The sequence below is a fragment of the Marichromatium bheemlicum genome (assembly GCF_012276755.1).
GTDB lineage: Bacteria > Pseudomonadota > Gammaproteobacteria > Chromatiales > Chromatiaceae > Marichromatium > Marichromatium bheemlicum.
This window is the reverse complement of the sequence record NZ_JAAXKX010000003.1, coordinates 115,344-173,014: the sequence shown is the minus strand read 5'-3', so window position 1 is coordinate 173,014 and position 57,671 is coordinate 115,344. Positions and strand designations below refer to the sequence as shown.

The 57,671-nt window shown below is 67.8% G+C and carries 49 protein-coding genes and 1 other RNA gene (2 of these 50 cut by a window edge); 16 read left to right on the top strand and 34 right to left on the bottom strand.

The features are described 5' to 3' along the window. From HF203_RS04000 to yacG, 8 genes are all read left to right on the top strand, one after another. A protein-coding gene (locus HF203_RS04000; RefSeq protein ID WP_168666796.1) for a coiled-coil domain-containing protein crosses the window boundary here: on the top strand, positions 1-838 show its final stretch. The gene continues 1,376 nt to the left of window position 1, outside the view; 838 of the gene's 2,214 nt are visible here — the last part of the coding sequence; the start codon falls outside the window, past its left edge; its stop codon occupies positions 836-838. Beyond that, positions 835-2,100, top strand: coding sequence for a type II secretion system protein (locus HF203_RS03995; RefSeq protein WP_168666794.1), 1,266 nt, complete (start codon positions 835-837; stop codon positions 2,098-2,100). Before HF203_RS04000 ends, HF203_RS03995 begins: the two co-directional genes overlap by 4 nt. Then, a complete protein-coding gene (locus HF203_RS03990) occupies positions 2,097-3,311 on the top strand; it encodes a type II secretion system protein (RefSeq protein WP_343043880.1) in 1,215 nt (404 codons plus the stop codon). The genes HF203_RS03995 and HF203_RS03990 overlap by 4 nt, the downstream gene beginning before the upstream one ends. Then, complete coding sequence (locus HF203_RS03985) at positions 3,308-3,991, top strand: prepilin-type N-terminal cleavage/methylation domain-containing protein (RefSeq protein ID WP_343043879.1); 684 nt, start codon at positions 3,308-3,310, stop codon at positions 3,989-3,991. Before HF203_RS03990 ends, HF203_RS03985 begins: the two co-directional genes overlap by 4 nt. A gap of 41 nt (positions 3,992-4,032) precedes the next feature. After that, the gene (locus HF203_RS03980; protein ID WP_168666788.1) at positions 4,033-5,745 is read left to right on the top strand and encodes a GspE/PulE family protein; all 1,713 of its coding nucleotides are present in this window, start codon (positions 4,033-4,035) and stop codon (positions 5,743-5,745) included. 126 nt (positions 5,746-5,871) lie between these two features. Further along, positions 5,872-7,848, top strand: coding sequence for an LOG family protein (locus tag HF203_RS03975; RefSeq protein ID WP_168666786.1), 1,977 nt, complete (start codon positions 5,872-5,874; stop codon positions 7,846-7,848). A 617-nt stretch (positions 7,849-8,465) separates the two neighbouring features. Continuing rightward, positions 8,466-9,233, top strand: coding sequence for a cell division protein ZapD (gene zapD, locus HF203_RS03970; protein WP_168666784.1), 768 nt, complete (start codon positions 8,466-8,468; stop codon positions 9,231-9,233). Between the two features lie 3 nt (positions 9,234-9,236). Continuing rightward, positions 9,237-9,425 (top strand): DNA gyrase inhibitor YacG, encoded by a 189-nt coding sequence (yacG, locus tag HF203_RS03965; protein ID WP_168666782.1) that lies wholly within the window; start codon positions 9,237-9,239, stop codon positions 9,423-9,425. Positions 9,426-10,660: 1,235 nt separating this feature from the next. Here the strand turns inward: yacG and HF203_RS03960 are convergent. The 4 genes from HF203_RS03960 to HF203_RS03945 form a co-directional block, all read right to left on the bottom strand. Beyond that, positions 10,661-11,644, bottom strand: coding sequence for a Nudix family hydrolase (locus HF203_RS03960; protein ID WP_425483196.1), 984 nt, complete (start codon positions 11,642-11,644; stop codon positions 10,661-10,663). After that, entirely contained in the window at positions 11,613-12,827 is a 1,215-nt protein-coding gene (gene argJ / locus HF203_RS03955; RefSeq protein ID WP_168666780.1) for a bifunctional glutamate N-acetyltransferase/amino-acid acetyltransferase ArgJ, read from the bottom strand. The genes HF203_RS03960 and argJ overlap by 32 nt, the downstream gene beginning before the upstream one ends. A gap of 4 nt (positions 12,828-12,831) precedes the next feature. After that, positions 12,832-15,648 (bottom strand): preprotein translocase subunit SecA, encoded by a 2,817-nt coding sequence (secA, locus tag HF203_RS03950; protein ID WP_168666778.1) that lies wholly within the window; start codon positions 15,646-15,648, stop codon positions 12,832-12,834. 159 nt (positions 15,649-15,807) lie between these two features. Beyond that, positions 15,808-16,722 carry a M23 family metallopeptidase gene (locus HF203_RS03945; protein WP_168666776.1) on the bottom strand — a complete coding sequence of 305 codons (915 nt, stop codon included), beginning with the start codon at positions 16,720-16,722 and terminating at the stop codon, positions 15,808-15,810. 201 nt (positions 16,723-16,923) lie between these two features. Between HF203_RS03945 and HF203_RS03940 the strand changes: the two genes are divergently transcribed. Continuing rightward, positions 16,924-17,379, top strand: coding sequence for a DciA family protein (locus HF203_RS03940; protein WP_168666774.1), 456 nt, complete (start codon positions 16,924-16,926; stop codon positions 17,377-17,379). A gap of 115 nt (positions 17,380-17,494) precedes the next feature. Here the strand turns inward: HF203_RS03940 and lpxC are convergent, their stop codons facing one another. The 19 genes from lpxC to HF203_RS03845 form a co-directional block, all read right to left on the bottom strand. Continuing rightward, entirely contained in the window at positions 17,495-18,406 is a 912-nt protein-coding gene (gene lpxC, locus HF203_RS03935; RefSeq protein ID WP_168666772.1) for a UDP-3-O-acyl-N-acetylglucosamine deacetylase, read from the bottom strand. A 253-nt stretch (positions 18,407-18,659) separates the two neighbouring features. After that, the gene (gene ftsZ / locus HF203_RS03930) at positions 18,660-19,823 is read right to left on the bottom strand and encodes a cell division protein FtsZ (RefSeq protein WP_168666770.1); all 1,164 of its coding nucleotides are present in this window, start codon (positions 19,821-19,823) and stop codon (positions 18,660-18,662) included. 210 nt (positions 19,824-20,033) lie between these two features. Beyond that, on the bottom strand, positions 20,034-21,269 hold the full coding sequence (gene ftsA / locus HF203_RS03925) for a cell division protein FtsA (protein WP_168666768.1): 1,236 nt from the start codon (positions 21,267-21,269) through the stop codon (positions 20,034-20,036). A gap of 6 nt (positions 21,270-21,275) precedes the next feature. Further along, the gene (locus HF203_RS03920) at positions 21,276-22,076 is read right to left on the bottom strand and encodes a cell division protein FtsQ/DivIB (RefSeq protein ID WP_343043878.1); all 801 of its coding nucleotides are present in this window, start codon (positions 22,074-22,076) and stop codon (positions 21,276-21,278) included. Further along, a complete protein-coding gene (locus tag HF203_RS03915; RefSeq protein ID WP_168666766.1) occupies positions 22,069-23,004 on the bottom strand; it encodes a D-alanine--D-alanine ligase in 936 nt (311 codons plus the stop codon). Before HF203_RS03915 ends, HF203_RS03920 begins: the two co-directional genes overlap by 8 nt. After that, entirely contained in the window at positions 23,001-23,897 is an 897-nt protein-coding gene (gene murB, locus HF203_RS03910; RefSeq protein ID WP_168666938.1) for a UDP-N-acetylmuramate dehydrogenase, read from the bottom strand. Before murB ends, HF203_RS03915 begins: the two co-directional genes overlap by 4 nt. Then, a complete protein-coding gene (gene murC, locus HF203_RS03905) occupies positions 23,897-25,324 on the bottom strand; it encodes a UDP-N-acetylmuramate--L-alanine ligase (RefSeq protein WP_168666764.1) in 1,428 nt (475 codons plus the stop codon). Before murC ends, murB begins: the two co-directional genes overlap by 1 nt. Next, the gene (murG, locus tag HF203_RS03900; RefSeq protein WP_168666763.1) at positions 25,321-26,397 is read right to left on the bottom strand and encodes an undecaprenyldiphospho-muramoylpentapeptide beta-N-acetylglucosaminyltransferase; all 1,077 of its coding nucleotides are present in this window, start codon (positions 26,395-26,397) and stop codon (positions 25,321-25,323) included. The genes murC and murG overlap by 4 nt, the downstream gene beginning before the upstream one ends. Continuing rightward, positions 26,382-27,578 carry a putative lipid II flippase FtsW gene (ftsW, locus tag HF203_RS03895; RefSeq protein ID WP_168666761.1) on the bottom strand — a complete coding sequence of 399 codons (1,197 nt, stop codon included), beginning with the start codon at positions 27,576-27,578 and terminating at the stop codon, positions 26,382-26,384. Before ftsW ends, murG begins: the two co-directional genes overlap by 16 nt. Beyond that, a complete protein-coding gene (gene murD, locus HF203_RS03890) occupies positions 27,575-28,942 on the bottom strand; it encodes a UDP-N-acetylmuramoyl-L-alanine--D-glutamate ligase (protein WP_168666759.1) in 1,368 nt (455 codons plus the stop codon). Before murD ends, ftsW begins: the two co-directional genes overlap by 4 nt. A 1-nt stretch (position 28,943) precedes the next feature. Next, complete coding sequence (gene mraY, locus HF203_RS03885) at positions 28,944-30,026, bottom strand: phospho-N-acetylmuramoyl-pentapeptide-transferase (protein WP_168666757.1); 1,083 nt, start codon at positions 30,024-30,026, stop codon at positions 28,944-28,946. After that, positions 30,007-31,416, bottom strand: coding sequence for a UDP-N-acetylmuramoyl-tripeptide--D-alanyl-D-alanine ligase (locus HF203_RS03880; protein ID WP_168666755.1), 1,410 nt, complete (start codon positions 31,414-31,416; stop codon positions 30,007-30,009). The genes mraY and HF203_RS03880 overlap by 20 nt, the downstream gene beginning before the upstream one ends. Beyond that, positions 31,416-32,969, bottom strand: a complete 1,554-nt coding sequence (locus HF203_RS03875) for a UDP-N-acetylmuramoyl-L-alanyl-D-glutamate--2,6-diaminopimelate ligase (RefSeq protein WP_210424620.1) — start codon at positions 32,967-32,969, stop codon at positions 31,416-31,418. The genes HF203_RS03880 and HF203_RS03875 overlap by 1 nt, the downstream gene beginning before the upstream one ends. Next, on the bottom strand, positions 32,969-34,735 hold the full coding sequence (locus HF203_RS03870; RefSeq protein WP_168666753.1) for a peptidoglycan D,D-transpeptidase FtsI family protein: 1,767 nt from the start codon (positions 34,733-34,735) through the stop codon (positions 32,969-32,971). Before HF203_RS03870 ends, HF203_RS03875 begins: the two co-directional genes overlap by 1 nt. Next, the gene (ftsL, locus tag HF203_RS03865; RefSeq protein WP_168666751.1) at positions 34,722-35,012 is read right to left on the bottom strand and encodes a cell division protein FtsL; all 291 of its coding nucleotides are present in this window, start codon (positions 35,010-35,012) and stop codon (positions 34,722-34,724) included. The genes HF203_RS03870 and ftsL overlap by 14 nt, the downstream gene beginning before the upstream one ends. Then, positions 34,999-35,946, bottom strand: a complete 948-nt coding sequence (gene rsmH / locus HF203_RS03860) for a 16S rRNA (cytosine(1402)-N(4))-methyltransferase RsmH (RefSeq protein WP_343043877.1) — start codon at positions 35,944-35,946, stop codon at positions 34,999-35,001. Before rsmH ends, ftsL begins: the two co-directional genes overlap by 14 nt. A 32-nt stretch (positions 35,947-35,978) precedes the next feature. Next, on the bottom strand, positions 35,979-36,434 hold the full coding sequence (gene mraZ / locus HF203_RS03855; protein ID WP_168666746.1) for a division/cell wall cluster transcriptional repressor MraZ: 456 nt from the start codon (positions 36,432-36,434) through the stop codon (positions 35,979-35,981). Between the two features lie 279 nt (positions 36,435-36,713). Beyond that, an RNA gene (gene rnpB / locus HF203_RS03850) (RNase P RNA component class A) lies at positions 36,714-37,082 on the bottom strand. A 46-nt stretch (positions 37,083-37,128) separates the two neighbouring features. Continuing rightward, positions 37,129-37,707, bottom strand: coding sequence for a hypothetical protein (locus tag HF203_RS03845; RefSeq protein WP_168666744.1), 579 nt, complete (start codon positions 37,705-37,707; stop codon positions 37,129-37,131). A 424-nt stretch (positions 37,708-38,131) separates the two neighbouring features. On the opposite strand from HF203_RS03845, the gene mutS reads away from it, so the two are divergent. After that, complete coding sequence (mutS, locus tag HF203_RS03840) at positions 38,132-40,729, top strand: DNA mismatch repair protein MutS (protein WP_168666742.1); 2,598 nt, start codon at positions 38,132-38,134, stop codon at positions 40,727-40,729. Positions 40,730-40,753: 24 nt separating this feature from the next. Here the strand turns inward: mutS and HF203_RS03835 are convergent, their stop codons facing one another. From HF203_RS03835 to HF203_RS03815, 5 genes are read right to left on the bottom strand one after another with little or no spacing between them, the layout of a single operon-like run. Next, on the bottom strand, positions 40,754-41,545 hold the full coding sequence (locus HF203_RS03835) for a PP2C family protein-serine/threonine phosphatase (protein WP_168666740.1): 792 nt from the start codon (positions 41,543-41,545) through the stop codon (positions 40,754-40,756). A 29-nt stretch (positions 41,546-41,574) separates the two neighbouring features. Further along, positions 41,575-42,306, bottom strand: a complete 732-nt coding sequence (locus HF203_RS03830) for a DsbC family protein (protein ID WP_168666738.1) — start codon at positions 42,304-42,306, stop codon at positions 41,575-41,577. Positions 42,307-42,314: 8 nt separating this feature from the next. Further along, on the bottom strand, positions 42,315-42,797 hold the full coding sequence (locus HF203_RS03825; protein WP_168666736.1) for a YajQ family cyclic di-GMP-binding protein: 483 nt from the start codon (positions 42,795-42,797) through the stop codon (positions 42,315-42,317). 34 nt (positions 42,798-42,831) lie between these two features. Continuing rightward, positions 42,832-43,728 carry a site-specific tyrosine recombinase XerD gene (xerD, locus tag HF203_RS03820; protein ID WP_168666734.1) on the bottom strand — a complete coding sequence of 299 codons (897 nt, stop codon included), beginning with the start codon at positions 43,726-43,728 and terminating at the stop codon, positions 42,832-42,834. After that, positions 43,728-44,189 (bottom strand): methylated-DNA--[protein]-cysteine S-methyltransferase, encoded by a 462-nt coding sequence (locus tag HF203_RS03815; protein WP_168666732.1) that lies wholly within the window; start codon positions 44,187-44,189, stop codon positions 43,728-43,730. The genes xerD and HF203_RS03815 overlap by 1 nt, the downstream gene beginning before the upstream one ends. Positions 44,190-44,541: 352 nt before the next feature. Here HF203_RS03815 and HF203_RS03810 point away from each other — a divergent pair, with 352 nt between their 5' ends. Next, entirely contained in the window at positions 44,542-44,985 is a 444-nt protein-coding gene (locus HF203_RS03810) for a YcgN family cysteine cluster protein (protein WP_168666730.1), read from the top strand. 10 nt (positions 44,986-44,995) lie between these two features. Here the strand turns inward: HF203_RS03810 and HF203_RS03805 are convergent, their stop codons facing one another. Continuing rightward, positions 44,996-46,255: a peptidase U32 family protein gene (locus HF203_RS03805; RefSeq protein WP_168666728.1), complete on the bottom strand. Its 1,260-nt coding sequence runs from the start codon at positions 46,253-46,255 to the stop codon at positions 44,996-44,998. After that, entirely contained in the window at positions 46,255-47,388 is a 1,134-nt protein-coding gene (locus HF203_RS03800) for a ChaN family lipoprotein (RefSeq protein ID WP_343043876.1), read from the bottom strand. Before HF203_RS03800 ends, HF203_RS03805 begins: the two co-directional genes overlap by 1 nt. Positions 47,389-47,548: 160 nt before the next feature. Here HF203_RS03800 and HF203_RS03795 point away from each other — a divergent pair, with 160 nt between their 5' ends. Next, complete coding sequence (locus HF203_RS03795; RefSeq protein WP_168666725.1) at positions 47,549-49,624, top strand: M1 family metallopeptidase; 2,076 nt, start codon at positions 47,549-47,551, stop codon at positions 49,622-49,624. 63 nt (positions 49,625-49,687) lie between these two features. After that, on the top strand, positions 49,688-50,095 hold the full coding sequence (locus HF203_RS03790) for a hypothetical protein (protein WP_168666723.1): 408 nt from the start codon (positions 49,688-49,690) through the stop codon (positions 50,093-50,095). A gap of 34 nt (positions 50,096-50,129) precedes the next feature. Here the strand turns inward: HF203_RS03790 and HF203_RS03785 are convergent, their stop codons facing one another. Continuing rightward, positions 50,130-51,179 carry a GGDEF domain-containing protein gene (locus tag HF203_RS03785; RefSeq protein ID WP_168666720.1) on the bottom strand — a complete coding sequence of 350 codons (1,050 nt, stop codon included), beginning with the start codon at positions 51,177-51,179 and terminating at the stop codon, positions 50,130-50,132. A 242-nt stretch (positions 51,180-51,421) separates the two neighbouring features. Between HF203_RS03785 and HF203_RS03780 the strand changes: the two genes are divergently transcribed. Genes HF203_RS03780 through HF203_RS03770 form a run of 3 tightly spaced genes read left to right on the top strand, consistent with a single transcriptional unit; the run spans position 51,422 to position 54,389 of the window. Further along, positions 51,422-52,576 (top strand): ABC transporter substrate-binding protein, encoded by a 1,155-nt coding sequence (locus HF203_RS03780; protein ID WP_168666718.1) that lies wholly within the window; start codon positions 51,422-51,424, stop codon positions 52,574-52,576. After that, positions 52,558-53,637, top strand: a complete 1,080-nt coding sequence (locus HF203_RS03775) for a FecCD family ABC transporter permease (protein WP_168666716.1) — start codon at positions 52,558-52,560, stop codon at positions 53,635-53,637. The genes HF203_RS03780 and HF203_RS03775 overlap by 19 nt, the downstream gene beginning before the upstream one ends. A 2-nt stretch (positions 53,638-53,639) precedes the next feature. After that, positions 53,640-54,389: an ATP-binding cassette domain-containing protein gene (locus tag HF203_RS03770; protein ID WP_168666714.1), complete on the top strand. Its 750-nt coding sequence runs from the start codon at positions 53,640-53,642 to the stop codon at positions 54,387-54,389. Between the two features lie 365 nt (positions 54,390-54,754). Here the strand turns inward: HF203_RS03770 and soeC are convergent, their stop codons facing one another. The 3 genes from soeC to soeA form a co-directional block, all read right to left on the bottom strand. Next, on the bottom strand, positions 54,755-55,729 hold the full coding sequence (soeC, locus tag HF203_RS03765) for a sulfite dehydrogenase subunit SoeC (protein ID WP_168666712.1): 975 nt from the start codon (positions 55,727-55,729) through the stop codon (positions 54,755-54,757). Positions 55,730-55,765: 36 nt separating this feature from the next. Beyond that, positions 55,766-56,488: a sulfite dehydrogenase subunit SoeB gene (gene soeB, locus HF203_RS03760; RefSeq protein WP_123139420.1), complete on the bottom strand. Its 723-nt coding sequence runs from the start codon at positions 56,486-56,488 to the stop codon at positions 55,766-55,768. Between the two features lie 87 nt (positions 56,489-56,575). Continuing rightward, positions 56,576-57,671, bottom strand: partial view of a sulfite dehydrogenase subunit SoeA gene (soeA, locus tag HF203_RS03755; protein ID WP_168666710.1) — the 3' end only. 1,802 nt of this gene lie beyond the right edge of the window; the window shows 1,096 of its 2,898 coding nt (coding positions 1,803-2,898); its start codon lies off the right edge, out of view — the gene reads right to left on this strand; it ends in the stop codon at positions 56,576-56,578.

Sequence of the window (57,671 nt, the reverse complement as noted above, 5' to 3'; positions counted from 1 at the left end):
GGACCTCATCGGCGACCTGGATAAAGAGCCACCCGAACCCGAGGCGCTCGACGAAGAACAGCAAGACTGCCTCAGCGAAGAGATCGAGAACGGCGCCGATTACGAGGAGGCGCAACAGACCTGTCATATCGATCCGCCCCCCAAACCCGAGACCAAGACCCTGGCCGATGCCCTCATCAACTACAAATCCGCCGAGCTGAGTCTCGTCGATATCGAGCAATCGAGTACTGGTACGGCTACCACGCTCCCGGAGGTGGATATCGACCAGATCCCAGAAGAGCAGCGCGACGCCTTCATCAAGCAGCAACAACAAATGGAGGAGGCATCGACGCAGACCTCAGCGGCAAAGGACGAGGCCATAGCAGAACGGGATGCAGCCAAGGACAAGCTCACCGAACTCCTCGCGGAGGCCAACGCACTCTGGCGCGACGCAGACGCCCCGGGGGAGGAGGCGACACCGATCAGTACCCTTGTATCAAGGCACGAGGCCTATACGACCACAGCGGCCGAGGTCTACAAGGCCGAGCAGGAGGTCGAGCGCATCGAGTCGCAGATCAATCAGACCAAGGGTGAAATCGCCTCCTATGGATGCGAACAACAGGGGCAGCAGTACCAGCCCGATGAAGACCAACCGGGAACGGGCACCTGTGTCGACAAGCAACCGCAAACCCCGGAGGCACTGCTCGAAAAGAATGCCGAGATCCTGGAAAAACACGGCGTCGAGATCAAGGACGGTGGGGACGACGACTACCAGGCGCCAGAGATCCCGCCCAGCTTCCAACGCGACGCCGGCCTGGAGATCCTGCGCAAGGCCGATACACTGGGGACCGGGCGATGAAGTGGCAACAGCAGGGCTTCAGTCTGTTCGAGATGGCCGTGGCACTCGTGGTCAGCGGCCTGACCTTCTTCGCAATGCCGCCCTTGCTCCAGGGCCTGGCGGAACTCAATCAGGCCCAGAGCCCGGCAGGGCATCAACAACAGGTGCGCCAGGCACTCGTCGGTCATCTCGTGAGCCACGACCGCCTGCCCTGTCCAGATCTCGACGCAGACGGAAGGGAGGACTGTGGGACCGGCGCATCTCAAGGCGGGGTTCCCTGGCGCAGCCTCGGGCTCACGCACCCCCCACGCAACCCCAGCGGCTTCGAGCTGACCTATGCCGTGGCAACGATCCTCACCGCCCCGCCCGAGGCATTCTCTCCGCTGCTACCACCAACCGACGACGCGTGCGAGGACTGCTACGACTGGGACGAGCTGCTGGCGTGGCACCCAGACATCGACAGCGATATCAAGGACACCCCGCTGGCCCGCCCAGCGGGCAAGGCGACGGACATCCCCGCACCCGACCTGCGCAACGGCCTCGATATCTGCCGGGCGTTGACACAGGAGGCCGTCGCAACGCATCCGGCGCAGCACCCCCCGGCGGTCCAGGCGTGGGCGAACCACGCCACCGACGTGCCGGTCGCGGCCGCCCTCGTCGACCCCGGCCCAGATGGCAGGCTCGCGCTCGCCAACCGCGCATCCCCCTATGTCTCACCGGCCTGTCCTCCCAGCCAGACCCAACAGCCGGGATGCCCACCTGCGGCGCATGAGGACCGCTACGACGATCGCGTCGACACGATCGGCTTCAATACCCTCAGCGCCCTACTCGACTGCCCGATACTGATCTCGCGCATCAACACCAGCGCGCGCGATGCCTTTGCCGCCGAGGATCTCGCGCGCACCCAACAATGGTTCGAGCACTTCCGCCGCCTCCATTACGAGATCAGTTACATGCAACACAAGCACAATGAGACCTCATTGGACCTCACCATTGCAGCAGGGGTAATCGACACCCTAGGCAGTGCTATCGGCTTGGCGGAGACCGGAATCGGGCCGTCCCCAGAGGCCTTATCAGCAGTGGCGTTGACGGCCTACTCCGCCGGCATGGCGGTTTACACGATCAAGGACGCCAAAGATTCCGTCAAAAGCAGCGCTGAAGACAAACGCACCGCAAAAGAGCAACTGAGAGAGGCATCGTCTTTGCTCGAAGCGGTCATCACCGACCGTGATCAACGCATCGAAAAGGCGCTCGAGATCGAACACAAGGGCTGGTTCCAGTGACACAGAAAGAGGCACACCGAGGGTTCTCGCTCATCGAGCTATCGATATCGATGGTGGCGCTCGGCGCGATCATCATGGTAGTCGTCGCCTTGCTGCCGAGCGTACGTCAGACCACCCAGGAGACCCAAATCGCCCCGCGAATCGCAGAGGTCCATAACGCCCTCGAGGGATTCGCATTCGTCCATGCGCGACTCCCCTGGGCCGACACCGACGGTAATGGCAAAGAGAACGATGGAGCCATGGTCGGGCGCCTCCCCTACATCGACCTCGGACTCGGACAACCATTGCGCAACGCCTGGCAACTCGACTTCCGTTACGCGGTGTATGCCAAGCCCGGCACCGCTGACAAGCCGACTCAGGACACCGAACTCCCCGTACGGAAGGACCGCTTCTACCCCTATATCGCCGCCGGTCATGACCCGGTAGGCGGACAGCGGGCCCTCGGGCATGCCAACAGCCTGGACTTTTGCTGGGCACTGGGAAGCGCGCAATCGGCAAAGAGCATCGATGCGCGTTATCTTCATGTCGTGAATCGCAGTATCAAGGAGCATGTCGCTTACGCCCTGATCGACCCAGGCGCCCGTGATCGTGACCTCGACGGATCCGTATTCGATGGATTGAACTCACCCAACGATGCGCACCTGCCGATGGGCTTCGAACACCCAAGCACTGCAACGACCTTCACCAACGACGACCACGTCCATGTCCGTTATTTCAATGAATTGAGAGAGCGTCTGGGTTGCACCGGCGTGATCGCGGCAACAGGGCACGCCCATCCCAATATCGAGACGACATTGGTCATCTTTCAGCGCGCCGCTGACGACTATCTGCAGCAACTGAAAATCAGCAAGGAACTGGCAGAAAACGAGATCATTGGTGCATCTGCAGATATCGCCGCCGCCGCATCAGGCATGGCCGGGGCGATCGCATCCTTCCCAACCAGTATCGCCTCGTCGATCACCACGGCAGGGGCGACCAGCTCAGCGATCGCACTCGCCTCGGGGGCCATCGTCGTCGCCACCGGTGCCGCCGTCGACACCGCCATCGCCTTGACCAAAAAGAAGAAGATGCGCGACGACATCGACGATCGTATCGATGAACTAGAGGATCTCATCGACAACCACCTCAAGCCGCTCTATCAATCTGTCAGTCACAACGTCCTCACCCAGGATCAACACGGTGTCTACGACGACCACCTCGGCCAACCATGATGCAATCATCGAGACCAAACAGCCCACGCCAATACGGCTTCACCTTGATCGAACTCTCCGTCGTGATCATCGTGATCGGCATCCTTATCAGCATGGTCAAGGTCGGTGGCGACCTGATGCGCCAATCCGCCTATGTCAAGTTGATCAACGACTTCATCTTCATCGGTGGCTGGCACAACGCCTATGGCAGCTATCAGGTCGATCAAGGCCACGTCCTGCTCGATGACCCGGACAGCCCCACTAAACACATCAACCGGGGCGGAGCGGCGGTCAAGGGCAAAGAGCTGATCAACGCCATGCTCGCCGCCGGCGTCAGCCTGCCCTCGGGGCGCGGGGTCGGCTTCGAGACCCACTACGGCTATCTCGACAGCAACGGTAACCCGCAGGACATAGAGGTCAGCTTCCAGGCCCTCGACTGGGCCGTCCCCGACGGCGCGATCGGCAGCTATCGCGTCGACACCCACAACGTGATGATCCTAGAGCGGGTCACCCCCGACCTGGCACGGATGATCGACGCCCAGAAGGATGGGTTGGTCGATGCGCGTTTCGGCTGCGTGCGCCAAAAAGGGACAGCCGCCGAAACCACCGCCGCAAGCAAGACGTGGAGTCTGGACAACACCGCCACTGACGAGGCCCAGATCGCCACCCTCACCGTCTATGTCTCGATGGACTGCAACTGACCCGGCCCGAACCCGAACCGTAAGAGAGCCCTGCCCGCACCATGCCCGCCGATATCGTCTCCAATACCCCACCAGGCCCCATCCAGCGCAAGCGCCCACTGCTCGGTGAACAGCTCCTGGCCAGTGGCGCGGTCAACCGCTCGCAGATCGTCTATGCGCTACAGAAGCAACGCGTCAGCGGCGAGCCACTCGGCGCCCTGCTGATCCGGCTCGGGCTGGTCACCGAACAGGAGGTGGCGCGCTGCCTGGCGGTGCAATACGACCTGCCCTACTGCCCGTTCGAGGCATTACCGCCACCGAGCGAGGAGGTCGGGGAGCTGTTCCGCCGCGAACTCTGTCTCAACCACGGCATGTGCCCCATCGACGTGGTCGACGGCGAGCTGCGGGTGGCGATGGGCAACGCCGACCCACAGCGACTGATGGCGCTGATCGACCGGCGCACCGGGATGCGGGTCCGGCTGCTGCAGACCGAGTTCTCCGCCGTCCCCAAGCTCATCGCGCAGCTCGCCGGCGACGAGTCAGCGGCGCTCGAGCGGGCCTTCGTGCAGGAGTACGAGAAGCTCCGGCTCGACCAGCAGAACACCCTCTCGACCGACACCCTGCTCGCGCGCATCCTCCACTATGCCGTGGCCGAACGCGCCACCGACATCCACATCCAGCCCGAGGCCCGTTCGATCCATCTCTCCTTCCGCATCGACGGAGTGCTGCTGCCGGTCTACTGCATGGAGCCGGTGCTGGCGCGGCTGACCGCCGCGATCAAGGTGCGCGCCGGCATGGACATCGCCGACAGCCTCTTGCCGCAGGACGGGCGCTTCACCACCACCGTCAACGACGACACCTACGACGTCCGCGTCTCCACCGTGGTCACCCCGCACGGTGAGAACGTGGTGCTGCGTCTGCTGCCCACCGGGGCCTATATCAGCGGGCTCGACGAACTCGGCTTCCTGCCAGTGCATCTGCCGCTGCTCCAGGACCTCTTCGAACAGCCCCACGGCATCATCCTCATGACCGGCCCCACCGGCTCGGGCAAGACCACCACCCTCTATGCCGGGCTGCGTGGTCAGGGGCTCACGGGCAAGAACATCATCACCGTCGAGGACCCGATCGAGTACTCGCTGCCCTTCGCCACCCAGACCCAGGTCAACCGTCGCGCCGGCTACAGCTTCGACCAGGCCATCACCCATTTCCTGCGCCACGACCCGGACATCATGCTGGTCGGCGAGATTCGCGACAGTGAGACGGCCGAGGCGGCGATGCGCGCGGCCGAGACCGGCCACCTGGTACTCTCGACACTACACGTCAACGGGGTCTTCGCCGTCATCAACCGACTGCGCACCCTCGACATCCCCACCCCCACCATCGCCGAGTCGTTGATCGGGGTCGTCAACCAGCGCCTCGCCCGCCGACTCTGCGAGCACTGTCGTCAACCCGATCTCGGCGACGACTTCGCACGCGACCTGGCCGAGCGCGGCGAGCCGCTGTATCGCGGCGTCGGCTGCCCACAGTGCCGCCACACCGGCTATCACGGCCGGGTGCTGGTCTACGAGCTACTGCTGATCGACGAGGCCCTGGCTCACTGGATCGGCGAGGGCGCACCACGCGGTGGCGCAGAGATGCTCGAGCGCCCCGGACGTTACGTGGCGATGCGCGAGGTCGCGCTGCAGCGACTGACCACCGGCCAGACCAGTCGCGAGGAGCTGCGTCGGCTGTTCGGACCACAGTTTATGGAGACACTGACCCAATCTGGGGATTGAACCGGACCGCTCACGGGTCATCTCACCGTCACCGCCCGGTCACGCGCGACCGGTCGCGTGGGCCAGCATGGAGGCGTACCATCGACCGGGTCGCTTTACCTGACACCATCGATTCAGGACGCTGCCATGTACGCCACTCCACAGACCAGCGACGGCTGGATCACCAAGGTCGTCGAGCGCACCGACGAGGGATTCCTGATCGAGGCGCGCTTTGCGCTCAGTCCCGAGTTCCGCGCCCGGGTCGCCGGGCGTGAGTCCGAGCTGCTGTTCGCCGCGCGCAGCCGACTGGCGCGGTTGGGGATCAACATCGTCCCGGCCGCACCGGCCCCGACCTTCGACCACACCTATTGCGACCTGCGCCTGCACATCGTTGCCGCAATCGCCTCCTATGGCCTCGATGAACACCTCGAACACATCGTCGTCCCCGGGCTGCGGGTCGGACGACTGGTGTTCTGCCCCGAGGACACCCGACTCGATTCGACCGAGATCCATCGCCTGATCCGCGACAACGCCATCCAGGTGCCCGCCGGCTTCTCGATCGACAGCAACGGCTATCTGATCCTGCGCCCACAGCACCAGATCTTCCACTTCGCCCAGCCACTCAGCATCGAGCAGGTCACCGCCATCGCCACCCACGCCGATGGCAAGGACCTCCTCAATCGGCTGCAGATCCGCAAACCAATCGATCACATCGAACTGCCCCCGCACGATGGCCTGGTCACGGCCTGCTCGATGTTCCTGCACCGTCACTACGTGGTGCTGCGCAACCTCGACGAGGCGCTGGGACTGCACCTGCAGGCCACGGTGCTCGACCCGATCTCGACCCGCGGCACCAACATCTATCTCGAGTTCATCAACCGCTCCGATCAGCTCATCATCAATCCCAGCGTCGCCGCCACCGTCCACGAGGCAATCGCACTCGAACCCAAGCGCCGTTACTGGCACGGTGGCCCCAGCCGCCTAGGTAAGGCCGAGCCGCGTCCAGACCCCGAGTTCGACACCCTCAAAACGGTCTTTGAACGCCTCGAGAGCGGCGCCAACCGCGACCACTACTCGCACCGCATGATGGCAATCAGCTATGTCCCCGAGCGGCTGCTCGACGGTGACGGGCCCGAGCACATCTGGACCCAGCCGCAGACCCCACCCGACCCACGCAGCGGTACCGAACTCGCCGCGGGCTTGGTGGCCGAGGGGCTCAAGCTCGACACCCGCGCCGAGTGCGGCACCCGCGTGCTCTCCGAGCTACCCGATGGCGCCCGCGCCACCCTGCTGCTGGGCTACTTCCCCAACCTCATCGAGCACACCGAGATCTGCGCCGCAGCACTCCGCCAACGCATCGGTCGGATCATCTTCCGCCGTGCCTCGTTCGAGCACGGGCACTTTCTTTCGGCTCGCGACCATGGCCGGCTGGCCGATTACGAGGGGCTCGGGGTCGAGGTGTTCTGGTGCAACGACGCTCGTGGACACGTGGTCAAGCACGTCTTCCGTGGGCTGCGCGGCTACTTCACCGCGCCGGAGAACGTCGCGCGCTTCCACGACTCCCTGGTCTTCGCCATCTACGGCTCGACCAAGCCGCTCAATGCCCACGGCGTGAGCCAGGTCGAACGCCTGCTCACCAACCTGCGCGGACTCTTCGGCAACGACATCAGCATCCTCACCGGTGGCGGCCCTGGGGCCATGCAACAGGTCACCGATGTCGCCCACGACATGGGGCTGATGGTCGGCTCGAGCTTCATCGAGACCATCGATCAAAAGCCCAACGACAGCGCTGATTTCTATCAGACCTTCCAGAGCCGCAGTCGGCAATCACGCCAGCGCTGGTTTGAGATCGCCAGCTTCCACATCTTCCTCACCGGTGGCGTCGGCACCCTCGAGGAGATCGGCCTGACCCTCACCGACATGAAGCTCGGGGTGATCGAGTCCGGCCCCCTGGTGTTCTTCGACGGCAGCGGCGATGGCTTTTATTGGGAGGGCCTGCAGACCCAGCTCGCGCACATGGCCGAACAAGGGCGGATGCCGCACTGGCTGCTCGACGACATCCTCATGACCAGCGACCCCGACGCCGTGCCCAGGTTCTACAAGCAGGCGTTGCGGCTGGGTTGAGAAACGGCAGAGATTGCACCGCGAAGATACCGTCTTGCCCACCAATCGCCGATCATGCACACCAGCCTCCCCGACTGGAGGCTGGATGCTGATCGCTGGAAGCTGATTCGAACCGCAAAGACACCAAGGGCGCAAAGGAGAGAAGTGCCCCCAGCGGTCAGCCGCCAGCCCGTAGGTTGGGTTGCCCATACACCACCGATCGACGAATCCTTGGGACTCCAGGACGGGCAACCCAACATCGCCACCAGGCGGCCGTTAGCGGGTTGAACCGCGAAGACGCCAAGGACACAAAGAAAGCGACCAACCGACCAACCTTCAGCAAGCAGCCTCCAGTGTCGGTTTGCGGTCAACTGCGACGACACAAGACAATCCAGCCTCCTCACTGGAGGCTGGCGGCTGGGAGTCCTTTTTCTCTTCGCGCCCTTTGCGGCTTTGCGGTTCAATCTCGGCGGCTGTCGGCCATAGCCCGATCCCCCCGTGACTTCTGTGAACAAAAGCCGCACAATCGAGCGAGGGGCCGACGCCCGACGGGCGTCGGTGGTCAATGTCAGCCGGGGCATCGCCAAGCGCGATGACCACCGCGAGCCAAGGGTCGAGTTGATCCCGAGACATCCGCCGTGCCGACAGTCCTGACCTTCGAACATCCGCTCAACGAACGCGCCCGGACCTTCCTCCGGCTCGAGCACCTATTCGAGCGCTTCGACCACTTCGCCCCCCAGCCCGAGGACTGGGCAACGCGCGCCGCACTCGAGACCCTGATCGAGATCGTCGCCATCACCGCCCGCGCCGATGTCCGCAACGAGTTGCTCAAGGAGCTCGACCGCACCCTCGAGGGCCTGCGCCGCATCGCCTCGCGACCCGGCGTCGACCCCAGTGCGCTACAGCGCGTGGTCAACGATCTGGAACGCGCACATGCCGCCGTGCTCGGCACCGATGGCCCGATCGGTCAGATCGCCCGCGAGGATGGCTTCCTCAAGGCCGTGGCCCAGCGCAACAGCATCCCCGGTGGCAGCTGCAGCTTCGACCTGCCGCAGCTCCATCACTGGCTGCTGCAACCACCGGAGCAGCGCCAGCAACGCCTTGCCCAATGGCTCGTCGACCTGCGCCCGGCCCATCAGGCGATCGCGCTGATCCTCTCGCTGGTGCGTGCCAGCGCTCCAGCACGCCAGATCCTTGCCGAGGGAGGGTTCTACCAGGAGGCACTCGAGACCCAGGCCCCGCCCCAGCTGGTGCGTATCGGCATCGAGGCCAACAGTGGCCTCTATCCCGAGGTCAGCGGCCACAAGAACCGCTTCAGCATTCGCTTCATGGCCATCGAGAGCGAGGATCATCCGGCTCAGACCAGCGACGACATCCCCTTCCGACTGACCTGCTGTATCTTCTGAATCATGCCCATCACCGTCCCCTGCCCGACCTGCTCCACCCCCGTCGAGTGGAGCGAGCAATCGCCCTGGCGTCCCTTCTGCAGCGAGCGCTGCCGCCTCATCGACCTCGGCGAGTGGTTCAACGAGAACCACCGCATCAGCGAACCGACCGACCCCGAGACCCCGCCCCAGCAGACATCGCCGGAACATTGAATCGGCCCAGGCCAGCGGCCAGCGGCCAGCGGCCAGCGGCCAGCGGCCAGCGGCCAGCGGCCAGCGGCCAGCGGCCAGCGGCCAGCGGCCAGCGGCCAGCGGCCAGCGGGATTAAACCGCTAAGACGCCAAGGTCGCAAAGACACTGACCGACCTTCAGCGAGCAGCCTGAAGTCTGGGTTTGCAGTCAACTGCGGCGGCACAAGACGATCCAGCCTCCTCACTGGAGGCTGGCAGCTGGGAGCCCTTCTTCTCTTCGCGCCCTTTGCGGCTTTGCGGTTCAATCGCGCTGGCGGCTGGTCGCTGGAAGCTGACTCGAACCGCGAAGACGCCAAGGATGCAAAGACAGTGAGCGGTCTTCAGCAAGCGGCCTTCAAAGTGGGTTTGCAGTCAACTGCGGCGGCACAAGACGATCCAGCCTCCTCACTGGAGGCTGGCAGCTGGAAGCCCTTCTTCTCTTTGCGCCCTTTGCAGCTTTGCGGTTCAATCCGCTGGCGGCTGGTCGCTGGAAGCTGACTCGAACCGCGAAGACGCCAAGGATGCAAAGACAGTGACCGGTCTTCAGCAAGCGGCCTTCAAAGAGGGTTTGCAGTCAACTGCGGCGGCACAAGACGATCCAGCCTCCTCACTGGAGGCTGGCAGCGGGAAGCCCTTCTTCTCTTCGCGCCCTTTGCGGCTTTGCGGTTCAATCGCGCTGGCCGCTGGTCGCTGGAAGCTGACTCGAACCGCGAAGACGCCAAGGATGCAAAGACAGTGACCGGTCTTCAGCAAGCGGCCTTCAAAGTGGGTTTGCAGTCAACCGCAGCGGCACAAGACGATCCAGCCTCCTCACTGGAGGCTGGCAGCGGGAAGCCCTTCTTCTCTTCGCGCCCTTTGCGGCTTTGCGGTTCAATCCGCTGGCGGCTGGTCGCTGGAAGCTGACTCGAACCGCGAAGACACCAAGGACACGAAGGGTTTTTGGGGCGTGGATGACGGTCGATTCCCGGCCAACAGCGACCCGTCCCGTAGGCCGGGCAAAGCGCAGCGTGCCCGGCGCCTGCGTGCGCTTGAAGCGCGAAGACGCCAAGGTCGCAAAGACACTGACCGACCTTCAGCGAGCAGCCTGAAGTTTGGGTTTGCAGACAACTATGGCGGCACAAGACGATCCAGCCTCCTCACTCGAGGCTGGCAGCTGGAAGCCCTTCTTCTCTTCGCGCCCTTTGCGGCTTTGCGGTTCAATCCGCTGGCGGCTGAAAGCTAGTCGCCGGGCCACAGCCCGCGGATGGCGGCGATGCCCTGGGCGCCGAGGTTCCAGGCGGTGTCGAGGTCGGTGCGGGTCATGCCGCCGAGGGCGTAGACCGGGACATTGGCACTGGCGGTGATGGCAGCGAAACGCGACCAGCCGAGGGCCGGCGCACCGGGATGGGAGGCCGTCTCCTTGACCGGAGAGAGCAGCGCGTAGTCGAGCCCGAGGGTGGCGATACGATCGAGTTCGACGACATCGTGACAAGCGGCGCCGACCAACTCGCCCGGGGCACCGGGACGCGTGCCCAGCCGCGCGAGCAGGCTCGAGCCCAGGTGCAGACCGTGACGCGGCACCCCGGCGACCTCCTCCGGGGCACGATTGAGGAGCAGCTTGGCACCCTGGCGTTCGCAGCGCACGAACGCCTGTTCGGCCAGCGCGCGATAGTCGTCGGCACCGAGCGCGTGCGCACGCAGCTGGACCAGCCGTACGCCATCCTCCAGCGCACGGTCGAGCCGGCGCAGAAACGGCTCGGTGTGCTCGGGGTCGGCCCCGGTGATCAGCATCAGCGGCGGCAGACGCAGCGCGGTGATGATCGGCCGATCGGCGGCGGGGAAGTCGGCGGGATCCATCGCCTCGGGATGGACCCAGTCGAGCGGCTGACCCTCGCGCCCCTCGGGTACGCCAACATAGCGTTCGATCCGGTGGACATCGAGCAACACCCGCCGATCGCCGTAGTGATGGCGCACCCGGATCAGCGGTCGGCTGCACTCGACACGGATACCGAGTTCTTCGTCGAGTTCACGGGCAAGCCCCATGGTCGGCGACTCGTCGGCCTCGAGTTTGCCACCGGGGAACTCCCACAGTCCCCCTTGGTGCACCCCCTCGGGGCGACGACTGATCAGGACCCGGCCGTCGGGGTCGGCGATGGCGCCGACCATGACGTGGATCTCGGTGGGATCGCGCTCAGCTGCGGTACTCGGCGTTGATGCGGACATAGTCGTAGGACAGATCACAGGTGAGCACCTTGGCCTCAGCCTCGCCGCGGCCGAGGTCGACACGGATGAGGATCTCGGACTCGGCCATCACCGCGGCGCCGGCGGCCTCCTCGTAGTCGGCGGCACGCCCGCCGTCGCGCACGATCGCCACATCACCGAGCCAGACCTGCACCCGGTCGATATCGAGCGATTCGACCCCGGCGCGCCCGATCGCAGCGAGGATCCGCCCCCAGTTGGGGTCGGAGGCAAAGAGCGCGGTCTTGACCAGCGGCGAGTGGGCGATGGTGTAACCGACCCGACGCGCCTCGTGCCAGTCGCGCGCGCCCTCGACGGCGATGGTGACCAGCTTGGTGGCACCCTCACCATCCTTGACGATGTCTCGAGCCAGCTCGGTACAGACGGCCTCCAGCGCCTCCTGCAGGGCCACCGCATCGGCACTCTCGGGGTCGCTGACCGTGGCGTTGCCGAGTGCGCCGGTGGCGGCGAGCACGCAGGCGTCATTGGTCGAGGTATCACCGTCGACACTGATCGCGTTGAAGGAACGGTCACTCGCCGTCTGCAGCGCCTGCTGCAACACCTCGGCGGTGACCGCCGCATCGGTGGCCACGAAGGCGAGCATGGTCGCCATGTCCGGACAGATCATCCCCGAACCCTTGGCCATCCCGGTGAGGGTCGCGGTGCGCCCGCCGCACTGGAAGCGGCGCGAGACCAGCTTGGGGAAGGTGTCGGTGGTCATGATCGCGTGCGCGGCCGCGCCCCAGCCATCGGCCGAGAGTCCCGGCAACAACCCCGGCAACGCGGTGCTGAAGCGCTCGACCGGCAGGTGCTCGCCGATCACCCCGGTGGAGAAGGGCAGCACCTGCTCGACGCCACAGCCAGCGAGCCCGGCGAGCGCGCCACAGCTCGCCTGCGCCGCCTCCAGACCGGGTCGACCGGTACCGGCGTTGGCATTACCCGAGTTGATCAGCAGATAGCGTGGCGCCGCGGTCGCAAGGTGGCGACGCGCCAGGGTCACCGGGGCGGCGCAAAAGGCGTTGCGGGTGAACACCGCGGCGCAGGTCGTCCCCTCGGCCAGCTCCATCACCACCAGGTCGTCACGCCCCTGATAGCGGATACCGGCGGCGCCAGCGCCGAGACGGATACCGGGGATCGGGAGGAAATCGATTACATCGGGGCTACTCATCGTCTCAGCTCGCCTTGCCATGACACTGTTTGTACTTCTTGCCCGAACCGCAGGGGCAAGGCTCGTTACGTCCGACCTTGCGGCCATCACGGACATAGGGCGCCTCGGACGGTGTCTGAGGCGCCGCGGCGCCACCGTCCTTGGCCTCCTCGGTCCGTCCCTCGTCGAGTCCGGCGAAGGTCTCGTGCTTGAACTCGAAGTCGGCGCGCGGCGCACGCTCACGCTCGGGCAGATCGGCGGCGGTCTGGACCTGTAGCTTGGCCAGGGTACCGACCACCTCCTGCTTGATCGCCTCGAGCATCGCCGAGAACATCTCGAAGGCCTCGCGCTTGTACTCCTGCTTGGGGTTCTTCTGCGCGTAGCCGCGCAGATGGATGCCCTGGCGCAGATAGTCCATCGCGGCGAGATGCTCCTTCCACAGGGTATCGAGCGTCTGCAGCATCACTGCCTTTTCGAGCTGGCGCATGTTGTCGGCGCCGATGAGCTGCTCCTTCTCGGTGTTGTACCCCTCCAGGGTCGCGGCGATGCGTGCGCGCAGCGTCTCCTCATGGAGCGAGTCGTCCTCCTCGAGCCAGCGCCGGATCGGCCACTCGCCACCGAAGTGCTCGGTCAGGGCCTGCTCGAGACCGGGCAGGTCCCACTGCTCCTCGAAGCTCTCGGGCGGGATGTAGCCGTTGACCAGCTCGGTGAGGACGTCGGCGCGCATCGCAACGACGGTCTCGCTGATGTCGTTGACGTCCATCAGCTCGCGGCGCTGACGATAGATCACCTTGCGCTGGTCGTTGGCGACGTCGTCATACTCGAGCAGCTGCTTGCGGATGTCGAAGTTGCGTCCCTCGACCTTGCGCTGGGCGTTCTCGATCGCGCGCGTCACCCAGGGGTGCTCGATCGCCTCGCCCTTCTGCATGCCAAGACGCTTCATCAGCGCGCCGACCCGCTCGGAGGCGAAGATGCGCATCAGGTTGTCTTCGAGCGAGAGATAGAAGCGGGTCGAGCCCGGATCGCCCTGGCGCCCGGAACGGCCGCGCAGCTGGTTGTCGATCCGCCGCGACTCGTGGCGCTCGGTGCCGATCACGTGCAGACCGCCGGCCTCGCGCACCGTTGCATGGCGCTGCTCCCAGTCGGCGCGCAACGCGGCGACGTCGGCATCGGGACCGGCGGCCTCGAGTTCGGCCTCGAGGTTGCCGCCGAGGACGATGTCGGTGCCTCGACCGGCCATGTTGGTGGCGATGGTCACCGCGCCGGGGCGCCCGGCCTGGGCGATGATGCCCGCCTCGCGCTCGTGCTGCTTGGCGTTGAGCACCTGGTGCTCGAGGCCCTCCTTGGTGAGCAGCCGGTCGACCAGCTCGGAGGTCTCGATCGAGGCGGTACCGACCAGCACCGGCTGGCCACGCTCGACGCAGTCGCGCACATCCTCGATGATCGCCTGGTACTTCTCCTCCTGGGTGAGATAGACCAGGTCACCACGATCGTCGCGCACCATCGGCTTGTTGGTGGGGATCACCACCACCTCGAGCCCGTAGATCTGCTGGAACTCGTAGGCCTCGGTGTCGGCGGTGCCGGTCATACCCGAGAGCTTGGGGTAGAGCCGGAACAGGTTCTGGAAGGTGATCGAGGCCATGGTCTGGTTCTCGGGCTGGATGGCCACGCCCTCCTTCGCCTCGATCGCCTGATGCAGCCCCTCCGACCAGCGCCGCCCCGGCATGGTGCGGCCAGTGAACTCGTCGACGATGACCACCTGACCGTCACGCACGATGTAGTCGACGTTCTTCTGGAACAAGGCATGGGCTCGCAGCGCCGCGTAGACATGGTGCATCAGCGCGATGTTGCCGGGGTCGTAGAGGCTGGCGCCGGCATCGAGCAGCCCGGACTCGACGAGCATCTGCTCGACGCGCTCGTGCCCTTCCTCGCTGAGATAGACCTGGCGCATCTTCTCGTCGACCGAGTAATCACCAGGGCCGAAATCGGGCTGACCGTCCTCGTTGGTGGTCGGCGCCTGACGGGTCAGGCGCGGGATCAGGGTATTGACCTGGTTGTAGAGCTCGGTGTTGCCGTCCGAGGGGCCGGAGATGATCAGCGGGGTACGCGCCTCGTCGATGAGGATCGAGTCGACCTCGTCGACGATGGCGTAGAAGGGGTCGCGCTGGACCCGCTGCTCGGCCGAGAAGGCCATGTTGTCGCGCAGGTAGTCGAAACCGTACTCGTTGTTGGTGCCGTAGGTGATGTCAGCGGCATAGGTCTCGCGCCGGGTGACCGGGCGCAGATGGCGGTAGCCCGTATCACCGGTCGGTACATAGTCCGGATCGAGCAGGTAGGAGGCCGAATCCGGCCCCGTGCCCCCGGAGGAATTGATCACGCCCACCGAGAGCCCGAGGAAGTGATAGAGGCGCCCCATCCAGGCCGCATCGCGACGCGCCAGATAGTCGTTGACGGTCACCACGTGCACACCCTTGGCGGGCAGCGCGTTGAGATAGGCAGCGAGCGTTGCCACCAGGGTCTTGCCCTCACCGGTGCGCATCTCGGCGATCTTGCCGTCGTTGAGCACCATGGCACCGACCATCTGGACGTCGAAGTGGCGCATGCCGAGCACCCGGCGGCCGGCCTCGCGCACCACCGCGAAGGCCTCGGGGAGGAGCGCGTCGAGGGCTTCGCCGCCGGCCAGCCGCTCACGAAACTCGGTCGTCTTGGCCGCGAGCGCCTCGTCCGACAACCGCTCGAGCTCGGGTTCGAGTGCATTGATCTTCGCGACCGATTTCAGCAGCGACTTGACCAGGCGGTCGTTGCGGCTGCCGAAGACCTTCTTGAGCAGTTGAGTGACCATCGAATTGACTGAAACCTATCCTAGGAAAATCGGGGAATTGTACCGGATTTACTTGACCGTTGCGGCCCCACCGGAACGGCGTCAGCCGCCAGCAAGGGCACACCGTTCGAGGTGAGGCGACGCATGACGCACCCGAGCGATGGGGACGGGCAGTGCGCGTCAGCCGCCGCTGCGTCCGGCACCGGCAGCGGCCAGGGTGCGCTTGGGCGTCTTGCCGAGATACCCCATGGGATCGACCGGCTCGCCGTCCTTGAGGACCTCGAAGTGCACGTGCGGGCCGGTGGCCACCCCGGAGGAGCCGACGGTGGCGATCTTCTGGCCCTTGCGCACCAGTTGCCCCTCCTCGACCAGGTTCTTGCTGTTGTGGGCGTAGCGAGTGACCAACCCGTCCACGTGTCGGATATCGACGACCCGGCCATAGCCGTTGCGCCGACCACTGAAGGTCACCACCCCGTCAGCGGCGGCGGCGATCGGAGTCCCGCGCGGGCTGGCGAAATCGACGCCACTGTGGAACAGTCGCACCTTGCGGGTCGGATGCACCCGATAGCCGAAATTAGAGGTGATGTAGCCAGACTTGACCGGCCAGTTGGTCGGCAGCGCCTGGGCCTGGAGACCACGCTCCATCACCACGTCTTCGAGCACCCCGAGCTTGCGCTGACGATCATCGATGAGATTGGCGACACTGCCGAGTTCGCTGACCAACTCCTTGATGGTGTAATCGCGCACCGTGCCCTCGGCAGGTCCCCCCTGTGGTGGCGGGCGGTCGAAGTCGAACTCCTCGGGATCGAGCCCCGACATCTGCACCAGGCGCGCGCCGAGCGCATTGAGCCGCAGCAGTTCGGCCTGCATCTCACCAAGGCGGGCGGCGAGCGCATTGATCTCGGTGGTGGAGGGGGCGGGGGCGATGGCAACGGGTGAGGCGGTGGTCACGGCCGGGGCGGGTGGCGCGGGAGGGGTCAAGGACTGACCGGCCAGGAAGCCGACCCCGCCGGCGGCGAGCGCCGAGCCCCCCAAGGCCAACAGGATCACCATGGTCCGCCCACGCAGGACCTGACTTCGATCGAGATGATGCATCGCTTCTCTCTACGGTTTGGCTCACGCCCGAGGACGCGAGTTTATACTATGCAGATGCGATTTCATCGCATCTGCGCCGGCCCGGTGGCGCCTCGACTCCCGCACTGCGACCAGACGGACGTCCCCGACACGCCTTCATGGACATCTCGGATACCGTCGCTGGCGCACAAACCTGACCAGCAACCCCAGGCCCCACCCGCCATGCCCGATCGTCCCAAGGCCATCCACGACCTGCTCTGGAACAACCCGATGGTGCGAGCCCGACTCGCCCGGCGGCAGCGCGAACTGGCGCTGCTCGAGGCCGCCCGTCAGCGGGTCCCGACCGGGCTGCAGCAGCACTGCATCGATGCCCACCTCGAGGACACCACCCTGGTGCTGGTGCTCGACTCACCGGCCTGGGCGACCCGCGCCCGTTTCCTCGCCCGCGACCTCGGCGCCGCGCTGGCCGCGCCCGATCTCGACACCGTACGCATCCAGACCCGGCCGCCACTACGCCCCAGTACTGACAGCAGCGCACCGCTCCCACCACGGCGGCTGTCGGCCGCGACCGTGGAACACCTGCGCACCGCCGCCGAGCACCTCGACGACCCAGAGCTTGCCGCAACCCTCAGACGTCTCGCGGCACACCACGCCAAGGACGAGCCCACGAGCGACTGAGAGAGACCAACGCAAACGACCGGTCGATGCCGAGGCATCGACCGGTCGTCAAGTCAAGGATTGGATGGGGCGCGGGGCCGAGTGTCATCGAGGCACCCCGCCCGGACCCGGCGGCTCAGATCGCGGCCACCGGTTGACCGTAACCGATGGGTGCACGCTCGCCGTCCTCGAAGCTGACCTCTTCCCAGGCAGCAACATCGGCAACCAGCGCCCGGACCAAGGCGTTGTTGAGCGCGTGGCCGGACTTGTGGCCGCAAAAGGCACCGACCAACGAGTGGCCGAGCAGGTAGAGGTCGCCGATGGCATCGAGCATCTTGTGACGCACGAACTCGTCATCGTAACGCAACCCCTCCTCGTTGAGGACCCGATATTCGTCGACCACCACGGCATTGTCGAGGCTGCCACCGAGGGCGAGGTTGTGCTGCCGCAGCGCCTCAATGTCCTTGAGGAAACCGAAGGTCCGAGCACGACTGACCTCGCGCACGAACGACTGGGTCGAGAGATCGATACTGGCCTGGTTGGCGCGGACCTGGAAGGCCGGGTGATCGAACTCGATGGAGAAGTCGACGCGAAAGCCGTGGTAGGGCGTGAAGCGGGCGAATTTGTCGCCGTCGCGCACCTCGACCGGACGCTTGATGCGGATAAAGCGCTTGGCCTTGGACTGCTCCTCGACCCCGGCCGACTGGATCAGGAAGGCGAAGGGCGCGGCACTGCCATCCATGATCGGCACCTCGGCGGCACCGAGGTCGACATAGGCGTTGTCGATGCCGAAACCGGCAAAGGCGGCCAGCAGGTGCTCGACGGTGGAGACACGCACCTCACCGCTCACCAGGGTCGTCGAGAGCCGGGTGTCACCGACATTAAAGGGGGTTGCCGGGATCTCGACCGGGGTATCGAGATCGACCCGCCGGAACACGATCCCGGTATCCGGGGCGGCCGGACGCAGGGTGAGCGCAACCTTGTCACCGGTGTGGAGCCCCACGCCGGTGGTCTGGATCGCAGTCTTCAAGGTGCGTTGCTTGATCATCGCCCGGGTTACCCCTCGCTATCCACAGCGGCCGACGGCAGTCCCTGCCCGCTGTTCTTCGAGTCCAACGCACGGGACCGGGGGTGGACCGGTCCCGCGCACTCATCCTATGCTCGAGTCATGAGCGCACGTCGGCACGACGTGCAGGTTGCAGGGTAGCTTAGGGTTTTCCCGGACATTTATCAAGTTCGGCACGCAACCAGAGACGACACCCCTGTTTTAAAAGGCCTTTCAGTTACAGGGAAACCCCTGATCAATCGGCCTGTCGGCGCAAGAAGGCGGGGATGTCGAGATAGTCGAGATCGCTGTCGCCGACCGACTCGGACGCCGCCGCCCCACCCTTGCGATAGACCGCCGGGCGGCGATCGAGCTCGCGATAGTCGGGCGAACCCTCGCCGTCACCGCTCACCAGCCGCATCGCCGGCTCCTGCAGCCCCGAACGCCGGGTCTTGGCGCGATGCCCAGCGCCGAGTCCGGTGGCGACCACGGTCACCCGCAGCTCGTCCTCGAGTTCGGGGTCGACCACGGTGCCGACCACCACGGTGGCGTCATCGTCGGCGAACTCGCGCACCGTGCTGCCGACCTCGTCGAACTCACCGATGGTGAGGCTCATCCCGGCGGTGATGTTGACCAGGATACCGCGGGCGCCGGCGAGATCGATGTCCTCGAGCAGCGGGCTGCGAATCGCCGCCTCGGCCGCCTCGCGGGCACGGTTCTCACCTTGGGCTGCGCCGGTACCCATCATCGCCACCCCCATCTCCGACATCACCGTCTTGACGTCGGCGAAGTCGACGTTGATCAGCCCGGGACGGGTGATCAGCTCGGCGATGCCCTGGGTGGCGTTGAGCAGCACGTCGTTGGCGGCCCGGAAGGCATCGAGCAGGCTCATCTCCTTACCCAGTACCGCCAGCAGCTTCTCGTTGGGGATGGTGATCAGCGAATCGACATTGGTCGCCAGCTCGGCGATGCCCTCATCGGCCACGCGCCGACGCTTGCCGCCCTCGAAGGGGAAGGGCTTGGTGACCACGGCGACGGTGAGGATGCCCAGCTCCTTGGCGACCTGGGCGACCACCGGAGCGGCACCGGTACCAGTCCCACCGCCCATGCCGGCGGTGATGAAGACCATGTCAGCACCCTCGAGCGCGTCCTGGATGCGATCGCGATCCTCCATCGCGGCGTTGCGCCCGACCTCGGGGTCAGCACCCGCCCCCAGCCCCTTGGTGATCGCGGCACCGAGCTGCAGGATGGTCTTGACGTTGGAGTTCTTCAACGCCTGAGCGTCGGTGTTGGCGCAGATGAAATCGACGCCCTCGATGGTCGATGCGACCATGTGGTTGACCGCGTTGCCGCCACCACCACCGACGCCGATGACCTTGATGACCGCGTTTTGGCTATGGGTGTCCATCAGTTCGAACATGTGAAAACTCCTCTCTTGTTGCAGTGCGCAAAGACCTGAAACCTCGTCGGCGCCGCTCCAGGCGACACCGCCCCCCGACATCCCCGAGTCGAGGCGACGACCCGAGGCCTGAGACCGCAGGTTGCGGTCCATCCTGACTACGGTGCCGGCTGCGGCACCGCCCTGCGGACATCGCCCCACCGGCAACGCCGGGGTGACGATGTCGTCCCTCTAGAAATTGCCCTGGAACCAGCGCCGCATCCACGACCACATCCCCGGTAGCCCCGGACCCTCGGCAAGCTCCGGCGCCCGCGCGAAGCGGTGCTGGCGCGCATACATCAGCAGCCCCACACCAGTGGCGTAGGCGGGGTTGTCGACCACCTCGGGCATGCCGATGATGTGCTGCGGCATCCCCAGGCGCACGGGCATGTCGAACACCGACTCGGCCAACTCGACCAGCCCCTCCATCTTCGCCCCGCCACCGGTCAACACCACGCCACCGGCGACCATGTCCTCGAGCCCGCTGCGTCGCAGCTCGTTCTGCAGCAGGGTCAGCAACTCCTCGTAGCGCGGCTCGGCGACTTCGGCGAGCATCTGGCGCGAGAGCCGTCGCGGCGGCCGGTCGCCGATGCTCGGCACCTCGATCGCCTCACTGTCGGCGGCGAGTTGGGCGAGCGCGCAGGCGTGTGCGACCTTGATCTGTTCGGCGTGCTGGGTGGGCGTGCGCAGTGCCACAGCGATGTCGTTGGTGACCTGGTCACCGGCGATCGGGATCACCGCGGTATGACGGATGGCGCCATTGGTGAACACTGCCAGGTCGGTGGTACCGGCACCGATGTCGACCAGACAGACGCCGAGTTCCTTCTCGTCCTCACCGAGCACCGAATAGCTCGAACTCAGCTGCGAGAGCACCAGATCGTCGACCTCGAGCCCGCAGCGACGGATACACTTGGTGACGTTCTGGGCCGCACTGGCCGCGCCGGTGACGATATGCACCTTGGCCTCGAGCCGCACCCCACACATGCCGATCGGCTCGCGCACCCCGTCCTGATCGTCGATGACGAATTCCTGCGGCAGGATGTGCAGGATCTTTTGATCGGCCGGGATCGCCACCGCACGCGCCGAGTCGATCACCCGGTCGACGTCGGCCTGGGTGACCTCACCCTCGCTCACCCCAGTGACCCCATCGGAGTTGCGACTCCGGATGTGGCTACCGGCGATCCCGGCATGCACCGAGTGGATCTCGCAGCCGGCCATCAACTCGGCCTCCTCCACCGCGCGCTGGATCGACTGCACCGTCGACTCGATATCGACCACCACCCCGCGCTTGAGCCCGCGCGAGGGGTGCGTGCCGATCCCGATGACCTCGATCTGATCGTCATCCTTGAGTTCGCCGATCAGGGCGGCGACCTTGGAGGTCCCGATATCCAGGCCCACCAAGAGATTCTTGTCGTTACGTCGCGACATCCGCTTCTATCCTCGATTGTCGGGCCACCCTGGGTGGCCCGAGTTCGCGCGAACCTGCGCCTGTGTCTGGTCCGCCCAGCGCACGGCGAACCCATTGCTGTAGCGCAGATCCACGACCAACAGTTGTCCAACCGCCTCGAGCTGTGGGGCGTTGGCGATGAAGCGGGCGAGCCGCTCCTCGACCTGCTCGGAACCGAGCCGCAACTCGGTGCCCATCACCAGCTCGATGCGCCAATCACCGCGCGGGTCGACCGCCAGGGTCTGGATCAGATGACCGGCCAGCATCAGCTGATCGCGCCAGCGCAGATAGCGGCTCGCCAGCTCGGCGGCGCGCGCCTCCTCACCCTCGAGCACCGGCAACCCCGGCGGCAGGGTCGCGGCACGCGGTCGGAACACCACCCCCTCGGCGGTCACCAGACCATCCTCGTTCCAGCGCGCGATCGGGCGATGCTCCTCGACCAGCACCAGGAGCTGATCGGGCCACACCCGGCGCAGGCTGGCATGGCCGACCCAGGCCAGTGACTCGGCCGCGCGCTTGAGCTCGACTAGATCGGCGGTCAGGATGCCGCCGTCGAGCCGCTCGCTCAGGGTCTGGCTGAGCAACGCCGAGGAGTGATGATGCAACTCACCCTCGACCTTGATCACCCGCACCGGCAACAACCCCGGTTCCTCCTGGATGAACTGCCAAATCCCGAGCGGCATCGCCAGCAGCAACGCCACCCCGAGCAGCACACGCCAACGCGAGCGCCCCAGCCGCTGTGACAGCGGGCGCTTCCTGGTGGCCCCACGGCGGCGTCGTTCAGCCACGGCCGAGACTCGTCTCCAGGATGCGCCACACCAACCGCTCGAAGTCCATTCCCGCCGCCCGCGCGGCTATCGGCACCAGGCTGTGATCGGTCATCCCCGGCACCGTGTTGATCTCGAGCAGGAAGGGATTGCCCGCAGCATCGAGCATCAGATCGACCCGCCCCCAGCCGCTCGCCCCGGCCTGCTCGAAGGCGTCGAGCGCGAGCGACTGCAGCGCATGCTCACGCGCCGGCTCCAGCCCGCAGGGGCAGAAGTAACGGGTGGTATCGGCACTGTACTTGGCCTCGTAGTCGTAGAAGACGTTGGGCGTCTCCAACCGGATCAACGGCAACGCCTCCTCGCCGAGGATGGCGCAGGTGTACTCCGGCCCGTCGATCCAGCGTTCGGCCAGCACCAGGGTGTCGAAGGCGCTCGCCTCGCGCCAGGCGGCGGCCAGCCCGGCGGCGTCGACGACCTTGGCCATACCGATGCTCGAGCCCTCGTGCACCGGTTTGATCATCAACGGGAAGCCGAGCGCGGCGGCGGCCGGCAGATCGTCCTCGTCGCGCAGCAGCACCGCCTCGGCGGTGGGCAGACCGCCCCCCGCCCACAGCCGCTTGCAGCGATGCTTGTCCATGCCCAGCGCCGAGCCGAGCACCCCGGAGCCGGTATAGGGCATGCCGATACGCTCGAGCGCCCCCTGGATCTGACCGTCCTCGCCACCACGACCATGGAGCACCACGAAGGCGCGGGCGAAGCCGCCGGCGCGCAGCCGCTCGAGGACATCCGCCTCGGGATCGATCGGTTCGGCGTCGACGCCCTGACGGCGTAGCGCCTCGAGGACCGCTCGCCCACTCTTGAGCGAGATCTCGCGCTCGGCCGCCGCGCCGCCGAGCAGCACCGCGACCCGACCGAACTCGGCCGCATCCTGAACCCGATGCCTGGTCATGACTCCCCCCCGACGACCCGCCGCACCTCGGGCATCAGCCGCACCCCGCTGGCATGCTCGACCGTGGTCTGCACCAGCGTGATCAACTCGGCGATGTCCCGGGCCGTGGCATCGCCCGTATTGATGATGAAATTGGCGTGGCGCTCCGAGACCTGGGCCCCGCCGAGACGCCGGCCCTTGAGCCCGTTGGCCTCGATCAACCGTGCGGCATGATCCCCGGGCGGGTTGCGGAACACCGAGCCGCAGCTCGGCTGACCGATCGGTTGGCTGGCGGCGCGCCGCTCGAGCAGGGCGCGGATGCGCGCCATGGCCGCGGCGCCATCCCCCGGTTCGAGGGCCAGATCGGCGCCGACGAACCACTCACCCAACGGCCCCCGCACCTCGCGATAGCCCGGGGTGAAATCGCTCGCCGGACGCTCGCGAATCCGCCCCCGTCGGTCGATGGTGCGTACCCGTTCGATCCACGGCCAGGTCTCGCCACCCCAGGCGCCGGCGTTCATCGCCAGGGCACCGCCGAGGGTGCCGGGGATGCCGGCGAGGAACTCGACACCCACCAGGTCGGCGCGCGCGGCGACACGGGCGAGCTTGGCGCAGGCCACCCCGGCACCGACCCGCAGGCCGTGCGCGCCGTGACGCACGAGCCCGTCGAGACAGCCCAGGGTGTGGATCACGGTGCCGGGGAAACCGGCGTCGTCGATCAACACATTGCTCCCCAGCCCCAGCCACAGTAGCGGCTCGTCGGGGTCGAGCGCGGCGAGGAAGACGGCGAGATCGTCGAGGTCGGCGGGACGATAGAGCCGGCGCGCCGGACCACCGACCCGCCAGCTGGTATAACGGGCCAGCGGCTCGTGCTCGAGCAGGGTGCCGCGCCAGGGTGTGGTCGCTGTCCCCATCATTGCCCCCGCTCCAGCAGTTGGGGCAATCGCGCCGCCAACCGGCCGATGTCGCCGGCCCCGGCCAGCAGCAGGATATCGCCGTCCTCGAGCAGGTTGGGCAACAGTTCCGGCACTGCATCGGGGCCCTCGACGAACACCGGATCGCACTCGCCACGGGTGCGGATGGCGCGGCTCAGGGCACGCCCATCGGCACCGGGGATCGGCTGCTCCCCGGCCGCGTAGACCTCGCAGAGCACCAGGGTATCGACCCCCGAGAGCACCGCCACGAAGTCGTCGAACTGCTCCTGGGTCCGCGAATAACGGTGCGGCTGGAACACCAGCACCAACCGTCGCCCCGGCCACCCCTCGCGCGCCGCCGCCAGGGTCGCGGCAAGCTCGCGCGGATGATGGCCGTAGTCGTCGACCACCAGTAGATCACGCCCCCAGGCATCGTGCAGTTCGTGAGCGACGAAGCGCCGCCCCACCCCCTCGAAACGCGACAACGCACGTGCGATCGCCCGCTCCTCGACGCCGAGTTCGAGCGCCACGGTAATCGCCGCCAGGGCGTTGAGCACGTTGTGCCGGCCGGGCAGGTTGAGGGTCAGTTCGAGCGGTGCGTCGAGGGCATCGCTCTCGACGCGGAAGCTGGTACGCATGCCGCACTGACGCAGCGCGCTGGCACGCACATCGGCCTCGGGGTGGGTGCCATAGGTCCGCACCGGCCGGGGGATGGTCGAGACCAATCCGTGCACCACCGGGTCGTCGATACAGAGTACCGCCAGCCCATAGAAGGGCAGGTGATGGAGGAACTCGACGAAGGTGCTACGCAACCGCGAGAAGTCGTTGCCATAGGTGTGCATGTGATCGGCATCGATATTGGTGACGATCGACACCATCGGCTGCAGATATAGGAATGAGGCATCGCTCTCGTCGGCCTCGGCCACCAGGTACTTGGTGGTGCCGAGCTTGGCGTTGGCCCCGGCGCTGTTGAGCCGCCCGCCGATGACGAAGGTCGGGTCGAGCCCGCCCTCGGCGAGCACGCTCGCCACCAAGCTGGTGGTGGTGGTCTTGCCATGGGTGCCGGCCACCGCCACGCCATAGTAAAAGCGCATCAGCTCGGCGAGCATCTCGGCGCGCCGGACGATCGGGATGCGCCCGGCACGGGCGGCGCGGATCTCGGGGTTGTCCTCGTCGATCGCCGTCGAGACCACCACTGCGTCGGCATCGACGACCTGCTCGGCGCGGTGCCCGATACAGACCTCGGCGCCGAGCCCGACGAGCCGACGGGTGACCTCGCTCTCGCGCAGGTCCGAACCGCTGACCTCGTAACCGAGGTTGGCCATCAGCTCAGCGATACCGCTCATCCCGGCCCCGCCGATACCGACAAAGTGCAGCCGTCGCACCCGCCCCATGTTGGCCGCGGTATGTGTCAGGTGTGCGTTCATCGCCTCGCCTCCTCAAGACAGCATGCAGCGATCCGTGCCGCCGCATCGGGCCGGGCACGACCACGTGCCGCCTCGGCCATCGTCAGTAACCCGGCACGGTCGCCGAGCAGCTCGGCGAGCAGTTCGGCGAGACGCCCGGCGGTGAGTTCGGGCTGCGCCAGCAAGCGCGCCGCTCCGGCCTCGACCAGATAGCCGGCATTGGCCCGCTGGTGGTCGTCGACGGCATGGGGATAGGGCACCAGCACCGCACCGACCCCGGCGGCGGCCAGCTCCGAGACGGTCAACGCACCGGCACGACAGACCACCAGATCGGCCCAGGCATAGGCCGCAGCCATGTCGTCGATGAAGGGCACCACCTCGGCCTCGACCTCGGCCTCGCGATAGGCCGCGCGCGCCTCGTCCAGGGTGCGCGTACCGGCCTGATGACGCACCACCGGACGCGCCTCGGGAGCGAGTCGGGCGAGCGCCGGAGCGAGCGTGCGATTGAGCGCGAGCGCCCCGAGCGAACCGCCGAGCACCAACAGCCGCACCGCTCCGTCACGGTCACGCCAACGCGCGGCCGGGGCCGGTAAGGCGGCGATCTCGGCGCGTACCGGATTGCCGCTAACCTCGGCACGGCCAACCGGAAAGCTCCCTGGAAAGCCCTCGAAGACCCGACGTGCGATCCGCGACAGCCACTGATTGGTCAGCCCCGGCACCCGATTCTGCTCCTGCACCACCAGCGGGATGCCGAGCACGCGCGCCATCACCCCACCCGGCCCGGAGACGAAACCGCCCATACCGAGCACCAGCGCCGGACGCCGCCGGCGCAGGATGCGTGCGGCCTGCCACGAGGCACGCGCCAACCGCCAGGGGGCGAGCACACGACTGAGCCACCCCTTGCCACGCACCCCTTCGATACCGATCCATTCGATCTCGAAGTCGTGCGCGGGCACCAGCCGCGACTCCATGCCGCGCCGGGTGCCGATCCAGAACACCCGCACGCCCTCGGCGCGCAGCCGCTCGGCCACCGCCAACGCGGGAAACACATGACCGCCGGTGCCTCCGGCCATGACGCCTATGCACGGACCCATTTCAACCCCCGTCTTGGTCCTGCCTCCGACTGCGCCAGACGCACCGTGGCATCGATTCGCAGCAACAGCCCCACCGCCACACAGGCGACGATCAGGCTGTTGCTGCCATAACTGAGAAACGGCAGGGTCAGCCCCTTGGTCGGGAGCAGCCCCACGTTGACCCCGATGTTGACGAACGCCTGCATCCCGATCCACAGCCCGATACCCTGGGCGACATGGGCGGCGAAGGCCTTGCCCACGGCTTGAGCACGGGCGCCGATGGCGAAGGCGCGCCAGGTGACGAAGACGAAGGCGGCCACCAACACCAGGGTACCGAGCAGACCGAACTCCTCGCCGATGACCGAGGCGAGGAAGTCGGTGTGCGCCTCGGGCAGGAAGAACTGTTTCTGGATACCGTTGCCGAGCCCGACCCCGAGCCACTCGCCACGGCCGAAGGCGATCAGCGCCTGACTGAGTTGATAGCCGGTGTTGAAGGGATCCTCGAAGGGGTCGAGGAAGGAGGTGACACGCTGCATCCGATAGGGCGAGACGAACACCAGGGCGACCAGGCCGGCACCGACCACCGCGATCAGCACCACGAAGGGCAGCACACTCACCCCACCGAGGAAGAGCATCCCCATCACCGTGGCGAGCATCACCGCGGTGGTGCCGAAGTCCGGCTGCATCAGGATCAGCGCCCCGGCCACGCCGACCAGGATCATCGGTCGGATGAACCCCGAGAGTCGATTGGCCACGGCGTCGGCGTGACGCACCAGATAGCCGGCGATGTAGACCACCGCGAACAGCTTCATGAACTCTGAAGGCTGGAGGTTGAAGGGGCCGAGCGGGATCCAGCGTGTCGCGCCGTTGACCGAGTGCCCGAGCCCGGGGATTAGCACCACCAGCAGCGCGAAGATGCCGAACAGGAACAACCAGGCCCCATAGCGCTCCCACCACAGCAGCGGTAGTCGATAGGCGAGTACCCCGCCGACCAGGCCAAGCAGCAACGCGATGGTATGACGGATCACGTAATAGAAGGGCGTACCACAACAGCTCTCGGCGATCGACATCGACGCCGAGGCGACCATCACCAGCCCGAAGCCGAGCAGCCCGAGCACGCAGATCAGCAGCGCGTGATCGAACGGCGCCAGGCGCTCGCGCCGACGGCGTGGGTTGCGCACCGGACGGGCCGCGACACTCATGTCGGCAGCCCTCGTACCGCCTCGGCGAAGACCCGGCCACGATGGGCATAGCCCTCGAACATATCGAAGCTCGCACACGCCGGCGAGAGCAGCACCCGATCCCCAGGCTGTGCCAGCGCGGCGGCCTGACGCACCGCCGCGGCCATGTCCTCGGCGTGGCACACCGGCACCACGTCGGCGAGCGCCGCCGCGAGCAGGGGCGCATCACGCCCGATCAACACCACCGCGCGAGCAACACGCGCCACCGCCGGGCGCAGCAAGGCGAAGTCCGCGCCCTTACCGTCGCCACCGGCGATCAGCACCACCCGAGCGGCATCGCCCTCGCCAACCAGCCCGTCGAGCGCGGCCACGGTGGCGCCCGGGTTGGTGCCCTTGGAATCGTCGTACCAGCACACCCCGTCACGCTCGCGCACCAACTCGCAGCGGTGCGCCAGCCCGGGGAAGTTGGTCAGCGCCTTGCAGCAGGCCGCGCGCGGCAGCCCACAGGCCTCGGCCAGCGCCAGCGCGGCGAGCGCGTTGGCGAGGTTGTGGCGTCCAGCCAAGGTAAGGCGCGCGCACTCGAGCAGCGGGGTCTCACCGCGACAGATCCACTCGACCCCCTGATGACGGCGCACCCCGTAGTCGTCCATCCCCGGCTCACCGAGGGTGAAGCCGATCAAGGGGCGCTCGGGTGCGGCGGCGACCATCGCCATCACCTCGGGATCGTCGCGGTTGACCACCGCCACCCGCGCACCGCGATAGATGCGCGCCTTGGCCGCGGCGTAGGCGGCGAGATCCGGATAGCGATCCATGTGATCGGGGGAGAGGTTGAGCACCACCGCGACCTCGGCGGCGAGACTGTGGGTGGTCTCGAGCTGGAAGCTCGAGAGTTCGAGCACATAGAGTTCGGCGCGCGCGTCGAGCAACTCCAGCGCCGGCTCGCCGAGGTTGCCACCGACCGCCGCGCGCCGACCGGCCAGCCGCGCCATCAGCCCGAGCAGCGAGGTCACCGTGCTCTTGCCGTTGGAGCCAGTGATGGCGCAGATCGGCGCGCGCGCGGCGCGGGCGAACAGCTCGATGTCACCGACCACCTCGACCCCACGGGCCATCGCCGCGGCGATCAGCGGCTCGGCGAGCGCCACCCCGGGGCTGACCACCAGCTGCTCGGCAGCCTCGAACACCTCGCGCTCGAAACCGCCGACGAACACCGCCAGCTCGGGCAACGACTCGCGCAACGCATCGAGCCCCGGGGGCTGGGCGCGCGAGTCGGTCACCGCTGTCGGCACACCCTGGGCATGCAGGTAGCGCGCGCAGGACAGCCCGGTCTTGCCGAGGCCGACGACCAGGGTCTTGGGGGCTGGGGAGTGGGTCTGTGCGCGTGTCATATCAGCGGATCTTCAGGCTCGCCAGTCCGATCAGCACCAGCACCACGGTGACGATCCAAAAACGCACGATCACCCGCGGCTCCGGCCAGCCCTGCAGCTCGAAGTGATGGTGCAGCGGCGCCATGCGGAAGATGCGCTTGCCGGTGAGCTTGAACGACATCACCTGGAGCATCACCGAGATGGTCTCGACCACGAACACCCCACCCATCACGAACAGCACCAGCTCCTGACGCGCGGCCACCGCCACGGTGCCGATCGCCGCGCCGAGCGCGAGCGCGCCGACATCCCCCATGAACACCTGCGCCGGATAGGCGTTGAACCAGAGAAAGCCGAGTCCGGCACCGACCAGCGCGGCACAGAAGATCACCAGCTCGCCGACGTCGGCGACATAAGGGATCAGGAGATAGTCAGCGATCTCGGCATGCCCACTGGCATAGACGAAGATACCCAGCGCCCCGGTCACCAGCACCGTGGGCATGATCGCCAGTCCGTCGAGCCCATCAGTGAGGTTGACCGCGTTGCTCGAGCCGACGATGACGAAATAGGTCAGCAGGATGAACCAGGGGCCGAGCTGGATCGAGACGTTTTTGAGATAGGGGATCAACAGCGCGGTCTCGGCCGGGGTGGTGGCACTGGCATAGAGCGCGACGGCGGCGACGAAACCGAACACCGTCTGCCACAGATACTTCCAGCGCGCCGGCAACCCACGCGGGTCGCGCAGCACCAGCTTCTTGTAGTCGTCGACCAGGCCGATGAGGCCAAAGGCCAGGGTGGTGAGCAGCACGATCCACACATAGTGATTGCTGAGGTCGGCCCACAGCAGGGTGCTGACAGCGACCGCCACCAGGATCAGCGCGCCGCCCATGGTCGGGGTGCCGGACTTCGACAGATGGCTCTGCGGGCCGTCGTCGCGCACCGTCTGGCCGATCTTGTAGGCGCGCAGCCGACGGATCATCGGCCGCCCCACCAGCAAGGCGATCGCCAGCGCGGTCAGCACCCCGAGGATGGCGCGCAGGGTGAGATAGCGGAAGACGCTGAACCCGCTATCGAGCCCGGCGAGCCAATCAGTCAGATACAGCAGCAAACTCGTCTCCTCCAACGGCGCAGAGCGCCTCTACGATGCATTCCATCCGCGCGGTGCGCGAACCCTTGACCAGAACCCGATCAGCGGCGCCGAGTTCATCGCGCAGCGCGGCAACCAGGCTCTCCTGATCGACAAAGTGCGCCCCCCCGGCACCGAAGGCGGCGACCGTCGCGGCGCTCAGCGGCCCCACCGCAGCGAGGCGCTCGATGCCTGCGGCACGCGCCTGCTCTCCGATCTGGCGGTGCAGCGACTCGGCCTCGGGGCCGAGTTCGCCGAGATCCCCGAGCACCAGCCAGCGCCGTCCGGCAAAGGCCGTCAGCACCGCGATCGCCGCGGCGATCGAGTCGGGGTTGGCGTTATAGGTGTCGTCGATCAGGTGCAGCCGCCCCGCCCCACACCGCCGTGGGCAGAGCCGGCCAGGGACCGGGCGCAGCGCGGCCAGCCCGTCGCGGATCGCCTCACCCTCGACGCCGAGGGCGAGCGCCACGGTGCTCGCCGCTAGGGCATTGCGCACGTTGTGCTCGCCCGCCAGTGGCAGCGCGAGGTCGTGCTCGGCACCACCGTAACGCGCGACGAAGCGGGTCCGAAACCCGTGATCATCCCACTCGACGCGGATCCCGGTACGCTCGGCGCTGAGCGCCGGGCGCACCGCTGCCGGGGTGCGCGGTGCGTCGTCGATGGCGAAGGTCGAGACGCGCTGGGCGAACGCCAGCTCGCGCCACAGCCCGGTGTAGGGCGAGTCCTCGGGCACCACCAGAATGCCGTGCGGGAGCAGCCCGCGGGCGATCTCACCCTTGGCGCGGGCGACCCCCTCGACCGATCCGAAACCCTCGAGGTGGGCGCGCCCGGCATTGGTGATCAGTGCCACGTCGGGGCGGGCGATATCGGTCATGTAACCGATCTCGCCGGGGTGGTTGGCGCCCATCTCGAGCACCAGGAAGTCCTCGTCGCGCGCCCCGAGGAGGGTCAGCGGCATGCCGATGTCGTTGTTGAGATTGCCGCGGGTGGCGTGCACCCGCCCGGCCTGGCCGAGGATCGCCGCAACCATCTCCTTGACGGTGGTCTTACCGTTGCTTCCGGTGATCGCCACCACCCGGGCGCGCAGCCGCGCCCGCCAGGCGTGCGCCAACCGACCTAGCCCGAGCCGAGTGTCATCGACCACCCACTGTGGCAGGTCGACCGCCACCGGGTGATCGACCAGCGCCGCCACTGCGCCGGCACGGCGCGCCGCTTCAACGTGCTCGTGAGCGTCGAAACGCGGCCCACGCAGGGCCACGAACAACTGGCCGCTGCAGTCGACCCGACTATCGGTCCCAACCCCGTCGAAACGGCAATCGGCCCCCTGGAGTCGGCCCCCGGCCGCGGCCACGGCCTCGCCTAGCGTCCACATCAGTGATGTCCCTCCCGCCACTCGCGCAACGCCTCGACGGCCTGTGCGCGATCGCTGAATCGTCTCTTCAAGTCACCCATGTCCTGATAGGTCTCATGCCCCTTGCCCGCGACCAGCACCGCGTCGCCGCGACCGGCGAGCGCGATCGCTAACCGGATCGCCAGACCACGCTGGTGCTCGACGCGCACCCGCTCGCGCTCGCCGATCCCGTCGAGGATGTTAGCGACGATGGCCTCGGGCGACTCGGTGCGCGGGTTGTCGTCGGTGAGGATCAGGCCATCGCTGAGACTCTCGGCGATCGCCCCCATCAACGGGCGTTTACCGCGATCGCGATCACCGCCGCAGCCGAACACCGTGATCAGTCGCCCACGGGTGTGCTCGCGGACATTGACCAGCGCCTTCTCCAGCGCATCCGGGGTGTGGGCGTAGTCGACCACCACCAGCGGCGCATCACCGCCGCCGAAACACTCCATCCGCCCCGGCACCCCGCGGATGCGCGCCAGCTCACGGACCGCACGCTCCAGCGGCAGCCCGCGCGAGCACATCACCGCCAGTACCGCGAGGAGGTTGGCGGCGTTGAAGCGACCGATCAGTCCGACCTCAAGCTCGGCGCGCTCGGTGCGCCGGGTGGTGCGCGACTCGACGTGCAGATAGAGGCTGTGCGGACGCGGCTCGATGGCCAGGGCACGCAGCCGCAGCGCACAGCGCGACGGGGTCGGACCCTCGGGGTCAATGCCGTAACCGGCGACCTGGACCTCGGCGGGCAGGGTCTCGAGCAGACGCGCGCTGAACGGGTCGTCGAGATTGAGCACCGCCCACTGCAGCCCCGGGCACAAGAAGAGGCGGCGCTTGGCCTCGCCATAGGCGGTCATGTCGCCGTGATAGTCGAGGTGGTCGCGGCTGAGATTGGTGAAGATGGCATGGGTGAAACGCGCGGCGCTGGTGCGGCCCTGATCGAGCGCGTGCGAGGAGACCTCCATCGCCACCGCGCGCGCGCCCTGAGCGCGCAACGATTCGAGCTGCGCCTGCAGCGAGACCGCATCCGGCGTGGTATGGGTCGGCGAACGCAGCGCCCCGGGGAAGCCGTTGCCGAGGGTGCCGATCACCGCACAGTCGAGTTCCGGGGCCAGCGCCTGAGCGAGGAAATGGCTGACGCTGGTCTTACCATTGGTGCCGGTGACCCCGAACAGCTCCAGGCGCTCGCTGGGCGCGCCGTAGAAACGCGCGGCGAGCGCACTGGCCTGGGCCGAGAGCCCCTCGACCGGGATCACCGGCAGGCCGAGACAGGCGCTGAGGTCGAGGATGGCATCGACCGGCCAATCGAGCGAGACCTCGGCGAGGATCGCCGTCGCACCGCGATGCTTGGCCTCCTGGGCGAAGGCCAGCCCGTGCAGACTGCTGCCCTGACAGGCGAGAAAGAGCGCACCCTGCGACAGCACCCGACTATCGAGTGCGATCGAGCACACCGGACGGTCGGCGGCCTCGCCGGCCTCGGCGAACCCGTCGATCAAGTCACCCAGACGCCAGGCGCAAGGGGTCGAGGACAGTGCCATCACAGCGCCGATCCTCCGCGACCGCTCAGCAACATCGATGGGGGCGGATTATCCGGCGGCACATTGAACAGCCGCAGCGCCCCCTCCATCACCTTCTGGAACACCGGGGCGGCAACCACCCCGGCGTAGTAGGACCTGCCATGCGGCTCGTCGATCATCACCACCATCACCAACCTCGGGCGCTCGGCCGGGGCGAAGCCGGCGAACACCGCCTGATAACGCCGGCCCGCATACCCGTTGGGACCGGCCTTCTTCGCCGTTCCGGTCTTGCCCGCCACGCGATAGCCGGCGATCGCCGCGCGCCGGGCGGTGCCCTTCTCGGACACCACCTGTTCCATCATGGTGCGCACCGCCCGCGCGGTCTCGGCACTGAGTACCCGGGTACCGGGGACCACCGCCCCCGGTTCGCGTTTGAGCAGGGTGAGCGGGCGTTTGATGCCATCGGCGGCGAGCGTGGCATAGGCCTGGGCCAACTGCAGCGTGGTCACCGACAGGCCGTAGCCGAAGGCGAGCGTGGCGTGTTCGAACACCCGCCAGTCGGAGTAGTGACGCAGGTTGCCAGGGCTCTCGCCGGGAAAGCCGATGCCGGTGACGTGACCGAATCCGAGGTCGTCGTAGAGCGACCAGAGATCGGCGTACTCCATCATCTGCGCGATCTTGACCACGCCGACGTTGCTCGACTTGGCCAGCACCCCGGTGACATCGAGCAGGCCGTAGTCGTGGACATCACGCACCAGGTTGCGCCCGACCCGGAAGTAACCCGGCTCGGTATCGATCTCGGTGGTGGGGGTGACTAGGCCGCGCTCGAGCGCCGCGGCCACCACCAACGGTTTGACCGTGGAGCCGGGCTCGATCACATCGGTAACACAACGGTTACGACGGCGCTCGCTACCGCCATCGCGCAACGCATTGGGGTTGTAGCCGGGCTGGTTGACCATCGCCAGCACCTCGCCGGTATCGACGTCGAGCGCGACCAAGGTCCCGCCGACGGCCTCGTGCTCACGCACCGCCGCCAGCAGCTCGCGATAGGCGAGGAACTGCAAGCGGCGGTCGAGACTCAGCACCAGATCGGTACCCTGACGCGGCGGGCGCAGCTGCTCGACCTCTTGGACGATACGCTTGCGCCCGTCGCGGATCACCCGCCGCAGCCCTGGCTCGGACTGGAGCTGGGCGTCATGGGCGAACTCGATCCCTTCCTGGCCACGGTCCTCGATATCGGTGAAACCGATGACGTGCCCGAACACCTCGGCCCCAGGGTAGAAGCGACGGTACTCGGACTCGAAATCGACCCCCGCCAGGTGCTCGCGGGCGATCAGCTCGCGCACCGCGCGCGCCTCGTCGAAGTCGATGCGACGCTTGAGATAGATGAAGCCACGCTCGGATTTGGCGAGCACCCGCTCGCGCAGTGCCTGCGGGTCGAGATCCAGGTCCCGCGCCAGCTCGGGCAACACGTCGAGCCGCTCGACGAGCTTGCGCGGATCGGCCCACACCGTCTCGACCGGGGTACTGACGGCCAGCGGCTCGCCATTGCGGTCGCTGATCATACCGCGTCGCGCGGGGATCTCGGCCACCCGCAGATAGCGCCGCTCGCCCTCGGTCTGGAGAAAATCGGTCTCGACCACCTGGCGGTAGAAGACCCCGGCACCGAGCAGCACGAAGGCCACCGCCAACCCCACCATCAGTAATCGTCGGCGCAACACCAGGTTGGGCCGGCGACGCTGCGGCGACTCGAGCGGGCGGCGGGGGCGACGGCTAGGGTTGGCCATGGCCGGTCTCCTCGAGCAACAACACATCCTCGAGACGCGGGGTATACATGCCGAGCTGCTCGCGCGCGATCTGCTGGATACGCCGATGGGTGGAGAGCGTCGCCTCCTCGAGGCGCAACCGGCTCCACTCGACGTCGATGGCATCGCGCTGGGCACGCAGGTCCTGGAGCTGGGCGAAGTGCACCCGGGTGAGGTACTTGGTGTGGACCACGGCGATGGCCGAGACCATCACCACCACCCCCAGTGCGGCAACGATCCAGAACTCAGTGCGCGTCATCGGCGTGGCTCCGTTCGGCCACCCGCATGATCGCGCTGCGCGCCCGCGGGTTGGACTCGGACTCGGCCGTCGAGGGGCGCTGCGCCTTGCCGAGCAGCCGCAGCCGCCCCGGCGCCGGACCACCGGTCACCGGCACCCCCTTGGGCAACACCGCGCCACGCGACTCGCGGCGCATGAAATGCTTGACGATGCGGTCCTCCAACGAGTGGAAGCTGATCACCACCAGCCGCCCACCGGGGGCGAGCAGGTCGCAGACCTGATCAAGACAACGCTCGATCTCGCCGAGTTCGTCGTTGACCTGGATACGCAGCGCCTGGAAGGTGCGGGTGGCCGGGTGCTTGCCCGGCTCGCGCCGCCCCGGCTGGGCACGCTCGACCAGCGCAGCAAGCTCGGCGGTGGTACGCAACGGCGCCTCGGCGCGACGCTCACAGATGGCGCGCGCGATGCGCTTGGCGAAGCGCTCCTCGCCAAACTCGCGCAACACCCGCGCGATTTCCTGTTGCTCGGCGCGCATCAGCCAGGCGGCGGCCGACTCACCTCGGGTCGGATCCATGCGCATGTCGAGCGGCCCGTCGGCGCTGAAGCTGAAGCCACGCGCGGCGGTATCGAGCTGCGGCGAGGAGACGCCGAGATCGAGCAGAAGGCCGGAGAGCGGCGCGTGCTCGCCGGCCTCGGCGAGTGCGGTGGCAATGGCGCTGAAGGGGCGGTGGAGGATACGAAAACGCGAATCGGTAAGCGCGCGCGCGGCAGCGACCGCCTCGGGATCACGGTCGAGCCCGATCAGTCGCCCCGCCGCGCCGAGACGCGCAAGGACCGCACGGCTGTGACCACCGCGCCCAAAGGTGGCATCGACATAGCGTCCATTCGGGTCGGTCACCAATGCGTTCACCGCCTCTTCGAGCAGGACCGAACGATGAATGATCTGGGTGTCCACGGGATCGTGGCATGGTTGAGGCATGACGCGGCTCACAGGGTAAAAGACCCGAGTCCGGCCGTGGCCGCCAACTCGTCGATCGCGGTGTCGTTCAGCGCCGCAGCGGTGCGCGCGTTCCAGGCGTGCTCGTCCCACAGCTCGAACTTGGCCCCTTGACCGACGAAGGCGACCCGTTTGTCGAGCGTGGCGAAGTCACGCAAATGCTGGGGCAACAGGATTCGACCCTGAGCATCCATTTCCACGTCTTGTGCATTCCCGATATAGAGGCGCTGGATAGCGCGCGCCGTGCTGTCGAAGGCGGGGAGTGCGGCGAGTTTGTGCTCGATCGTCTCCCATTCGGGTTCCGGATAGAGCAGCAGACAGCGGTCGCGATCGACCGTCACGATCAGGTGGGAATCACAGACGGCACGCAGCCGTTCGCGGTACCGGGCCGGCACCGCGAGACGCCCCTTGGCATCGAGATTGACGAGACTGACCCCCCGAAACACCGAGCGCCCCCACGGCGAACCGCCTGGATTCTGCTCCCTGATTCCCCACTCCCCCCCACTAGGTTCCCATGTTAGAGAGGGGCCTGGGGTCCGTCAAGAAAACGGTCGAGTTTATTCTTGGACAGTCAGCAACTTACGCCGCCAAGCTCGACTGGCGCAGAAGAACGGCTGAATGGTTTGGATATCAAAAGGCTGGAGAGTAAAGCTGAGAAAATGCTTTATCTTCGGTGGCCGTGACGGCCGTCACTGAATGGGGACAGAGACACGGGCTTGTGGAGGGAAGGGAGCCGGCCGATAAGCCGGGTTCTGTCGAGGACAGTCATTCATCTGGGACGCGCGTCGCCGCGCGCCTCTAGCGACCTACCCGGGAACACGCGCGGGCCGCGCGCTGCGGTCAAAGCCGCGAGTTCCCCTATTTGGTCTTGCTCCGGGTGGGGTTTACCCTGCCACTGATGTTGCCACCAGCGCGGTGCGCTCTTACCGCACCATTTCACCCTTACCTCTCGTCCGAGGACGAGATCGGCGGTATCTTTTCTGCGGCACTTTCCGTGGACTTTCGCCCCCCAGGCGTTACCTGGCACCCTGCCCTATGGAGCCCGGACTTTCCTCTCCCGTCACCAGGACGGAAGCGACTGTCTGGCCGACTCCCAAGCAAGCAGTATACCCGAGAACCCTGCCTGACGTCGCGGGCGAATCAACGCCCGGCGAGCGCCGCCTGCGACAGCCACAGCAGCGCCGGCTCCTCGTCCTTGCCGAGTTCGCCGTCGCGCAGGAAGATCGCGCCGTCGGCCACCGCCAGCTGGCGCACCCCGCCGCTATCACGGACCTCGCCCTCGCGGTGCAGCGCATCGTCACGCGCCGCGACCCGACCAGCGACCCAGTCACCGATCCGTTGATGATAGGCACGGCGATAGACCAGCTTGGTCGCGCGCAGCTGGCCCTCGCGGAAGAAGAAGGTCACCGCCGAGGCCGGCATCTGGTTGAAGCTGCCGATCGGGGCGCCACACAGCCGGTCGCCATAGGGGTTGGGGCCATCGGCGCACTGCAGTTCGAGATCCGCGAAGGTCTCGCGCAACCGCACCTCGGTCAGGTCGCTGTCGAAGGACTCGAGCGCGGCGTTGAACTCGCTCTTGCCGAGCACGTACATCAGCGCCAGGTCGGTGCGACGCTTGCCGTCCTCGGTGAAGGTCAGCCAGAAGAACGGCCCGAACACCAGGGTCAGCATCAACAGCGTCTTGTAGGTCTTGGGGAGTTTCAGGTCATTCTTTTTCATGGCCGGCATTCTACCGGGAAGCGCTACCGCACGGACACCCAATCGTCCACTCAGCGAGGACACCCGATCTGTTGAGCCGCAAAGGCGCGAAGGACACAAAGCTTTTACCTACCGAGTCGTCAAAGGGGCTTGAAACTCGTCCGCATCCCCGCGAACCTCAGCACTCACCAGCAGGGGCAGCGTCTCCCGTCTGACGCCAGTAGCTCACACCCGACCACAACCCGACGGATAAAAACCTCTTGGGGGAGCGGTCGAGCCACATGTTCCTACTGCGGACTGATGACCTGGCGCTGAGAAGTCGCCCCGAAAACAACCCCCTTCGTGTCCTTGGCCTCTTTGCGGTTCAAATTCCCCCGCTGCACACCCGCGCCAAAGCCTCTAGACTAGCTGGCCTTTTCCACCCGGCCACGGCAGACGAGAGCGGATGTCCCAGGATCTTTCTCAGCACACCCCGGCGATGCGGCAATACCTCGGACTCAAGGCGGAGTACCCGGACCTGTTGCTGTTCTATCGCATGGGGGACTTCTACGAACTCTTCTTCGAGGACGCCGAGCGTGCTGCCCGGTTGCTGGACATCACCCTGACCAAGCGCGGCCAGTCGGCCGGGCGTCCGATCCCCATGGCCGGGGTGCCCTATCACGCCGCCGAGGGCTATCTCGCGCGACTGGTGCGCCAGGGCGTGTCGGTGGCGATCTGCGAGCAGATCGGCGACCCGGCCAAGAGCAAGGGGCCGGTGGAACGCAAGGTCACCCGGGTGGTCACCCCCGGTACCCTCACCGATGAGGCGCTGCTCGAGGACCGTCGCGAGAACCTGCTGGTGGCGATCGCCGAATCGGCGCGCGCGGGCTACGGGCTGGCCCAGCTCGAACTCTCCAGCGGACGCTTCTCGGTGCTCGAGGTCAGCGGACGCGAGGCGCTCGCCAGCGAGCTCGAACGTCTGCGCCCCGCCGAGGTGCTGGTCGACGAGTCCTCCTCGCTGCCCGAGGCGCTGCGCCTCGAGCGCGGCCTCACCCGTCGCCCGGCCTGGCACTTCGAGGCCGACAACGGCGCACGCATGCTCTGCGAGCAGTTCGGCACCCGCGACCTCGGCGGCTTCGGCTGCGCCGGCATGACGCTGGCGATCGGCGCCGCCGGCTGTCTGTTGCAGTACGTGCGCGACACCCAGTTCGCCGCCCTGCCCCACATCCGCGGACTGAGCACCGAGCAGCGCGACGAGGCGCTGATCATCGACGCCGCCACCCGGCGCAACCTGGAGCTGACCGAGAGCCTCAGCGGCGAGCACCAGCACACCCTCGCCGGGGTGATCGATCACACCGCCACGGCGATGGGCAGCCGGCTGCTGCGCCGCTGGATCAACCGCCCGCTGCGCGACCGTCACGCCGTCGCCCGCCGTCACGGCGCGGTCGCGGCGCTGCTCGCGGCCCCGGGGCGCGCCGACCTCGCCGAGCTACTCGCCGGCATCGGCGATCTCGAACGCATCCTCGCCCGGGTCGCGCTCGGCTCGGCGCGCCCGCGCGACCTCGCGGTGCTGCGCGACTCGCTGACGCTGCTGCCGGCACTCGGCGAACACCTCGGGACGATCGACGACCCGCTGCTCGCCGAGCTGGCCGACAGGATCGCCACCCACCCCGAGACCCAGGACCTGCTCGCCCGCGCCGTCATCCCCCAGCCACCGCTGCTGATCCGCGACGGCGGGGTGATCGCCGCAGGCTATGACGCCGAACTCGACCGGCTGCGCGGCCTGTCGGAGAACGCCGACCGCTTTCTCGTCGAACTGGAACAGCGCGAGCGCGCACGCACCGGCATCGCCACCCTCAAGGTCGGCTACAACCGGGTGCACGGCTATTACATCGAGGTCGGGCGCAGCCACGGCGACGCGGTGCCGGTCGAGTACGTGCGCCGCCAGACGTTGAAGGCCGCCGAGCGCTACATCACCCCGGAGCTGAAGGGTTTCGAGGACGAGATCCTGAGCAGCCGCGAGCGCGCCCTGGCCCGCGAGAAGGCGCTCTACGAGGCGCTGCTCACGACCCTGGCCGAACGCCTCGCGCCGCTGCAGACGAGCGCCACCGGGATCGCCACCCTGGATGTGCTCACCAACCTCGCCGAGCGCGCCGAGCGCCTCGGCTGGGCGCGCCCGACGCTCGACGACACGCCCGGGATCGAGATCATCGACGGCCGTCACCCGGTGGTCGAGCAGGTCATCGACCAGCCCTTCGTCGCCAACTCGCTCAGCCTCGACGCCGAGCGGCGGATGCTGGTGATCACCGGCCCCAACATGGGCGGCAAGTCGACCTACATGCGCCAGTGCGCGCTGATCGTGCTGCTGGCCTATGCCGGCAGCTTCGTGCCGGCGCGCAGCGCGCGGCTCGGCCCGGTCGATCGGGTGTTCTCGCGCATCGGCGCCTCCGACGACCTCGCCGGCGGGCGCTCGACCTTCATGGTGGAGATGGAGGAGACGGCCAACATCCTCCACAACGCCACCGCCGAGAGCCTGGTGCTGATGGACGAGATCGGTCGCGGCACCAGCACCTTCGACGGGCTGTCGCTGGCCTGGTCGTGCGGGGTCGAGCTGGCCACCGGGATCGGTGCCTACACCCTGTTCGCCACCCACTACTTCGAGCTGACCACGCTGCCCGAGGAGCATCCGGGGATCGCCAACGTCCATCTCGACGCGGTCGAGCACGGCGACACCGTGGTGTTCATGCACGCGCTGCGCGAGGGGCCGGCAAACCAGAGCTACGGGCTGGCGGTGGCCGCGCTCGCCGGGGTACCGCAGCCGGTGATCGCGCGCGCCCGCGCGCGACTACAGGAGCTGGAGCGCAACGCCCGCGCCCACGCCGAGCGCGAGGCGGTGCAGCTGTCGCTGTTCGCCGCCGAGCCGGCCGAGCCGACGCCCGAGCCGGAGCCGGCGACGCCGGACCCGCTGCACGAGGCGCTCGAGGCACTCGACCCCGACGCACTCAGCCCGCGCGAGGCGCTCGACGCGCTCTACCGGCTGCGCGCACTGCGACAGGCCGACTGAGTCGCCCCTCGCCGAACGCGGTCCTCACTCCAAGGCGCAGACCTCGGGCTCCGGCACCAACCGCGGCCCGATATGCAACAGCGCAAGGCTGACGTTATCCTTGCCGCCGGCGGCATTGGCCGCCTCGACCAAGGCATCTGCGGTCTGCCCCAGGCACGAGGGCGAGGCCTCGAGCAACAGCGCGCGCAGCTCGATGTCGTCGAGCATGCCGCTCAACCCATCGCTACAGAACAAATAGAGATCGCCCGGGGCAAGCCGGTGCACCCGCGAACTCACGCCGGGACTCGGCAACGACCCCAAGGCGCGGGTGAGGATGTTCTCACCGATACCACAGGCCATTGCCTCCTCGCGCGACGGATAGAGCCCCTGATCGAGCACCTCCTGGAGCAGCGAATGGTCACGCGAGAGCTGTTCGAGCGCGCCATCGCGCAGTCGATAGACACGCGAGTCGCCGACATGCGCCAGCACCATCCAGCCCGGACCGAGCAGCCCGACTACCACCGTAGTGCCCATCCCGGCACAGCCGGGCGTGGCGTTGGCGTGACGCCAGATGGCCACGTTGGCCTCTTCGACGGCGGCCTCGAGGAGCACGCGCGCACGCTCGGCGTCGTGGCGTGGCGAGGGGTGGCGACGGAAACGCTCGGCGATGGTCTCGACCGCAGTGCGGCTAGCCACCTCGCCGGCGCTCGCGCCACCGACCCCGTCGGCGACCATGATCAACCCGAGCGCGGGATGGACACCGACGGCATCCTCATTGTGCGCACGCACCCGGCCACGGTCGGTACGCCAGGCGTAATCGAGTTGATGCGACCACATGACCGGCCCGCTCGCCGTTGCTGCGCCGTTCAGGAGCCGGCCGCCTCGTCGAGTTCGAGGGCCAGGCGCTTGGGATCGACATAGCCTGGGATCAGGGTGCCATCGTCGGTGACGATCGCGGGGGTCCCGCGCAGTCCCAGCTCACGCCCAAGCGCCATGTGTTCGGCCACCGGATTGTCGCAGTTGCGCATCTCGATCGGCTGACCCTGCTTGGCCGCAGTCATCGCCTCACGACGCGCTGCGGCGTCGCCAGCACACCACACCGCCACGGCCTCGCGATAGGCCTCGCTACCCTCGCCGGCACGGGGGAAGAACAGATAGCGCACGCGGATGTCGTTGGCGACATAGTCATCGATCTGACTGTGCAGCTTGCGGCAGTAACCACATTCGATATCGGTGAACACCGTGACCGTGTGCTTGGCATCGGCAGGCCCGAAGACCACCATCGCCTCCTCGCCCACGGCCTCGACCAACCCCTTGCGGGCCTCGGCCAGACGCGGCTCGGTGAGATCGGTCCGGGTCTTGAGATCGACGATACGGCCATCGATGAAGTAACGACCATCCGGGGTCATGTACATCAGCTCACTGCCGATCAGCACCTCGTAGAGGCCATCGACCGGGGCCGGCCGGATGTCGCTGATGGCGATATCCGGGGCGACCGCCTCGAGCGCGGCGCGGATGTTCTGCTCGGGACCGGCCTGTACGGCGCCGGCGAGACAGCCAAGGCTCGCGGCCAGGGCGAGGGATCTGATTCTCAGCATGGGGCTTCCTAGTCTCTGAAGTTTTCGAATTGCAGCGGCAGCCCCCAGTCGGACTCGCGCAGCAGCGTGATCACCGCCTGCAGGTCGTCGCGCTTCTTGCCGGTGACCCGCACCTGCTCGCCCTGGATCTGGGCCTGCACCTTGAGCTTGCTCGCCTTGATCGCCTTGACCATGCGCTTGGCGGTGTCGCTGTCGACGCCCTGCTTGAGGACGACCTCCTGGCGCGCGGCATTGAGCGTCTGCACCGGCTCGCCCGGCTCCAGCGCGGCGAGATCGATCTTACGCTTGACCAACTTCTGGCGCAGGATGTCGAGCATCTGCTGGAGCTGGAACTCCTGCTCGGCGGCGAGCTGGATCTTGTCCTCGGCGAGCTCGAAGCTGGCGGTGACGCCCTTGAAGTCGAAGCGGGTACCGATCTCGCGATTGGCCTGATCGACCGCGTTGCGCACCTCTTGTAGATCGAACTCGGAAACGATGTCAAACGATGGCATGAAGAACCTCGAACAGGGGTCGGGCCCGACCGGCTCAACCGCGCGGATGATGCACGGCATGCATCCGCTTGAGCCGTTCACGGGCAACGTGGGTATAGATCTGGGTGGTTGAAAGGTCGCTGTGTCCGAGCAGCATCTGCACCACGCGCAGATCGGCGCCGTGGTTGAGCAGATGGGTGGCGAAGGCGTGACGCAGGGTGTGGGGCGAGAGCGGCTTGAGCACCCCGGCCTCGATGGCATAGCGCTTGATCAGCATCCAGAAGGCCTGACGGCTCATGTGCTCGCTGCGACTGGTGGGGAACAGATAGTCGCTGCAGCGCCCGCCGAGCAGCTCCAGGCGCGGCCCCTTGACGTACTCGCGCACCCAGTGCGTGGCCTCGTCGCCGAGCGGCACCAGACGCTCGCGCCCGCCCTTGCCCTGTACCCGCACCACCCCCTGGGTGAGGCTGATCTGGGCGGGCATCAGGGTGACCAGCTCGGTCACCCGCAGCCCGCTGGCATAGAGCACCTCGAGCATGGTGCGGTCGCGATGACCGCGCGGGTCGGTGGTATCGGGCGCACGCAGCAGATACTCGACCTCGGCCTCGCTCAGACTCTTGGGCAGCGGGCGGCCCAGGCGCGGGGTCTCGATGCGCGCGCTGGGGTCGTCAGCGATCACCCCGCGGCGCAGCAGATAGCGATAGAACTGACGCAGCGAGGAGACCAGGCGGGCGCTCGAGCGCGGCTTGCGGCCCTGCTCGGCGAGCAGCGCCAGATAATCGAGCAGGTCCTGACGCCCGGCGGCGGCCAGCCCGCGCTTGCGTTCGGCGGTGAGCCAGGCGGCGAAGGCGCGCAGATCGGAGCGATAGGCGCTCTGGGTGTTGCGGCTCGCGCCGCGCTCGAGCCACAGCGACTCGACGAAGCGCTCGATCAGGATCCCGTCCTCGGCCATCAGTCCTCCTCCCAGCCTTCGTGGCGCAGCAACCAGCGCTTGACCGCCAGCGGCGCACCGGCGCGCGCACCACCGAAACCACCCGCCCCGCTCCGGCCTACCACCCGGTGACAGGGCACCACCAGCGGGCAGGGGTTGGCGCGACAGGCCTGACCGATGGCGCGCGCCGAGCTGCCGAGTCTCGCGGCCAGCTCGCCGTAGGTACAGGGCCGTCCCGGCGGGATCGCCCGCAGCGCGCTCCAGACGCGCTGCTGGAAGGCCGTGCCCGCCGGCTGCAGCGGCAGGGTGAAACGATGGCCGGGGTCGGCAAGATAGGCCAGGAACTCGGCCCGCACCCAATCGGGTAACACTGCCCCGGAACCATCCTCGCCGCGCGGCGCTAGATCGACCCCGGCCAGCGCGCCCCCGCGCCAGTCGACGGCGATCGGCCCGAACGGGGCCTGGATCAGCGTCTTCGCCATGTTCCCCTCCTCTCGATCCGGCCTCCGGCCCAGCGACCGGACCGGCGATTATAGCCCAGGCGCCCGGCGGTCGACCTTCAGCGACCAGGGACGGTCTGAACCGCAAAGACCCAAAGAGCGCAAAGCGCTGACGGGATGACCACCTCCAGTGGTCCCCCAGACTCGCCCACCCGCAAGCAACACCGCTCGCCGGGGATCGCCAAGCCAGATGAATGCATCCACAGGCGACAGGACGCTGTTAGCACTCTGCTCCTTTGTGTCTTTGCGGTTCAATCATTCCCCTGGCGAGACCCTCAGCTTTACGGCAAGATGGGGCGCTTTTCGCGCCCGATCGGGCGACCGAGGACCCCGCATGAACCAGACCGCCGCCGCCTTCTGGGAGACCACCCCGCTCGAGCTGATGGACGCCGAGCAATGGGACGCACTCTGCGACGGCTGCGGCAAGTGCTGTCTGGAGAAGTTCGAGGACGAGGACACGGGGCGTATCGTCTACTCCCGCATCGCCTGCGCCCTACTCGATCTCGACACCTGCCGCTGCCGCGACTACCCCAACCGCGCCCGGCGCATGCCCGACTGCATCACCCTCACCCCCGAGCACCTGACCGACCCGCGCTGGCTACCCGAGACCTGCGCCTACCGGCTGCTCGCCGAGGGCCGCCCCCTGCCGCGCTGGCACCCGCTGGTGAGCGGTGACCCGGAGTCGGTGGCCGAGGCCGGGGAGAGCGTGCGCGGGCGCGTGCTCAGCCCGGAGACCGGCGAGAACCCGCTGATGCACCTGATCGACTGGGTGCGCTGAGCCGCCGCGCTCAGACCGCGCGGGTGAGCAGCGCCCGCGCCCCGGGCACGACGCCCTCGGGCAGGCGCACCCGCACCGTCCAACCCGCCCCCGGCGCGACCTCGAGCGGCGCGCCCTCGCGATCGCTGAGCGCCTCGAGACGGAAGGCATGGTTGCCGCCCGGGCTCATCAGCTCCAGTTGATCGCCACGCGCGAAGCGGTTGCGCACCGCCACCTCGGCCCAGCCGTCACCGACCCCCAGCACCTCGCCGACGAACAGCTGGCGCTGGTTGCGCGAGGCACCGCAGTCGTAGTTCTGCAGCGCCGGATCGGCGCCGTGACGGCGATAGAAGCCCTCGGTGTAGCCCCGATTGGCCAGGCCCTCGAGGGCCTCGAGCAGGTCGACACGGAAGGCGCGCCCGGCGAGCGCGTCGTCGATCGCCTGACGATAGACCTGGGCGGTGCGCGCGACATAGTAGTCGGACTTGGTGCGCCCCTCGATCTTCAGACAGTCGATGCCGATCTCGATCAGCCGCGCGACGTGCTCGACGGCGCGCAGGTCGCGCGAGTTCATGATGTAGGTGCCCTGCTCGTCCTCGAACACCGGCATGTACTCACCCGGGCGCTCGCCTTCCTCCAACACATAGTCGGGCTCGCCCTCGGCCACCTCGCCCAAACGGTAGCGCCAGCGACAGGCGTTGGTACACACCCCCTGGTTGGCGTCGCGGTGGTTGAAGTACCCCGAGAGCAGACAGCGCCCGGAATAGGCGATACAGAGCGCGCCGTGGACGAAGACCTCCAACTCGGTGTCGGGACAGGCCTCGCGGATCGCCGCGATCTCGTCGAGCGAGAGTTCGCGCGAGAGGATCACCCGCTCGACCCCCTGCGCCGCCCAGAAGCGCACCGCTGCGGCGTTGACGGTGTTGGCCTGCACCGAGAGGTGGATCGGCAACTCGGGCCAGCGCTCGCGCACCAGCATGATCAGCCCGGGGTCGGCCATGATCAGCGCATCGGGGCCGAGCGCGACCAGCGCGCCGATGTCGTCGACGAAGGTGCGCAGCTTGGCCCCGTGCGGCATCAGGTTGACGGCGAGGTAGAAGCGCTTGCCGAGATCATGGGCCGCGGCGATGCCGGTGGCGAGCGAGGCGACATCGAAGCCGCCCTTGCGCACCCGCAGGCTGTACCGGGGCAACCCGGCATAGACGGCATCGGCGCCGTAGGCGAAGGCATAGTCGAGATGGCTGGGGCTGCCGGCCGGGGAGAGCAGCTCGGGACGGTGCGACATCGACATCAGCGCAGCTCCACCTCGAGATCGAGCCGCTCCTCGGCGCCACGCAGGATGGTGACCGCGACCCGCTCACCGGGGGCACGATCGAGCAGCGCCAGGCGGATGTCGGCATAGTCGGCAATCGGACGCCCGGCAAGGGCGAGGATGCGATCGCCCACCGCTACCCCGGCGTCGCGCGCGCCGCTGTCGGCGGCAAAGCCGACCACACGGGTGCCGGCCCCTTCCTCGCCCTCGCCGAGCTGCACCCCCAGCAGCCCTGCCGGGGGCAACGTGGCCGCGGCGGGATAGAGATAGAAGTCAGCCGCCGGCGGCTCGACCGGCCGCCCCTCGCCGTTGAGCAGCACCGCCCCCGGCAACCCGAGCCGGCGCTCGACCCGGTCGGGGATACCGATGCCGTACTCCAGGTGCCCGGCCCCGGCGAGCACCACCAGGGTGCGCTCGGGGTTGGCGGCGAGATAGGCGGCGGCGCGCGCGGCCATGCCCTCGTCCCACAGCAGCTGGACCTCGATGAAGTGATCGAGGTCGCGCTCGTCGCCGAAGGGGTGCTGGGCGAAGATCTCGCGCAACCGCTCGCGATAGGCCTCGTCGGGCGGGGCAAGCCCGGCGGGCAGGGCGGCGCGCTGGTGGGGGTCGAGCCCGTCGATGCCGACCTCGCCGACGCGACGGGTGAGGACCTGGTCGAGATTGAGCGCGATCAGCGGGATCTCGTGCTCGCGCGCGAAGCGCAGGATCGGACGATAGAGCCGGTAGTCGAAGCGCCAGCGCTCGAAGTACTCGGTGCGGCGCAGCATCTGCGCCTCGTCGATGGCGCCGGCGACATAGGCGTCGAGATGGATCTGGAAGGGCTGCTGGAAGCACTCCAGAGCGATCGCCAGCGGCTTGCCACGGGCGTGCAGACCGCGGATCACTGCCAGCTGGTCGAGATGGTCGGCGTAGCGGTCGTGGTGCTCGCCGACATAGACCACGCGTCGCTCGGCGATGCGCCCGAGCAGGGCCTCGACCCCGGTCAGCGCATCGAGTTCGAGCACCCGGGTGGCCGCCCCCGCCGCAGGCTCGGCATCCCGCGCGAGCACACCCGCCCCCGGCGCCGCCAGCACGACGGCGACGGCAATCATCGCCAAGCTTTTGTAGGACACGTCTCACCCCGCTGGTTTCGGGCCACCGCGGCCCGCATGGTTGACCTGGCCGGCTGAACTGCGCTTCCCTCGTGCTCCGAGGAGAAGCGCCGAGCACCGACCCCTCCGTCAGGGACCGACTGGCGCCCCGCCCCCTATTCTGCCGAGGATGCGGAGACCAATGCGACACTTGATCCTCTCGACCCTGCTGCTGCTCGGCCTGACCCCGGTCCAGGCCACGCCCCAGCCACCGCTCGTCGAGCACCAGCTCGCGGTGCACATCGACCCCGCCACCGGCACCCTGGAGGCGAGCGATCGGCTGCGCCTGCCCGCCGGACTCGACGACACCCTGGTGCTGCTCGACGCCGGGCTCACGCCCACCGTCGGCGACGAGACGGCGACCCTCACCCCGGTCGGGCGACGCGGCCACCTCGCCGTCTATCGGTTGCGGCACGCCGGCACCGGGCCGCTCACCCTCGACTACCGGGGTCAGATCCGTCACGGCCTGCGCCGCCAGATCGAGGGGGTTGGACGCGACCGGCAGTGGTCGCTCGGCACCATCGGCAGCGATGGCATCTTCCTCTCCGGGGCCAGCGGCTGGTACCCGCTGCTGCCCGGGCAGCGACTGCGCTTCGCGCTCGATGTCACCCTGCCCGCGGGCTGGATCGCCGTCTCCCAGGGCGACGGCCCCGGCACGGCGCCCGAGTCGGGACGCTCACAGTGGCGCGAGACGCAGCCGCAGGAGTCGATCTATCTGGTCGCCGCGCCCTTCACCCTCTATCGCGACAGCAGCGAAGGCATCGCCACCCAGGTCTATCTGCGCGCGCCCGACCCTGCACTCGCGCGGCGCTATCTCGATGCCACCGCCAGCTATCTGCGCGACTACGGCGCGCGCATCGGCCCCTACCCCTACGCCAAGTTCGCACTGGTCGAGAACTTCTGGGAGAGCGGCTACGGCATGCCCTCCTTCACCCTGCTCGGCTCGCGGGTGATCCGTCTGCCTTTCATCCTCCACACCGCCTACCCGCACGAGATCCTCCACAACTGGTGGGGCAACGGGGTCTATGTCGACGCCGACTCGGGCAACTGGAGCGAGGGCCTGACCAACTATCTCGCCGACTACTGGCAGCGCGAGCGCGCCGGCACCGGGGTCGAGGCGCGGCGCGAGATGCTCAAGGCCTACGCCGATCACGTCCACCACGGCGAGGACTTCCCGCTCAGCGCCTTCCGCGCCCGTCACGACGGCGGCTCCCAGGCGATCGGCTACGGCAAGGGGGCGATGATCTTCCACATGCTGCGCCGCCGCCTCGGCGACGAGACCTTCGACGCCGGGCTGCGTCGCTTCTATGCCGACAACCGCTTCCGCGCCGCCGGCTACGCCGAGTTGCGCCGCGCCTTCGAGCAGGCCTCGGGCACCGACCTCGGCGACTTCTTCGCCGCCTGGGTCGAGCGACCCGGCGCGCCGACCCTGGCGCTCGACGGGGTCAGACTCGAACAACACGACGGCCAGATAGAGGTCCACGGCGAGATCCGCCAGACCCAGCCCGGCGCACCCTTCCCGCTGCACCTGCCGCTGCGACTCGCACTACCCGACGACACCAGCCGCACGGTCTGGATCGACACCGACGAGCGCGCCCAGGCGTTCGGCATCGCGCTCGAACAACGCCCGCTCGCCCTCGCCGTCGACCCCGGGTTCGACGTCTTCCGCACCCTGCTGCCCGGCGAGACCCCGGTGGCGCTCGGCAACCTGTTCGGCGCCGAGCAGGGGCTGATCCTGCTGCCGGCACGGGCGCCGACAGCATTGCTCGACGGCTATCGGGCACTGGCCGAGCGCTGGCGCGCCGGGCATCCGGGCTGGCGAGTGGCGCTCGACAGCGCGTTCGAGACCCTGCCCGAGCGCGGCGCGATCTGGCTGCTCGGCTGGGAAAATCGCCATCGCGCGACCTTCGAGCGTGCCGTCCCTGACCCCACCGCAGCCCCCCCGACGCGGCGTCTCGACGGGCTCGACAGCATCGTGCTCACCGCCGCGCGCGGCGAGCAACCGCTCGCCTGGCTCGGTACCGAGCTGGCCGAGGCGCTACCGGCACTGGCGCGCAAGCTGCCGCACTACGGCAAGTACGGCTATCTCGGTTTCACCGGCGCGCGTGCCAAGAATCGGCTCAAAGGGCAGTGGCCGAGCGGACCGAGCGCCCTGCACCATCACTTTGACCCGCCCCCCACTGACGATCCAGGGCGTGCGCCAGCGCACCTGCATTAGGGACAGAATTGGCTAGAATTCGAGACACTCAACGACTGCCGGACACCGGCTCAAGGATCGATCATGCCTATCCAGCCCCACACCCTGAAGCGCCTCGTCTTCCTCGCCACGCTCGCCGTCGCGCTCACCGCCTGCGGCCCGTCCTACCGCACCGAGTACAGCTATGTGCCGCCGGCCGACAGCGCCGGCAAGCAGTGCCTGAACCAGTGCCTGAGCATGCGCGCGATGTGTCGCAGCCAGGCCGAGAACCGTGCCGCCAACGCCCGCGCCGACTGTGAGCGCAACGCCATGATCAACTACGCCGCCTGTATGGCCACGGCCAAGAGCGACTTCGAGCGCAACCAATGCTCGTCGAGCAGTTACTGCGACCAGGGTGCCGACACCGGCCAGTGCGACGAGGAGTACCGCCTCTGTTACGAGAACTGCGGCGGCACCGTCAGCAGCTATCAGGTCTGCGAATACGGTTGTTGACGTGCTCCGGGCTGGCGCCGCGAGACGCCAGCCCTCAACAGCGATCGACCACGCGATCGCGCCCGCCCTCCTTGGCGCGGTAGAGACAGCGATCGGCCACCGAGGCGAGCCGATCGTAGTCGGTCTCGCCCGGCGCGGCCTCAGCCAACCCGATACTCAGGGTCAGAGGCCAGCGCGTCCCTGCCACCTCCAGCGGCGTCTGCGCCAGCGCCGCCTGCAGCTTGTGGGCAAGCGCTGCGGCGCCGGCCAGGTCGGTGTCGGGGAGCAGCAGTGCGAACTCATCACCACCGAGACGCGCCAGCAGATCCTGCGCCCGGATCATCCCCTCGATCACCGTCACCACGTGACAGATGGCCGCGTCCCCAGCGGCATGGCCCAACTCGTCGTTGAGCTGCTTGAGCCGGTCGAGATCGAAGAGCAGCAGCGAGATCGGCGAGCACGACCGGACCGCAACCGCCATATGACACTCGAAGCCGGCGAGGAAGCCACGCCGGTTGGCCACCCCGGTGAGCGGATCGGTACTGGCCGCGTGCGCCAGACGACGCGCGCTATGGGCACGACTGTGCTCGTAGAGTAGGGAAAGCACGGTCGAGGCCAGCAGTGAGGCGCCGACATTGACCATCGCCAACCAATTCAGTCCGAATGCCGGAATCAGGGTGATGCACAACCACAGCGTGAGGTTGAGGATCAGGCAAAAGCCCAGCGAGACCAACAGTCCCCGCCACACCCCGAGCACGAAGAAGGCCAGCGGCGGCAACAGCGCGGCCCAGATGACGACCCCGTCTCCAGGCGCGCCGGTCACCGTCAGGATCGCGAGCAACACCGCCGCGAGGGCCACGCCGAGCAACGGCAGGATCTGCGGCGCATAGCCACGATGCAGCCCCCAGACCAGCCACGACAGCGCCACACAGGAGATGCCCTCGGCCAGGGCGTGGAAGACGTAGCCGGTGACCCAGCCATCGAACCAGGCGAAGAAGCCAGTCAGCACCACACCGAGCAGGGCCGCGCGCAGGGTCAGACGCACCCGCCTGGTCTCGGCGTCGCGGTTGACAAGCTCGGCATGATAACGCTGGCTGTATTTCATCGACTGGGAAGACGCAGAGACGACACCGCACGGCGCGAGACGCCATGACGGGCGCACGCACTCCGGAACGCCGCACGGCGGCGACCGGGCCAAGATACCCACGCCGACGGACGCGATCAATGACCGCTGGCGCCGCCTCGGCGACGCCCGCAGCACACAGCGCCTTGCCGAGAGCCGACCCGAGGCGCCATCATGACGTCGGACCGATGGGCCCGGCCCCATGCCACCGCGAGGGATCGAGAATGACCCAAGACGTCGACGCAAAGCGTCGTCACCGCGCGCCGCGCGCCCCTTCACCCCGGATCGACAGCGCCCCGCCACCTCGGCACGACGCCGCTCTCAGCCCCCGTTGCAGCCGTCGCCGTCTACTCGGCCTGCTCGCAACCGCCCTCACCCTACCGGCCTGGCGCCAGGCAGCGGGCGCGCCCGCGCAGCGCCTGTTGGCAATCGGCTCCGGCGCATTGCGCCTGCTGACCTACCTGGGCGCGGTCGAGCGACTGGTCGGCATCGAGGACGTCGAGCGCCGCGCCCTCACCACCAGCAGCTATCGTTACGCCCTACCCGCATCGATCCAGCGACTCCCCTCGATCGGTCCCGGCGGCCCCGGGCGAATGCCCGATCTCGAGCAGGTGCTGAGACTCCAACCGGACCTGATCGCCGCAGCCACCCTCGACGACCAGCAACGCCTGACGCTGCGCCAACGCACCGGGGTCGCACTGATGCCACTGAGCTATGGCGACACCGGCATCCTCCGCATCGACGACCTGCTGACCTCGCTGCGCCTCCTCGGTGCGGCGCTGGGGCGCGAGCGCCGCGCGGCCGAACTGACCACGACCCTCACCGATGAGCTGGCCATGCTGCGCCAGCGTGTCGCACACCGACCGCCGGTCGCGGCCTATCTCGGCGGGGTCAGCATGCAGGGCAGCCATGGCCTCACCAGCACCCAGTCCGCCCACCGCCCGCTACGCTGGGCCGGCGCGCACAACCTCGCCGACCGAGCCGGACCCGACGGCCACCTCTTCATCGACCGTGAACAGCTGCTGTTCTGGGACCCGCCGGTGCTCTTCATCGACGGCGCCGGACTAGCCGGCATCCTCACCGAGTATGCCAAGGACCCGGGACTCTATCGTCAGCTGCGCGCGGTGCGTGATGGTCAGGTCTGGCTGACCCTGCCGTTCAACGCCTACAACACCAATGTCGAGAACGCCCTGGTCAACGCCTGGATGATGGCCAAGGTGCTCCACCCCGAGGCGCTGGCGGACATCGACATCGGGGCGCGGGCCAGCGCCATCATGCGCGCCTTCCTCGGCACCGACATCATGCCGGCGCTGGCCGAGCACGGCTACGGGCTCGGCCGACTCGACCTGGAGCAGGGACGATGGACGCCACTGTCCTGACATCGGCGCCGCGCGCGAGCTTCCACCACCAGGCACGCCGTCGCCTGCTCGCCGGGTTGATACTGCTCCTGGTGCTGGTGGTGCTGATGGTCTACGCCCTCGGTCAGGGGAGCTACCCGCTCCCACCCATGATGGTGCTCGAGGCCCTGGCCGGTGGGCCGGCAGCGACCGACCCGGCCGCACACGTGATCTGGTCGATCCGACTGCCGCGGCTACTCGCCGCACTGCTCGCCGGCATGAGCCTGGCGCTGGCCGGGGCGGTGATGCAGAGCGTGCTGCGCAACCCGCTGGCCTCGCCGATGACACTCGGGGTCTCCCAGGGCGCGGCCTTCGGCGCGACCTGCGCCATCGTGCTGCTCGGCGCCGGCGAACTCAACCGGCTGGGACCCGAGACGGTGGTGGTCGAGCAGCCCTATCTGGTGGTCGGCGCGGCACTCGTCGGCGGTCTCTGCACCGCCGCGGCCATCCTGCTGATCGCGCTGCTGCGCCAGCTGCGCCCCGAGGCGCTGGTGCTCGCCGGGATCGCACTCGGCGCCTTCTCCAGCGCCGGCACCATGCTGGTGCAGTACTTCGCCAGCGATACCCAGGCGGCGGCGACCCTGTTCTGGACCTTCGGCGACCTCGGCAAGGCCGGCTGGCGCGAGGTCGGCTGGCTCGCCCTGGTGCTGGCGCCGCTGCTCGTCCTGCTCACCCGCACCGGCTGGCAGCTCAACGCCATGGCCTGGGGCGAGGACAGCGCGCGCGCGCTCGGCGTGGCGGTGGCACGGCTACGGCTGACGGTCCTGGCCGCCGGCGCGGTCCTGGCGGCGGTGAGCACCGCCTTCCTCGGGGTGATCGGCTTCGTCGGGCTGATCGCACCGCACCTGGTGCGGTTGATCATCGGTGTCGACCACCGCTATCTGCTCCCCTACGCCGCCCTGGCCGGGGCCATCGTACTGCTCGGCGCCGACACCCTGGGGCGACTGATCATCGCCCCGGTGGTACTGCCGGTCGGTGCAGTCACCGCCATGCTCGGCGCCCCCTTGCTGCTGGTGCTGCTGCTGCGCCGCGGGGGACGCTGACCGTGCTCAGGATCGAGGCGCTCAGCATCGGCCACGGCGGCCGCACCCTGTTGCGGGGACTCGAGCTGGAACTGCCCGCCGGCGCACTGCTAGCGGTTCTCGGGCCCAACGGGGCCGGCAAGTCGACCCTGATCCGCACCCTCGCCCAGCTCCACCCGCCGCAGGGCGGGCGCGTACAACTCGATGGCACCCCGCTCGACCGACTCGAGCGCAGTGCCCGCGCCCGTCAGGTCGCCTATCTGCCCCAGCAGTCGCGCCCGGCCGCCGTCACCGTCTACGAGGCGGTGCTACTCGGGCGCGTGCCGCACCTGCGCTGGCAGGCCGGCGAGGGCGATCTCGCGTTGGTCGACGACATCCTCGATCACCTCGGGCTCGCCGCGCTCGCCGCCAGGCGCTGCACCGAACTCAGCGGCGGCGAGCTGCAGAAGGTGCTGATCGGACGCGCCCTGGCGCAGGACCCACGCCTGCTGCTGCTCGACGAGCCGGTCAACCATCTCGATCTCGCCAACCGGCTGGAGGTCCTGGCGCTGGTCCAACGCACCGCACGCGAGCGTGATTTGGTCACCCTGGTGGTCCTGCACGACCTCAATCTGGCGCTGCGCTTCGCCGACCGCTTCCTGCTGCTCGACGGCGACGGCGGCCATCGCACCGGCGACATGACGGCGCTCACCCCCGAGCAGATCGAGCAGGCCTACCGGGTCGCGGTGGTCCGCGGCGAGCTGGCCGGACACCCACTGTTCGTGCCGATCTAGGAATGGCCAGAGACAAGGGGATTGAACCGCAAAGACACAAAGGGCGCAGAAGAAGCAAGGCACGTTCCGCGACCAACCCCGGCAAACGCCGGCGTTCAACCGCTGCGACGCAGACTGGGGTTAGAGCGCAGATGAAGGCGCCGATCATCAACACCGACACCCGCCCGGCCACGCCCCCATCAATCGACTCGTAACCGTCGATGCCCCCACAGAACACACCGCACCTTGCCCGATCGACATGCTGACGACCGATGCCTGGCAATGGTCATGTCCCGCTCGCCCTGCTCGACCACCGATCGCTTGCCCCCTTCATGGCGTCCTTCGTGTCTTTGCGGTTCATCTGCTGATGGCTGCCCGCCAGTCCGTCAGGACACCGATTGGTAGTAGAGGTTCTGCGCGTGGCGGGCCTCGGCGAAGAAGTACCAGCGCTCGGCCATCAGGCCGACGAACTGGACGCCGAAGGCGGTCAGCGCCATGGTGCTCGAGACCTCGGCATGGGCCAGGGCGATCAGCACCACCGGCAGCGGGAACACCGCCACCAGGAAGAAGCCCCGCACCCAGCGCAGGGTCCGCGCGCTGCGCCCGTGGAAGAACTCACGGGTGTTGAAACTGCCGCCGGTGGCACCCTGGGCCTTCTGCTGCAAGGCGCGGTGACGCACCCCGATGGCGCTCTGCACCGTGCTGCGGTGTTCGAGCCGGGCGTTGCGCAACAGGTGGGCGCCGCGCGAGAGCGCGGCGGCGAGGGTGAGGATCACCGCCCAGGTGCCAAAGAAGCCGCCCAGCGGGTTGCCGAGCCAGGCCGAATAGGCCGCCGCCAGCATGAAGCCCGAGGCGGTGCCGAGCAGCAGGAAGTTGCTCACCGTCAGCGGCGAGTGCCACTCCTCGAGGAAACGCACCACGGCATAGATCATCGCGGTGCAGACGAACAGCGCCAGGGTCGCCAGGGTGCCGAGCACGCCGAGGATCAGCGACAGGTCGACGGCCAGGGCGCCGACCCGGAACCAGGGTGCGGTCCAGCCCAGCAGGTGGGTCAGCGCATAGGCCGCGACCAGCCCCATGGTCAGCGGCAGCACGATCACCTCGCGCGAGAGCCAGGAGGTGCGCCAGCAGCTCGCCGCGCGCCAGGCGCGTTCGGGCCGACCGAGATGGAAGAAGGAGGCGGCCAACCCGCCGAGCAGCAGCGACAGCGCGAGCAGGCTGCCGCTGGCGTAGAAGCCCGAGGTCTGCAGCGGCAGGAAGTGGGCGATGGCATAGAGCTGTCCGGTGAACATCGCCAGGAACAGCCCCTGGCCGGCGCCGAGCAGGGTGGTCAGCAGGATCACGGAGAAGGCGGGATGCATGGGCGACTTCCTGATTGCGGTGGACGGGAACGGCCCTTACCAGGCCACGTCGTCGACGGACTCCTCGCCGGTGTAGTCGGTGAGATCCTCACGACGCAGCGGGTTGTCGACCCGCTCGAGGTCCTCGGGGGCGATGTGCATCCGGGTCTTGTGGCGTGGCAGGTAGTGGTTGGCGGGCTTGGTGCCCCACTCGGCCATCAGCGCATAGCCGCCACGCTCACGGATCGCCACCGAGACCTCGGAGTCGGGGTCGTGGACGTCGCCGAACAGCCGCGCGCTGGTCGGGCAGGCGAGCACGCAGGCCGGCTGGCGATCGCGCTCGGGGAGGCTGTCGTCGGTGATACGGTCGATGCACAGGGTGCACTTTTTCATCACCCGCTCCTGGGCGTCGAGTTCGCGCGCGCCATAGGGGCAGGCCCAGGAGCAGTACTTGCACCCGATGCACTTGTCGTAGTCGACCAGCACCACGCCGTTGTCGGCACGCTTGTAGGAAGCACCGGTGGGGCAGACCGGCACGCAGGGCGGGTCCTCGCAGTGCAGACAGCTCTTGGGGAAGTGGACGGTCTCGGTGTCGGGGAAGGTACCGACCTCGAAGGTCTGGACACGGTTGAAGAAGGTACCGGTGGGCGAGCCGTCGTAGGGGTGCTCGTCGACCAGCGGACCGGCCGCGCCCGAGGTGTTCCACTCCTTGCAGGAGGTGACACAGGCATGACAGCCGACGCAGACGTTGAGATCGATGACGAGGGCGAGTTGGGTCATGTCAGAGGGCCTCCTGCCACCAGCGGCCAGTGATCGGCGAGACGGCGCGACGCAGACGCCGGCACTCGCGATGCGGTCGCCGGGGGCTCATTTCTTGGAGAAGATGCCGGCCACATAGGCCTGCCAGCGACCGCGCCGGGGTTCCTGACCGGGCAGTCGCGGCATCGGCGCGAACTGCGGCGCGGTGATCGCAGGCTCCTTGGGACCGGCCTTGTAGACCCGCACCCGCAGATCGAACCAGGCCGCCTGGCCGGTCACCGGATCGGCGTTGGAGAGGTGCGCCCCGGCGGCGTGCTCGGGCAGCTCCTCGGCGATCAGGTGGTTGAGCAGAAAGCCCTTACGCGACTCGTCGGCGTCGGCCGCCAGACCCCAGGCCCCGGCGGCCTTGCCGATGGCGTTCCAGGTCCACACCGTGCCGGGCTCGACGGCCTCGGAGAAGCGACACATGCAGCGCACTCGACCGTGCGCTGACTCCACCCAGATCCAGTCGCCGTCGGCAAAGCCCTCGGCGGCGCCGACCCGTGGGTTGACGAACAGATAGTTGTGGCTGTGGATCTGGCGCAGCCAGGCGTTCTGGCTGTCCCAGCTGTGATACATCGCCATCGGTCGCTGGGTCAGGGCGTTGAGCGGATAGCGCGCGGCGTCGATCAGCCCGTCCTCGAGCGGCGCGTAGTAGAAGGGCAAGGGATCGAAGTAGGTGGCGATGCGCTCGCGCAGCCGCGGCGGCGGGCGCCGTCCCTCGCCCTTGCCCTGGGCGGCGCGACGGAAGCGCTGCAGCACCTCGGAGTAGAGGTGGATGATGATCGGGTCGGCATAGCGGATCATGCCGTGGGCGCGTGCCCAGTGCAGATAGCCCTTGTTCCAGTTGCGCATGTACTGGTAGCTCGGTGGCAACTGGTGGTGGAAGACGCAGCCGTGCTCGACATAGCGCTCCCACTGCTCGGGGTTGGGCGCGCCCTTGAGCACCTGATCGCCCTCGGCGCCGCGCCAGCCGGCGAGGAAGCCGATCCCGGAACCGGGCGAGGTCTCGTAGTTGACGATGAAATCGGGATAGTCGCGGTACTTGCGCCGTCCCTTGCCGTCGACGAAGGCCGGCAGCCCGAGCCGGCTGCCGAGTTCGATGAGCACGTCCTGGAAGGGCCGGCACTCGCCCTTGGGCGGCAGCACCGGCACCCGTACCGCG

Coding starts and splice junctions, on each gene's coding strand:
- HF203_RS03980 (WP_168666788.1), top strand. CDS start 4,033: ATGCCCGCCGATATCGTCTCCAATACCCCACCAGGCCCCATCCAGCGC.
- ftsZ (WP_168666770.1), bottom strand. CDS start 19,823: ATGTTCGAACTGATGGACACCCATAGCCAAAACGCGGTCATCAAGGTC.
- soeC (WP_168666712.1), bottom strand. CDS start 55,729: ATGCATCCCGCCTTCTCCGTGATCCTGCTGACCACCCTGCTCGGCGCC.
- yacG (WP_168666782.1), top strand. CDS start 9,237: ATGCCCATCACCGTCCCCTGCCCGACCTGCTCCACCCCCGTCGAGTGG.
- HF203_RS03945 (WP_168666776.1), bottom strand. CDS start 16,722: ATGCATCATCTCGATCGAAGTCAGGTCCTGCGTGGGCGGACCATGGTG.
- HF203_RS03825 (WP_168666736.1), bottom strand. CDS start 42,797: ATGCCATCGTTTGACATCGTTTCCGAGTTCGATCTACAAGAGGTGCGC.
- HF203_RS03975 (WP_168666786.1), top strand. CDS start 5,872: ATGTACGCCACTCCACAGACCAGCGACGGCTGGATCACCAAGGTCGTC.
- xerD (WP_168666734.1), bottom strand. CDS start 43,728: ATGGCCGAGGACGGGATCCTGATCGAGCGCTTCGTCGAGTCGCTGTGG.
- ftsA (WP_168666768.1), bottom strand. CDS start 21,269: ATGTCGCGACGTAACGACAAGAATCTCTTGGTGGGCCTGGATATCGGG.
- HF203_RS03960 (WP_425483196.1), bottom strand. CDS start 11,644: ATGTCCGCATCAACGCCGAGTACCGCAGCTGAGCGCGATCCCACCGAG.
- HF203_RS03845 (WP_168666744.1), bottom strand. CDS start 37,707: ATGAAAAAGAATGACCTGAAACTCCCCAAGACCTACAAGACGCTGTTG.
- HF203_RS03995 (WP_168666794.1), top strand. CDS start 835: ATGAAGTGGCAACAGCAGGGCTTCAGTCTGTTCGAGATGGCCGTGGCA.
- HF203_RS03985 (WP_343043879.1), top strand. CDS start 3,308: ATGATGCAATCATCGAGACCAAACAGCCCACGCCAATACGGCTTCACC.
- HF203_RS03830 (WP_168666738.1), bottom strand. CDS start 42,306: ATGCTGAGAATCAGATCCCTCGCCCTGGCCGCGAGCCTTGGCTGTCTC.
- HF203_RS03810 (WP_168666730.1), top strand. CDS start 44,542: ATGAACCAGACCGCCGCCGCCTTCTGGGAGACCACCCCGCTCGAGCTG.
- mutS (WP_168666742.1), top strand. CDS start 38,132: ATGTCCCAGGATCTTTCTCAGCACACCCCGGCGATGCGGCAATACCTC.
- HF203_RS03880 (WP_168666755.1), bottom strand. CDS start 31,416: ATGTGGACGCTAGGCGAGGCCGTGGCCGCGGCCGGGGGCCGACTCCAG.
- HF203_RS03940 (WP_168666774.1), top strand. CDS start 16,924: ATGCCCGATCGTCCCAAGGCCATCCACGACCTGCTCTGGAACAACCCG.
- HF203_RS03780 (WP_168666718.1), top strand. CDS start 51,422: ATGACCCAAGACGTCGACGCAAAGCGTCGTCACCGCGCGCCGCGCGCC.
- HF203_RS03835 (WP_168666740.1), bottom strand. CDS start 41,545: ATGTGGTCGCATCAACTCGATTACGCCTGGCGTACCGACCGTGGCCGG.
- lpxC (WP_168666772.1), bottom strand. CDS start 18,406: ATGATCAAGCAACGCACCTTGAAGACTGCGATCCAGACCACCGGCGTG.
- HF203_RS03805 (WP_168666728.1), bottom strand. CDS start 46,255: ATGTCGATGTCGCACCGTCCCGAGCTGCTCTCCCCGGCCGGCAGCCCC.
- soeB (WP_123139420.1), bottom strand. CDS start 56,488: ATGACCCAACTCGCCCTCGTCATCGATCTCAACGTCTGCGTCGGCTGT.
- HF203_RS03915 (WP_168666766.1), bottom strand. CDS start 23,004: ATGACCAGGCATCGGGTTCAGGATGCGGCCGAGTTCGGTCGGGTCGCG.
- ftsL (WP_168666751.1), bottom strand. CDS start 35,012: ATGACGCGCACTGAGTTCTGGATCGTTGCCGCACTGGGGGTGGTGGTG.
- murD (WP_168666759.1), bottom strand. CDS start 28,942: ATGACACGCGCACAGACCCACTCCCCAGCCCCCAAGACCCTGGTCGTC.
- ftsW (WP_168666761.1), bottom strand. CDS start 27,578: ATGAGTGTCGCGGCCCGTCCGGTGCGCAACCCACGCCGTCGGCGCGAG.
- secA (WP_168666778.1), bottom strand. CDS start 15,648: ATGGTCACTCAACTGCTCAAGAAGGTCTTCGGCAGCCGCAACGACCGC.
- HF203_RS03875 (WP_210424620.1), bottom strand. CDS start 32,969: ATGGCACTGTCCTCGACCCCTTGCGCCTGGCGTCTGGGTGACTTGATC.
- murB (WP_168666938.1), bottom strand. CDS start 23,897: ATGGGGACAGCGACCACACCCTGGCGCGGCACCCTGCTCGAGCACGAG.
- argJ (WP_168666780.1), bottom strand. CDS start 12,827: ATGAGTAGCCCCGATGTAATCGATTTCCTCCCGATCCCCGGTATCCGT.
- murC (WP_168666764.1), bottom strand. CDS start 25,324: ATGAACGCACACCTGACACATACCGCGGCCAACATGGGGCGGGTGCGA.
- HF203_RS03790 (WP_168666723.1), top strand. CDS start 49,688: ATGCCTATCCAGCCCCACACCCTGAAGCGCCTCGTCTTCCTCGCCACG.
- HF203_RS03815 (WP_168666732.1), bottom strand. CDS start 44,189: ATGGCGAAGACGCTGATCCAGGCCCCGTTCGGGCCGATCGCCGTCGAC.
- HF203_RS03785 (WP_168666720.1), bottom strand. CDS start 51,179: ATGAAATACAGCCAGCGTTATCATGCCGAGCTTGTCAACCGCGACGCC.
- HF203_RS03775 (WP_168666716.1), top strand. CDS start 52,558: ATGGACGCCACTGTCCTGACATCGGCGCCGCGCGCGAGCTTCCACCAC.
- HF203_RS03795 (WP_168666725.1), top strand. CDS start 47,549: ATGCGACACTTGATCCTCTCGACCCTGCTGCTGCTCGGCCTGACCCCG.
- HF203_RS03870 (WP_168666753.1), bottom strand. CDS start 34,735: ATGGCCAACCCTAGCCGTCGCCCCCGCCGCCCGCTCGAGTCGCCGCAG.
- murG (WP_168666763.1), bottom strand. CDS start 26,397: ATGGGTCCGTGCATAGGCGTCATGGCCGGAGGCACCGGCGGTCATGTG.